This is a genomic window from Bradyrhizobium sp. Ken01 (assembly GCF_055807355.1).
In genome coordinates, this window is sequence record NZ_JBVVPC010000019.1 from 57,672 (window position 1) to 112,452 (window position 54,781).

At 63.4% G+C, this 54,781-nt stretch carries 56 protein-coding genes and 1 pseudogene (2 of these 57 only partly in view); 21 read left to right on the plus strand and 36 right to left on the minus strand.

Annotated elements, in window-relative coordinates; genetic code table 11:
* The 3 genes in view from AC0L3S_RS19290 to AC0L3S_RS19300 are tightly spaced (at most 58 nt apart) and all read right to left on the minus strand, a layout consistent with a single transcriptional unit that may run on beyond the window.
* Nucleotides 1-954: the 5' portion of a TRAP transporter large permease gene (locus AC0L3S_RS19290; RefSeq protein WP_473280474.1), read on the minus strand. Its footprint begins 339 nt before the window's first position; only the first 954 of its 1,293 coding nucleotides appear in the window; it begins with the start codon at nt 952-954; its stop codon lies off the left edge, out of view.
* Nucleotides 945-1,493: a TRAP transporter small permease gene (locus tag AC0L3S_RS19295; protein ID WP_026232817.1), complete on the minus strand. Its 549-nt coding sequence runs from the start codon at nt 1,491-1,493 to the stop codon at nt 945-947. Before AC0L3S_RS19295 ends, AC0L3S_RS19290 begins: the two co-directional genes overlap by 10 nt.
* A 58-nt stretch (nt 1,494-1,551) precedes the next feature.
* The gene (locus AC0L3S_RS19300; RefSeq protein WP_085349491.1) at nt 1,552-2,523 is read right to left on the minus strand and encodes a TRAP transporter substrate-binding protein; all 972 of its coding nucleotides are present in this window, start codon (nt 2,521-2,523) and stop codon (nt 1,552-1,554) included.
* Between the two features lie 323 nt (nt 2,524-2,846).
* Here AC0L3S_RS19300 and AC0L3S_RS19305 point away from each other — a divergent pair, with 323 nt between their 5' ends.
* Nucleotides 2,847-3,623 carry a cyclase family protein gene (locus AC0L3S_RS19305; RefSeq protein WP_473280476.1) on the plus strand — a complete coding sequence of 259 codons (777 nt, stop codon included), beginning with the start codon at nt 2,847-2,849 and terminating at the stop codon, nt 3,621-3,623.
* On the opposite strand, the gene AC0L3S_RS19310 is transcribed toward AC0L3S_RS19305, so the two are convergent.
* Entirely contained in the window at nt 3,620-4,348 is a 729-nt protein-coding gene (locus tag AC0L3S_RS19310; RefSeq protein ID WP_007601607.1) for a Crp/Fnr family transcriptional regulator, read from the minus strand. The genes AC0L3S_RS19305 and AC0L3S_RS19310 overlap by 4 nt on opposite strands.
* A gap of 498 nt (nt 4,349-4,846) precedes the next feature.
* Entirely contained in the window at nt 4,847-5,557 is a 711-nt protein-coding gene (locus AC0L3S_RS19315; RefSeq protein WP_473280478.1) for a helix-turn-helix domain-containing protein, read from the minus strand.
* A 148-nt stretch (nt 5,558-5,705) separates the two neighbouring features.
* Here AC0L3S_RS19315 and AC0L3S_RS19320 point away from each other — a divergent pair, with 148 nt between their 5' ends.
* Nucleotides 5,706-6,023, plus strand: a complete 318-nt coding sequence (locus AC0L3S_RS19320) for a c-type cytochrome (protein ID WP_473280480.1) — start codon at nt 5,706-5,708, stop codon at nt 6,021-6,023.
* A 6-nt stretch (nt 6,024-6,029) separates the two neighbouring features.
* On the opposite strand, the gene AC0L3S_RS19325 is transcribed toward AC0L3S_RS19320, so the two are convergent.
* Genes AC0L3S_RS19325 through AC0L3S_RS19335 form a run of 3 tightly spaced genes read right to left on the minus strand, consistent with a single transcriptional unit; the run spans nt 6,030 to nt 9,043 of the window.
* Complete coding sequence (locus tag AC0L3S_RS19325) at nt 6,030-7,133, minus strand: ABC-type transport auxiliary lipoprotein family protein (protein ID WP_473280482.1); 1,104 nt, start codon at nt 7,131-7,133, stop codon at nt 6,030-6,032.
* 3 nt (nt 7,134-7,136) lie between these two features.
* A complete protein-coding gene (locus tag AC0L3S_RS19330; RefSeq protein WP_473280487.1) occupies nt 7,137-7,904 on the minus strand; it encodes an ABC transporter ATP-binding protein in 768 nt (255 codons plus the stop codon).
* Nucleotides 7,905-7,906: 2 nt separating this feature from the next.
* Entirely contained in the window at nt 7,907-9,043 is a 1,137-nt protein-coding gene (locus AC0L3S_RS19335) for an ABC transporter permease (protein ID WP_473280489.1), read from the minus strand.
* 175 nt (nt 9,044-9,218) lie between these two features.
* Here AC0L3S_RS19335 and AC0L3S_RS19340 point away from each other — a divergent pair, with 175 nt between their 5' ends.
* Together AC0L3S_RS19340 and AC0L3S_RS19345 are read left to right on the plus strand one after the other, a co-directional pair.
* Nucleotides 9,219-9,494 (plus strand): hypothetical protein, encoded by a 276-nt coding sequence (locus AC0L3S_RS19340; RefSeq protein ID WP_473280491.1) that lies wholly within the window; start codon nt 9,219-9,221, stop codon nt 9,492-9,494.
* The gene (locus AC0L3S_RS19345; RefSeq protein ID WP_473280494.1) at nt 9,495-9,983 is read left to right on the plus strand and encodes a phage holin family protein; all 489 of its coding nucleotides are present in this window, start codon (nt 9,495-9,497) and stop codon (nt 9,981-9,983) included.
* 8 nt (nt 9,984-9,991) lie between these two features.
* Here AC0L3S_RS19345 and AC0L3S_RS19350 read toward each other — a convergent pair whose 3' ends face one another.
* Together AC0L3S_RS19350 and AC0L3S_RS19355 are read right to left on the minus strand one after the other, a co-directional pair.
* Nucleotides 9,992-12,685 carry a bifunctional acetate--CoA ligase family protein/GNAT family N-acetyltransferase gene (locus AC0L3S_RS19350; RefSeq protein ID WP_473280497.1) on the minus strand — a complete coding sequence of 898 codons (2,694 nt, stop codon included), beginning with the start codon at nt 12,683-12,685 and terminating at the stop codon, nt 9,992-9,994.
* Between the two features lie 69 nt (nt 12,686-12,754).
* Complete coding sequence (locus AC0L3S_RS19355; RefSeq protein ID WP_473280500.1) at nt 12,755-13,585, minus strand: universal stress protein; 831 nt, start codon at nt 13,583-13,585, stop codon at nt 12,755-12,757.
* 193 nt (nt 13,586-13,778) lie between these two features.
* On the opposite strand from AC0L3S_RS19355, the pseudogene AC0L3S_RS19360 reads away from it, so the two are divergent.
* Nucleotides 13,779-15,311: pseudogene (locus tag AC0L3S_RS19360) on the plus strand (bifunctional aminoglycoside phosphotransferase/ATP-binding protein).
* A gap of 12 nt (nt 15,312-15,323) precedes the next feature.
* Nucleotides 15,324-16,295 carry a CHAD domain-containing protein gene (locus AC0L3S_RS19365; RefSeq protein WP_473280503.1) on the plus strand — a complete coding sequence of 324 codons (972 nt, stop codon included), beginning with the start codon at nt 15,324-15,326 and terminating at the stop codon, nt 16,293-16,295.
* Here AC0L3S_RS19365 and AC0L3S_RS19370 read toward each other — a convergent pair.
* The gene (locus AC0L3S_RS19370) at nt 16,292-18,139 is read right to left on the minus strand and encodes a PHA/PHB synthase family protein (RefSeq protein WP_473280506.1); all 1,848 of its coding nucleotides are present in this window, start codon (nt 18,137-18,139) and stop codon (nt 16,292-16,294) included. The genes AC0L3S_RS19365 and AC0L3S_RS19370 overlap by 4 nt on opposite strands.
* Before the next feature lie 205 nt (nt 18,140-18,344).
* On the opposite strand from AC0L3S_RS19370, the gene AC0L3S_RS19375 reads away from it, so the two are divergent.
* Nucleotides 18,345-19,073, plus strand: a complete 729-nt coding sequence (locus AC0L3S_RS19375; protein ID WP_473280509.1) for a CBS domain-containing protein — start codon at nt 18,345-18,347, stop codon at nt 19,071-19,073.
* Between the two features lie 32 nt (nt 19,074-19,105).
* On the opposite strand, the gene AC0L3S_RS19380 is transcribed toward AC0L3S_RS19375, so the two are convergent.
* The 3 genes from AC0L3S_RS19380 to AC0L3S_RS19390 all read right to left on the minus strand — a co-directional run bounded on the left by AC0L3S_RS19380 (nt 19,106) and on the right by AC0L3S_RS19390 (nt 21,916).
* On the minus strand, nt 19,106-19,564 hold the full coding sequence (locus AC0L3S_RS19380) for a RidA family protein (protein WP_473280512.1): 459 nt from the start codon (nt 19,562-19,564) through the stop codon (nt 19,106-19,108).
* Between the two features lie 21 nt (nt 19,565-19,585).
* Complete coding sequence (locus AC0L3S_RS19385) at nt 19,586-21,277, minus strand: benzoate-CoA ligase family protein (protein WP_473280515.1); 1,692 nt, start codon at nt 21,275-21,277, stop codon at nt 19,586-19,588.
* Between the two features lie 147 nt (nt 21,278-21,424).
* Nucleotides 21,425-21,916 carry a MarR family winged helix-turn-helix transcriptional regulator gene (locus tag AC0L3S_RS19390; RefSeq protein ID WP_156527288.1) on the minus strand — a complete coding sequence of 164 codons (492 nt, stop codon included), beginning with the start codon at nt 21,914-21,916 and terminating at the stop codon, nt 21,425-21,427.
* Between the two features lie 275 nt (nt 21,917-22,191).
* Here AC0L3S_RS19390 and AC0L3S_RS19395 point away from each other — a divergent pair, with 275 nt between their 5' ends.
* Nucleotides 22,192-23,367 carry an ABC transporter substrate-binding protein gene (locus AC0L3S_RS19395; protein WP_473280518.1) on the plus strand — a complete coding sequence of 392 codons (1,176 nt, stop codon included), beginning with the start codon at nt 22,192-22,194 and terminating at the stop codon, nt 23,365-23,367.
* 29 nt (nt 23,368-23,396) lie between these two features.
* Nucleotides 23,397-23,852 carry a cupin domain-containing protein gene (locus AC0L3S_RS19400; RefSeq protein ID WP_007601580.1) on the plus strand — a complete coding sequence of 152 codons (456 nt, stop codon included), beginning with the start codon at nt 23,397-23,399 and terminating at the stop codon, nt 23,850-23,852.
* A gap of 2 nt (nt 23,853-23,854) precedes the next feature.
* On the opposite strand, the gene AC0L3S_RS19405 is transcribed toward AC0L3S_RS19400, so the two are convergent.
* From AC0L3S_RS19405 to AC0L3S_RS19420, 4 genes are all read right to left on the minus strand, one after another.
* Nucleotides 23,855-25,105, minus strand: a complete 1,251-nt coding sequence (locus AC0L3S_RS19405) for a flavin-dependent oxidoreductase (protein ID WP_473280520.1) — start codon at nt 25,103-25,105, stop codon at nt 23,855-23,857.
* A 55-nt stretch (nt 25,106-25,160) separates the two neighbouring features.
* The gene (locus AC0L3S_RS19410) at nt 25,161-27,512 is read right to left on the minus strand and encodes a bifunctional salicylyl-CoA 5-hydroxylase/oxidoreductase (protein ID WP_473280522.1); all 2,352 of its coding nucleotides are present in this window, start codon (nt 27,510-27,512) and stop codon (nt 25,161-25,163) included.
* 94 nt (nt 27,513-27,606) lie between these two features.
* The gene (locus tag AC0L3S_RS19415) at nt 27,607-28,443 is read right to left on the minus strand and encodes an enoyl-CoA hydratase family protein (RefSeq protein ID WP_473280525.1); all 837 of its coding nucleotides are present in this window, start codon (nt 28,441-28,443) and stop codon (nt 27,607-27,609) included.
* A 43-nt stretch (nt 28,444-28,486) separates the two neighbouring features.
* On the minus strand, nt 28,487-29,248 hold the full coding sequence (locus tag AC0L3S_RS19420; protein WP_473280528.1) for an SDR family NAD(P)-dependent oxidoreductase: 762 nt from the start codon (nt 29,246-29,248) through the stop codon (nt 28,487-28,489).
* A gap of 215 nt (nt 29,249-29,463) precedes the next feature.
* Between AC0L3S_RS19420 and AC0L3S_RS19425 the strand changes: the two genes are divergently transcribed.
* From AC0L3S_RS19425 to AC0L3S_RS19445, 5 genes are read left to right on the plus strand one after another with little or no spacing between them, the layout of a single operon-like run.
* Complete coding sequence (locus AC0L3S_RS19425; protein WP_473280532.1) at nt 29,464-30,261, plus strand: alpha/beta fold hydrolase; 798 nt, start codon at nt 29,464-29,466, stop codon at nt 30,259-30,261.
* 12 nt (nt 30,262-30,273) lie between these two features.
* Nucleotides 30,274-31,563 carry an acyl-CoA dehydrogenase family protein gene (locus AC0L3S_RS19430; RefSeq protein WP_473280535.1) on the plus strand — a complete coding sequence of 430 codons (1,290 nt, stop codon included), beginning with the start codon at nt 30,274-30,276 and terminating at the stop codon, nt 31,561-31,563.
* A 2-nt stretch (nt 31,564-31,565) separates the two neighbouring features.
* Entirely contained in the window at nt 31,566-33,089 is a 1,524-nt protein-coding gene (locus AC0L3S_RS19435) for a class I adenylate-forming enzyme family protein (protein ID WP_473280537.1), read from the plus strand.
* Nucleotides 33,086-34,174 (plus strand): NAD/NADP octopine/nopaline dehydrogenase family protein, encoded by a 1,089-nt coding sequence (locus AC0L3S_RS19440; protein WP_473280540.1) that lies wholly within the window; start codon nt 33,086-33,088, stop codon nt 34,172-34,174. Before AC0L3S_RS19435 ends, AC0L3S_RS19440 begins: the two co-directional genes overlap by 4 nt.
* 3 nt (nt 34,175-34,177) lie before the next feature.
* The gene (locus AC0L3S_RS19445) at nt 34,178-35,170 is read left to right on the plus strand and encodes a 3-hydroxybutyryl-CoA dehydrogenase (protein ID WP_473280542.1); all 993 of its coding nucleotides are present in this window, start codon (nt 34,178-34,180) and stop codon (nt 35,168-35,170) included.
* On the opposite strand, the gene AC0L3S_RS19450 is transcribed toward AC0L3S_RS19445, so the two are convergent.
* From AC0L3S_RS19450 to AC0L3S_RS19475, 6 genes are all read right to left on the minus strand, one after another.
* The gene (locus AC0L3S_RS19450) at nt 35,167-36,213 is read right to left on the minus strand and encodes a 2,5-dihydroxypyridine 5,6-dioxygenase NicX family protein (RefSeq protein ID WP_473280545.1); all 1,047 of its coding nucleotides are present in this window, start codon (nt 36,211-36,213) and stop codon (nt 35,167-35,169) included. The two genes, AC0L3S_RS19445 and AC0L3S_RS19450, sit on opposite strands and share 4 nt — an antisense overlap.
* Nucleotides 36,214-36,249: 36 nt before the next feature.
* Nucleotides 36,250-37,017: an ABC transporter permease gene (locus AC0L3S_RS19455; protein WP_473280547.1), complete on the minus strand. Its 768-nt coding sequence runs from the start codon at nt 37,015-37,017 to the stop codon at nt 36,250-36,252.
* Nucleotides 37,014-37,799 (minus strand): ABC transporter permease, encoded by a 786-nt coding sequence (locus AC0L3S_RS19460; protein WP_473261699.1) that lies wholly within the window; start codon nt 37,797-37,799, stop codon nt 37,014-37,016. The genes AC0L3S_RS19455 and AC0L3S_RS19460 overlap by 4 nt, the downstream gene beginning before the upstream one ends.
* On the minus strand, nt 37,796-38,641 hold the full coding sequence (locus AC0L3S_RS19465; RefSeq protein WP_473261697.1) for an ABC transporter ATP-binding protein: 846 nt from the start codon (nt 38,639-38,641) through the stop codon (nt 37,796-37,798). Before AC0L3S_RS19465 ends, AC0L3S_RS19460 begins: the two co-directional genes overlap by 4 nt.
* Before the next feature lie 120 nt (nt 38,642-38,761).
* Nucleotides 38,762-40,456, minus strand: coding sequence for a dihydroxy-acid dehydratase (gene ilvD, locus AC0L3S_RS19470; RefSeq protein WP_473280549.1), 1,695 nt, complete (start codon nt 40,454-40,456; stop codon nt 38,762-38,764).
* Nucleotides 40,457-40,534: 78 nt separating this feature from the next.
* Nucleotides 40,535-41,518, minus strand: a complete 984-nt coding sequence (locus tag AC0L3S_RS19475; protein ID WP_473280551.1) for an ABC transporter substrate-binding protein — start codon at nt 41,516-41,518, stop codon at nt 40,535-40,537.
* 131 nt (nt 41,519-41,649) lie between these two features.
* On the opposite strand from AC0L3S_RS19475, the gene AC0L3S_RS19480 reads away from it, so the two are divergent.
* Nucleotides 41,650-42,621 (plus strand): NAD(P)-dependent oxidoreductase, encoded by a 972-nt coding sequence (locus tag AC0L3S_RS19480; protein ID WP_473280608.1) that lies wholly within the window; start codon nt 41,650-41,652, stop codon nt 42,619-42,621.
* A gap of 15 nt (nt 42,622-42,636) precedes the next feature.
* Here the strand turns inward: AC0L3S_RS19480 and AC0L3S_RS19485 are convergent, their stop codons facing one another.
* The 7 genes from AC0L3S_RS19485 to AC0L3S_RS19515 form a co-directional block, all read right to left on the minus strand.
* Nucleotides 42,637-43,191: a flavin reductase family protein gene (locus tag AC0L3S_RS19485; RefSeq protein WP_473280553.1), complete on the minus strand. Its 555-nt coding sequence runs from the start codon at nt 43,189-43,191 to the stop codon at nt 42,637-42,639.
* A gap of 9 nt (nt 43,192-43,200) precedes the next feature.
* Nucleotides 43,201-44,430 carry an acyl-CoA dehydrogenase family protein gene (locus AC0L3S_RS19490; RefSeq protein WP_473280555.1) on the minus strand — a complete coding sequence of 410 codons (1,230 nt, stop codon included), beginning with the start codon at nt 44,428-44,430 and terminating at the stop codon, nt 43,201-43,203.
* A 187-nt stretch (nt 44,431-44,617) separates the two neighbouring features.
* Complete coding sequence (locus AC0L3S_RS19495; RefSeq protein ID WP_473280557.1) at nt 44,618-45,886, minus strand: CaiB/BaiF CoA transferase family protein; 1,269 nt, start codon at nt 45,884-45,886, stop codon at nt 44,618-44,620.
* Nucleotides 45,887-46,123: 237 nt separating this feature from the next.
* Nucleotides 46,124-46,552 carry a GNAT family N-acetyltransferase gene (locus AC0L3S_RS19500; protein WP_473261687.1) on the minus strand — a complete coding sequence of 143 codons (429 nt, stop codon included), beginning with the start codon at nt 46,550-46,552 and terminating at the stop codon, nt 46,124-46,126.
* Between the two features lie 64 nt (nt 46,553-46,616).
* Nucleotides 46,617-46,916, minus strand: a complete 300-nt coding sequence (locus AC0L3S_RS19505) for a hypothetical protein (protein ID WP_473280559.1) — start codon at nt 46,914-46,916, stop codon at nt 46,617-46,619.
* Nucleotides 46,913-47,296: a phage terminase large subunit gene (locus AC0L3S_RS19510; protein ID WP_473280561.1), complete on the minus strand. Its 384-nt coding sequence runs from the start codon at nt 47,294-47,296 to the stop codon at nt 46,913-46,915. The genes AC0L3S_RS19505 and AC0L3S_RS19510 overlap by 4 nt, the downstream gene beginning before the upstream one ends.
* A 35-nt stretch (nt 47,297-47,331) precedes the next feature.
* Nucleotides 47,332-47,658 (minus strand): hypothetical protein, encoded by a 327-nt coding sequence (locus tag AC0L3S_RS19515; protein WP_473262120.1) that lies wholly within the window; start codon nt 47,656-47,658, stop codon nt 47,332-47,334.
* A gap of 558 nt (nt 47,659-48,216) precedes the next feature.
* Here AC0L3S_RS19515 and AC0L3S_RS19520 point away from each other — a divergent pair.
* The 6 genes from AC0L3S_RS19520 (at nt 48,217) to AC0L3S_RS19545 (ending at nt 52,408) form a co-directional block, all read left to right on the plus strand.
* Nucleotides 48,217-48,414, plus strand: coding sequence for a hypothetical protein (locus AC0L3S_RS19520; protein WP_473280563.1), 198 nt, complete (start codon nt 48,217-48,219; stop codon nt 48,412-48,414).
* Between the two features lie 109 nt (nt 48,415-48,523).
* A complete protein-coding gene (locus AC0L3S_RS19525) occupies nt 48,524-48,868 on the plus strand; it encodes a response regulator (protein ID WP_473280565.1) in 345 nt (114 codons plus the stop codon).
* A 262-nt stretch (nt 48,869-49,130) separates the two neighbouring features.
* The gene (locus AC0L3S_RS19530; protein ID WP_473280566.1) at nt 49,131-50,654 is read left to right on the plus strand and encodes an FAD-dependent monooxygenase; all 1,524 of its coding nucleotides are present in this window, start codon (nt 49,131-49,133) and stop codon (nt 50,652-50,654) included.
* 430 nt (nt 50,655-51,084) lie between these two features.
* On the plus strand, nt 51,085-51,762 hold the full coding sequence (locus AC0L3S_RS19535) for an SOS response-associated peptidase (RefSeq protein ID WP_473280569.1): 678 nt from the start codon (nt 51,085-51,087) through the stop codon (nt 51,760-51,762).
* A gap of 242 nt (nt 51,763-52,004) precedes the next feature.
* Complete coding sequence (locus tag AC0L3S_RS19540; protein WP_473280571.1) at nt 52,005-52,205, plus strand: hypothetical protein; 201 nt, start codon at nt 52,005-52,007, stop codon at nt 52,203-52,205.
* Entirely contained in the window at nt 52,202-52,408 is a 207-nt protein-coding gene (locus AC0L3S_RS19545) for a hypothetical protein (protein ID WP_473261674.1), read from the plus strand. The genes AC0L3S_RS19540 and AC0L3S_RS19545 overlap by 4 nt, the downstream gene beginning before the upstream one ends.
* On the opposite strand, the gene AC0L3S_RS19550 is transcribed toward AC0L3S_RS19545, so the two are convergent.
* The 5 genes from AC0L3S_RS19550 to AC0L3S_RS19570 form a co-directional block, all read right to left on the minus strand.
* Entirely contained in the window at nt 52,402-52,671 is a 270-nt protein-coding gene (locus tag AC0L3S_RS19550) for a DUF6894 family protein (protein ID WP_473280573.1), read from the minus strand. The two genes, AC0L3S_RS19545 and AC0L3S_RS19550, sit on opposite strands and share 7 nt — an antisense overlap.
* A gap of 195 nt (nt 52,672-52,866) precedes the next feature.
* Nucleotides 52,867-53,115, minus strand: coding sequence for a hypothetical protein (locus AC0L3S_RS19555; RefSeq protein ID WP_007612758.1), 249 nt, complete (start codon nt 53,113-53,115; stop codon nt 52,867-52,869).
* 858 nt (nt 53,116-53,973) lie between these two features.
* Nucleotides 53,974-54,165, minus strand: coding sequence for a hypothetical protein (locus tag AC0L3S_RS19560; RefSeq protein ID WP_473261667.1), 192 nt, complete (start codon nt 54,163-54,165; stop codon nt 53,974-53,976).
* A gap of 137 nt (nt 54,166-54,302) precedes the next feature.
* Nucleotides 54,303-54,479 carry a hypothetical protein gene (locus AC0L3S_RS19565; protein ID WP_473261665.1) on the minus strand — a complete coding sequence of 59 codons (177 nt, stop codon included), beginning with the start codon at nt 54,477-54,479 and terminating at the stop codon, nt 54,303-54,305.
* Nucleotides 54,480-54,568: 89 nt separating this feature from the next.
* Nucleotides 54,569-54,781 carry the 3' portion of a hypothetical protein gene (locus AC0L3S_RS19570; protein WP_473280576.1) on the minus strand. Its footprint extends 81 nt past the window's final position, so the window shows 213 of its 294 coding nt (coding positions 82-294); the start codon falls outside the window, past its right edge; it ends in the stop codon at nt 54,569-54,571.

The following is a 54,781-nucleotide window of genomic DNA, read 5'->3' on the forward strand; positions in this document are numbered from 1 at the left end:
CAGGAAGATGACCCAGGGCTGGGTCGAGACCCTGCTCATCATCTCGCCGGCGAAGTCGGCCACCTCGTAAAGTCCCATCAGATATTGGAACATGGTGGAGACGCCGATCAGCAGCAGCACCACGCCCGTCGTCTTCACGGCCTTGGCCGCCGCCCGCAGGAAGTTCGGCAAGGTCATGGTGCGGTAGATGAAGAACGTCAGCAGGATCGTATAGGTGACCGCGACGGCCGCGGATTCGGTTGCCGTGAACACGCCGGACAGGATACCCGCCAGGATGATGCCGACGATCAGAAGGCCGGGCAGTGCGGCTGCGAGCGAGCGAAAAACCGCGGGCCAGCCCGGGAACTTGCCGGCCGGATAGCCTCGCTTCACGGCAACGCCGTACGCCGCGACCAGCATGCAGACCATCAGTACGAGCGCCGGCAGGAGGCCGGCGGCGATCAGCGCGCCGATCGAGACCTTGCCGCCGGCGGCGAGCGCATAGATGATCATGTTGTGACTGGTCGGCATCAGTGCTCCGACCAGCGAAGCATGGGTTGTGACGTTGACGGCGTAGTCGGTGTCGAACCCTTCCTTCTTCATCATGGGGATCATCACGGCCCCCATCGCCGAGACGTCCGCAACAGGCGAGCCGGACACGCCGCCGAACAGCGTGCAGGCGACCACGTTCGACATGCCGAGCCCGCCCCGGATGTGTCCGACGAGATTCTTGGCGAGCTGCACGATCTTGTCGGCGACGCCGCCATGCAGCATCAGCTCACCGCTGAAGACGAAGAACGGGATGGCGAGGAAGGAGAAGATGTTCATCCCCGACATCATCTGCTGGAAGATGACCGCGACCGGCAGACCTTCGTAGAAGATGGTGCAAATCGCCGAGAGGCCGATCGCGAAGGCGACGGGGACGCCGAGGACCAGGAAGCCGAAAAAAGTGGCGCCAAGGATGATCAGTTCCATGAGGGGACGACCTCTTCGCCGCGCAGGAGAGCGATGATGTGCTCGATTGAAAAGGAGACGATCAGGACGCCGGAGGCGATCAGCGGCACGTAGCGGATGACCTCGGGCAACCCGAGATTGGGGATCTTCACGGTTCCGACCGACGCTCCGAGGATCCAGCCGTTATAGGCCATGGCGACGCCGAACCCGGCCACCAGAACGTGGATGACAAGCTCGATCTTCTCTCGCGCGCGATCCGGCAGCATCACCAGCAAACTATCCATGCCGATATGTCCGGCATCGCGCACGCCGACGGCAGCGCCGATCAGCGTGACATACAGGATCAGAACCAACGCAAGGTTCTCCGTCCAGGTCGGGCTGGAGTTGAGCACGTAACGTCCGAACACCTGGTAGAAGACGATGGTGACGATGACGAGCAGCCCGGTCACCGACAAATACATGCCTAGCCGGGCGACGGGAGCATTGATCCGGGACAGCAGGCCGGTGGACGGGCGTCCGGCTACGTCCAGTTCGTGGTCTGCGACGTGAGGGTCTGTCATCCGGGTCTCCTTGCGGGTCCGGCGTCGCCAGTCGGCGCGCCGGACCGACGCTATGGCCTTACTTCGTGTCCTGGATACGCTTGACGAGGCTCTTCAGCTTCTCGTCACCCGCGAACTTGTCGTACACCGGCTTCATCGCGTCGACGAATTCCGCCTTGTTGGCGATCGTCACGACCTGAACGCCGGCCGCTTCGACCGTCTTGCGGGACGCCTGCTCGCGCTCGTCCCAGAGCTTGCGCATGACGGGCACCGATTCCTTGGCCGCCTTGCGGACCATCGCCTGGTCTTCCTTGCTCAGCGTGTCCCAGACCGTCTTCGACATCACGAGAACTTCGGGCGCCAGGGAGTGCTCGGTGACGTTGTAGAACTTGGCGGCCTCGAAGTGGCGCGAGGACTCGTAAGACGGCCAATTGTTCTCGGCAGCGTCCACCAGACCGGTTTTGAGAGCGGTATAGACCTCGCCATACGGCATCGGCGTCGGATTGGCCCCGAGGCTCTGGATCATGCCGACCCAAAGGTCGGATTGCTGGACGCGAATTTTCAGACCCTTGACGTCCGCGAGCGACTTGATCGGTGCCTTGACGGTGTAGATGGACCGGGCGCCGCTGTCGTAATAGGCGAGGCCGATCAGGCCTGCGGGCGCCATGGCCGCCAGGATCTCGTCGCCGATCGGCCCGTCAAGAACGGTGCGCATGTGCTGCGTGTCCCGGAAGATGAAGGGCAGGCACAACGCGATGGTTTCCGGCACGAAGTTGTTCAAGGGCGATGCGTTGATCCGCATCATGTCGAGTGCGCCGATCTTGAGCTGCTCGATGGTGTCCTTCTCGGAGCCCAGCGCACCATTGGGGAACACCTTGACGCCAAGCTTGCCGCCGCTCGCCGCTGCGAGCTGCTTACCCATGAACTTGACGGCCTCGACGGTCGGATAATCGGCGGGATGGATGTCGGCGGAACGGAAATCGCGTGCGGTCGCCAAGGGGGCTGAGACCGCCAGCAGAGCGGCTGCGATGACGCCGGTAAGTATCTTCATCTGAGCTTCCTCCTGAGTTGATTATGTCGTTGGGCAGATGCTGCGGGCCGCCTTGGGTCGCTCCACTTCCGGTGTGAAGTCAAGCGCCATTGTCGTCCCTAGGGCGCGCGGCATTCTCTGTCCAAGCTAAATCCGGCATCGATCAATGCTAGAGTTGCATCGATGGATCAAGCCGGCTTTGGGCAGACAACCGGCCCATCGTCCAGTTTTTCCGAAATCATCTGGTCGTCTGGCGCGGGAAGCATTCATGGGCGTTGCTTGACGACGCCGGTGCGGCCCCCTCAAGATGCTGCGAAACAAACCGACCATCCCGAGGAATGCCCATGCCGCGGAAGCTGATCGACATCTCCGTGCCGCTCAGAAACGACGTGACGGCCGATCCGCCGGGCAATCACCCGGCGATCCAGTACATCGATCACCAGCAGGGTCTGCCGCGGATGCTGCAGTTCTTCGAGGGCCTCACGGCACAGGACCTGCCGGACGGCCAAGGCTGGGCCGTCGAGCAGGTCTCGCTGTCGACCCATAACGGCACGCATCTCGATGCGCCCTGGCACTTCCATCCGACCATGAATCGCGGCGAGCCGTCATGGACGATCGACGAGGTACCGCTGGAATGGTGCTTTCAGCCCGGCGTGAAGCTCGACTTCCGGCATCTCCCCGACGGTTACGTGGCGAGCGCCGACGACGTCGAGAAGGAGTTGAGCCGGATCGGGCATGCGCTGTCGCCGCTGGAGATCGTCGTCGTCAACACCGGCGCCGGCGCCAAGTTCGGCCAAGCCGATTATGTCAGCTCAGGCTCCGGCATGGGCTATGAGGCCACCATGTATCTGCTCGAACGCGGCGTGCGGCTGACCGGCACCGACGGCTGGAGCTGGGACGCGCCGTTCGTCCACACCGCGAAGAAATATGCCGAAACGAAAGATGCCGGCCTGATCTGGGAAGGCCACAAGGCGGGACGGCACATCGGCTATTGTCATCTCGAGAAGCTGCATAATCTCGACCAGCTGCCTTCGACCGGGTTCACGGTCTCGTGCTTTCCGGTGAAGATCGAGCGGGCCTCCGCGGGCTGGACCCGCGCCGTCGCGATCATCGACAGCTAGCTGTCGAGCCCGCTCTCGGCGAGTTCGCGCAATGCATCCATGTCGAGCACGACAATGGCGCCGTGCTCGAGGCGAACCCAGTTGCGGCCCGCCCAGGCGCGCAATTGCTTGTTGATGCTCTCGCGCGTCATCCCCACCATCTCGCTGATCTCCTGCTGCGTGATGGCAAGCGTGCCGCTGCCGGAGTCGAACTTGCGCTCTTCGGTGAGGCCGAGCAGCGCGCTCGCGAGCCGGCCCGGCAGATTTTGCAGGATCACCTGCTCGACCTGCTGGCTGGTCCAGCGCAGGCGCGCGCAGAGCAGCTCGATGAATTTCATTGCGAGCGCCGGCTGGCTCTTCACGAACGGCAGGAAGTCCCGGCGATCGATGATGTAGAGCTCGCAATTAGTGTTGGCGGTCGCATCGGCCGACCTCGGGGCGCCGTCGAGCACCGCGATTTCGCCGAAGATCTCTCCAGGACCGATCAGATTGAGAATGGCGTTGCGGCCGTCGGGCGACGAAGAGGAAATCTTCACCGTCCCTGTGATCACCGCGAACAGATTGTTGCCGGGATCGCCCTTGGCAGCGATCGTCGCGCCGCGCTTCACCGTGGTGTGCTTGGCGTAACGGCAGAGCTGATCCAGCGCCTCCGGCTCCAGATCCGCAAAGATCGGGTGCTTGCGCAGGACCGATAATTTATTCCCCGCCGCTTGTCGGGGGTCGTCGCCGGTCTTGTCCTGAGGCACGCCACTGGGCTCCTAAGACTGCGAGGCACTGGGGTCCCTGCGTAGTCAGTGTAGCCCAGTTTTTCAACCGGAAAGCATGCTCTCGATTTGAGGCAAACGCGGCGAAAATGCCGCGGTCAGGTGCGGAGCCGGCAGCCGCAGGATGAGCCAATGCGTCCCGGTCGATGCAGAGTTGCAGGCGCCGCACGCCGCCTTGCGTTGAGGCGCTGCCAACCCTGCCAAGTTCGGACGGCATAGCCCGCGCCGCGGGCGCCGCAAAATGCGATCGTGATTCTCAGGAGCTAGGACGCTTGACGTCTGACTTGAGCCGGCCTGGACTGGTTTGCCGATCTGCCCAGACCAGTGCCCCGGCGAATGTGACAAAGATTGCCACGACAAAGATGCTCATAAGCAACGCGTCAGCCGGCATGATGCCCTCCCCTGTGGTTTCAGGCATTATCTGAGGCACGCGGCCGAACGCATTGATCCCGATCAAAATCGAGCAGCGCTGCGTCGGAATCAGGCTGCGGCCAAGGCCTCGACCTTCGCCGCGTCCAGCAGGCTGATCCCGCCATGAATGATCTCGATCACGCCGTGGCGCTCCAGCTTGGTGAAGGTGCGGCTGACGGTCTCGATGGTCAGGCCGAGGTAGTCGGCGATGTCCTGGCGGCTCATTGGAAGCGGAACCGTGTCCGACGCCCCCTTCAGCGAGACCAGCCGCTCGCGCCAGCCGAGCAGAAAGGCCGCAACCTTTTCGTCCGCCGAACGGCGGCCGAGCAGGACCATGTGGTCCCGGGCCTGGTTCAGCTCGCGAATTGCCAGTTCATTGATCCGCCTGAGGAGGTGCAGCCGCTCTTCGATGAAACGGCCGAAGGGTGCCTTAGCGAACTGGCATACGGTCACCGCGCCGATCGCATCGGCCGAAAAATTGTGCCTGCCCGAAATATTCATCCCCAGGAAATCGCCGGGCAAGGCAAAGCCCACGATCTGGCGGCGGCCGTCGGTCAGCAGCTTGTACAGCCGCATGACGCCCTCAACGAGATTGTAGAACGAGGTCGTGATGTCCTCCTCGGAGAACACAGTCTCGCCTGAGGAAAAATGGAGGCGCCGGCCGAGATGCTCGAATTCCCGAAGCTCGACCGCATCCAGCGACGAACAAACCGCCGATGCGCGGACAGCGCAATCGCTGCAGAGCTGCCAGTTCGGCTCAATCGTGACTACGGGCTTCATTGACCGCTCCTAGCGCCGGGTGCCCATCAGGCCCATTCCGTCGCGCGGCTGCATTTTACTGCACTGCGCCAAAGCCGGTTGACCCAGATCAATTTTGGAGGGAATCCCCGCCCTATTCTTCTCCCAGACATAAACGGGGCCACTTTACATGCTGCAAGGAACGCTGCGTCACGGGTTGATCGGGTTGCTTCTGATGACGCCTGCCCTGGCTGCCCCGACCGCCGAACAACGCGGCAAGGCCTTTGCGCGCGCCAATTGCGCGCGCTGCCACGCGATCGACCGCGCGTCGAGCAGTCCGCTCAAGATCGCACCGCCGCTGCGGGCCCTGCACCAGCGCTATCCCATCGAGAGCCTTGGGGAGGCGCTGGCCGAGGGCATCAACACCGGCCACGCCGACATGCCGGCCTTCGAGCTCAGTCCGGACCAGATCCACGATCTCCTGTCCTACCTCAAGACCCTGGAATAGCCGCCCTCACACCGCCTGCACGGTCCAGCCGATCAGCTCCTTCGCGATGCGCGTGAAGGCCGTATCGAAGGCCGCGACCGCCGTGGCCGGTTCGACCTTGTCGAGCTTTTCGCTGGTCTCGATGAGACGCGAGGCGACCACCTTGCCGTTCTTGTCGACGATCCGTGCCGACAGGCCGATCTCGACCCGTGTCTCTCCCTCGGTGGCGATGCGGAAGCGCCTGATGTCGATCAGCAGCTGATAGTCCGCCTGCCCGATATCGGCCGTGCGCAACGGCGCATGGGCAATGTCGTAGTTCTCGAAACTGTCGATCAGCCGCGCCTGCACCAGTTTGGGAATGCTGTCAGCCCAGAGGAAGTCCGCAAAGCCCGGATTATCGCCCCCAGGCGCGAACAGCATGCGCTGGGTCTGGAGCATGGCGACCGCTGTCGGCTCGGGAATGGCCAGCGACGCCGCGAGCGTCTTGGTCGCAGGACCGAGGTTCTGCGGCGTGCGCAGGTCATAGGTGACTTTCTGCGCCGGCGTTCCGCCGCCGGTCATCTTCTCCAGGCCCGCCAAAATGCCGTCGATCTTGCCGGTGTTGCGCGCCAGCCCATCCGAGAAGGTCTTGAGATTGGCAATGGTGTCCTTCAGCGGGCCCGAATTGTCCTCCAGCACCGTGTCGAGCCGCCGCAGTGCATCGCGCGCGGCCTGCGTCATGCTCTGGCCCGCACCGGCCTCGGCAATCAAGGTCGGGGGCTCGCCGGATTTGGCGACGATGATGCCCCCCTCCAACGTCACCACCGGCACGCCGGTCAGCCCCTGGAAATCGAGCCCGACCCTGCTGTCGGCGCGCACCGGCGTGGTCGAAGCAACCGATATCGTCGCATTGACGAAGCGTGGATTGTCCGGCGCAAGCCCGAGTTGGGTGACCTCGCCGACGCGGATGCCGTTGAACAGTACGCCGGCGCCGACCAGGAGACCGGGCACCGGGCCCTGGAATTGCACGTGATAGCTCGTGCGCGGCCCCATGCCGCCGGTGTTGTTCAGCCAGTAGACGAAGCCGAACACCGCAAGGACCGCGGCCAGGACGAAACTGCCGATCAGCACGTAGGGAGCGCGGGTTTCCATGTCTCATCTCATCTCGTGTTGCAGCATCTGCGAGCGCTTGCCATGGAAATAGGCGCGCACCCAGGGATGCTCGGATTGCAGCAGTTCGCGCATTGGACCGATCGCCACGATCTTGCCGTCGGCAAGAGCGGCGACCCGATCGCAGACCGTTGTCAGGCTCGCCAGATCATGGGTGACCATGAACACGGTGAAGCCGAGGGTCTTTTGCAGGGTCCCGATCAGCGCGTCGAAATCACCCGCCGCGATCGGATCGAGGCCCGAGGTCGGCTCGTCCAGGAACAGGATCGGCGGATCGAGCGCGAGCGCGCGCGCCAGCGCGACGCGCTTGGTCATGCCGCCGGATAGCTCCGCCGGATATTTATCGGCGTCCTGCGCCCGCAGCCCGACCATTTCGAGCTTGGCGATCGCGATCTCGTCCATCAGCTCCTGCGACAGGACGAGATTTTCACGGAGCGGAAACTGGATGTTCTGCCGGACCGTCAGCGAGGAGAAAAGTGCGCCCTGCTGGAACAGAATCCCCCATGTCGTGGCCGCGCCTTCGGTGCGGCCGCCGATTGGCCGTCCCGTAACCTCGATGGTCCCGCCTTGGCGCGGGATGAGGCCGATGATGGTTCGCATCAGCACCGACTTGCCACCACCTGACGCCCCCACGAGCCCGAGGATCTCACCCCGGCGCACGTCGAGCGTCAGATGATCGAGCACGGTCTGACGGCCGAAGCCGACCACGAGGTCGCGGACGCGGATCGCGAACTGTTCTTGCGATTCGCCCATGATCACATTCCGATCGAGGCGAAGAAGATCGCGAACAGGCCGTCGAGCACGATCACCAAGAAGATCGACTTGACCACCGAAATCGTGGTCTGTCGTCCCAGCGACTCGGCGCTGCCCTTCACGCGCAAGCCCTCGCTGCAGGCGACTATTCCGATCACCAGCGCCATGAACGGCGCCTTCAGGATGCCTACCTCGAAATGGGCCACGGAGATCGCATCGTGCAGTCGCGCGACATAGATCGCCGGCGCCATGCCGCCGTAGAACTGCGCGACCAGGCCGCCGCCATAGAGTGCGGCGATCGATCCGATGAAGGCAAGGATCGGCAGCGCAATGACCAGGGCCGCAACCCGCGGCAGGATCAGGACGTGGACGGGATCGAGGCCCATGGTCGAAAGCGCGTCGATCTCCTCGCGCATCTTCATCGAGCCGAGCTCGGCGGTGTAGGCGCTTCCCGAGCGGCCGGCGACCATGATGGCGACGATCAGCACGCCCAGCTCGCGCAGCACCAGGATGCCGACCATGTCGACGGTGTAGGACTCCGCGCCGAACCTGCGGAAATGGAAAAATCCCTGCTGGGCGATGATGGCGCCGATCAGGAAGGTGATCAGCATGACGATGGGGATGGCCTGCCAGCCGATGCGGTAGAGCTGATAGATCAGCGATGTCAGTCGCAGCGAGCGCGGCCGGCGCAGCACGCCGATCAGGGCCATGAACAGCGCGCCCAGCATTTGAAGAAAAATCGTGATGTCTTCGCGCGCGCCGACCGTGGACTTGCCGAGATCGTTCAGCCTGAGCAGAACAGGGTTGGGTGCGGGCGCCGGCAGCGGCGTGTGGCGGTTGACCTGACGCACCTCGTCCATCAGGCCACTGAAATGGTCGGCGACACCGATAAATTCGGCCGATCGACCGGATGATAAAGCCCTGCGCGACAGCTTCTCCAGGACCCAGGCGCCGAGGGTGTCGAGCGCGCTGACGCCCGACAAGTCCAGCGTCACAGCTCTGGATTCGTCGACCTCCGCCCCGACCGACCGGGACAATGTCTCCAGCATCGACACGTTCGCGGCAATCCACGGCCCTTCCGGGCACAATTTCAGCTCTTCGCCGGAGGGCGTTGCCAGCAACAGCGGTTCGGAATTCACGCTTCCACCTCATCGGGACAACCGGGTCCCCATTCAGCCGGTCATTCTAGGCCGGCATGTGGCAGCCGGTTTGACCTGTCTCAAGACCACGACGCGTCTGCCTCCTTGACGCAAATCAAGAGCGCTCGCGCCGGCGGGTCCTAGGTTTGATTCCATTAAAGGGGAAATCAGATCCATGTTCGACAGCGACAGGATGAGCGAAGAACTGCGAACGCTGAAGGTTGACGTCACACGCTTGCTGAGCACGGCCGGCGAGGAGATGTTCGACAGTTCGAAAGACCGCGCGGAGGCCCTTGCCGATCAGATCAAGGCTGCGCTCGCCGAGCTCGGCGAGACCGTCGATGAGGAGCACGAGCAGCTTCAGGGCCTCATTGCGGACCGCCCGATCACATCGCTTGCCTCGGCCTTCGCGCTCGGCGTGGTCGTCGGATTCATGCTGCGGAGGCACTAGGTGAACACGGAAAATGTCGTCAAACATCTGCGTGTGCTCTGGCGTACAGACAGGATCATCGCGGATATCAGGCTGCGCCACCTGCTGATCGGCCTCGGCCTGCGCGCCTTTGCGGCCCTGATCGCCGCGTTCGGCCTCCTGATGCTGGAGTTGTCCGCCTATTTCGCACTGGTGCAGATCTGGACTGCCATTGGCGCGGCCGCCATCCTCGGCGCCGTCAATTTTGCCATCGCAGCGATTCTCTTTGTGATTGCCGGCCGGCCGCCTTCGGGCCGCGACATCGAACTCGCCAACGAGATTCACGGCGCATCCATCGAAGCTCTTCAGCTCGAGGCACGCACATTCCAGGCCCAGGTGTCGGGCGCCGTGCATCATCCGCTCAGCACGATCTTGCCCGTGCTGGTGCCGCTGATTGCGGTCCTGGTCAAGACTTTGCGGAGAACGGCCAAGGACTCCGCCGCGGCCAATTCGGCCGAAGCGCGCTCCTGACGTAGCGCTCAGAGTTTCAGCCTGACGTCGCAAATGTCCGGTTCAGTGGGATCCGGCTTCACCTCGAAGCCGAGCTGCCGGCACATTTCGAGCATGGTGGTGTTCTCCCTGAGAACATCACCTGAGATCGCTTTGAGCCCCTCGGCTCTCGCGTAATCGATGATCAGCTGCATCAGGGCCCATCCCAGACCCTTGCCCTTGAGATCGGACCGCAGCAGGATCGCATATTCGCCGCTCTCGTAGATCGAGTCCGAATGGAGGCGGACCACGCCGACCATCTCACCGGTCGCCTCGTCGAATGCGATAAATGCCATCGCCCGCGCATAGTCGAGCTGGGTCAGGCGCGCGATGAACTCGTGGGTGAACTCCTTCATCGGCGCGAAGAAGCGCAGACGAAGGTCGTGCGACGTGACATGACGCAGGAATGCGTGGATGGTCGGCTCATCCTCCGGACGCAGGGGCCGCGCGAAGATCCGCCAGCCCTCCTTGAGCTTGAGGCGGCGCTCCCATTGCGACGGATAGGCCCGAACGGCGAAGTTGGCGGCGCCGGAGCCGGCAAACTTCCGTTGCGGCGGCCCGACCGCGACGCGAGCGTCGACCGCGGTCACGCCGGTTTCATCCGCCAGCAGCGGATTGATGTCGAATTCGCGGATCTCGGGAATATCGGCGGCCATCTGCGCCAGCTTGACCAGGACCATGGCGACGGCGTCGGGCTTCACCGCCGGCACGTCCCGGTAAGCGCGAAGCAGCCGGGACACGCGCGTGCGGTCGATCAGGTCGCGGGCCAGTTGCAGATCGAGCGGCGGCAGCGCGAGCGCCTTGTCGTTGATGATCTCGACCGCGGTCCCGCCGCGGCCGAACACGACGACGGTGCCGAACGTGGGATCGTCGGCGAGGCCCAGGATCAACTCGCGCGCCTTCGCCTTGACGACCATCGCCTGCACGATGACGCCCTCGATGCGGGCCTGCGGACGCAGCTTGCTTGCCCGGGCGAGAATGTCGATGGCGGCGGCCCGCACCGCGTCGGGCGTGGTCAGATTGAGCACGACGCCACCGACATCGGATTTATGGACGATGTCGCGGGACATGATTTTCAGCACGACGGTGGCGCCTTGCGCAAAGATGTCTTTCGCGTAGGCCACCGCCTGCTCGACATCGGCCGCGGCGTAAGTGGGCACCATCGCGATATCGTAGGCTTCGAGCAGGTGTTTGATCTCGACGGGTTCGAGCCATTGGCGACCGTCTGCGAGGGCAGCAGCTACGATCTGCTTCGCAGCACGTGCGTCCGGCACGAAAGTCTCGGGCATTGCGGGTGGAACCTGGCTCAGCTCCTCCACGACTTCGCGATGCCTCACGAGGTACATGAAGCCGCGCACGGCGTCATCCTCGGTCGGATAGTTCGGGATGCCTGCGCCGGATAGTGTTTCGATGATGTTCTGGTCTGCCCCAATCCAGGCGGCAAGCACCGGCTTGGCCCAACTGCGGTGCTTTTCGCGATATGCCTTGACGCGTTCGGTCACCATCGTTGCGATATCGGCAGCCGAGGCGATCGCGGTCTGCACGTTGAGGACGAGGACCGCGTCGTTGTCGGTGTCGGCGAGCAGCACCTCCAGCGCCGCCGCATAGCGCGACGCATCGGCGTCGCCCACGATGTCGACGGGGTTTGCACCGGACCAGGTCGGCGGCAGCGCGTCATCGAGCTTCTTGCGGGCATCCGCCGAGATGGTCGCCGGAATGCCGCCGAGCTCGACCAACCGGTCAATAGCGAGGACGCCGATGCCGCCGCCATTGGTCAGGATGGCGAGGCGCTTTCCCGCCGGCGACTCGACGCGGCCGAGCGTCTCGGCGCAATCGAACAGCTCGCGCAGATCGGAGACCCGCAGGACGCCCGAGCGGCGGAACGCCGCGTCATAGACGGCGTCGGCGCCCGCAAGCGCACCGGTATGAGTAGCAGCCGCCCTCGCGCCCTGCGCCATTCGGCCGGACTTCACCACGACAACGGGCTTCACACGCGCCGCGGCACGCGCGGCCGACATGAACTTGCGCGCGTCCTTGATGGCCTCGATATAAAGCAGGATCGCGCGGGTCTTGTGATCCATCGCGAAATAGTCGAGCAGATCGGCGATATCGACGTCGATTTGATCGCCGATCGAGACGATGCCGGAGAAGCCGACGCCGCGCTGCGCGGCCCAATCGACCATGCCGGCCGCGATCGCGCCCGATTGCGAGATCAGCGCGAGATTCCCCGGCCCCGGCATGTGTGCGGCAAAACTCGCATTGAGGCTCACGCCGGGCATCATGATGCCCAAGCAGTTCGGCCCGATCAGCCGCATGCCGTATTTGCGGGCCGCAGTGATGGCGGCCTCGTGGAGGGACCCCGGTCCATGGCCGAGCCCGGCGGAGACGATCAGGGCACCCGCCGAGCCGCGCCGCCCGGCTTGATCGACTATGCCGGGAACCGCGCGCGCCGGCGCGGTGATGACCACAAGCTCGGGCACGAATGGCAATTGATCCAGGCTGCCCAGGGCCGCGACGCCGCCGATCTCGGCATGGCGCGGATTGACGAGGCCGAACTGTCCCGTGAATCCAGCCTTGCGGATGTTCTCCAGAACGGCGCGTCCAACGGAGACCGGGCGGGCGCTCGCACCGACGAGCGCGACCGAACGCGGCGACAGCAGGTTCTTCAGACGATAAGTTGACATGAAAGCAAATGCGCCCGGTCGGTGGCGGTTCCGATGGTTGACGATCAGGCCGATAAACTGGCCACCCGCCTAGTACGAGAGCATAACCCAGCACGGTGGCTCGCCAATGACGGTCTTTGTCACACCGCCCCAAACGATCTCGTTCAGGCGCGAATGATGGTAGGCGCCCATCACGATCGCATCGATGGCATGGGAATTCGCCGAGCTTCCGAGCACTTTGCCAATCGAACTGCCGTTGCCCATCGCGGTTTCGAACGAGGCGTAGACCCCGTGTTCCCTCAAGTGATCGACCAGAGCCGTCCCGGATTGCACGATCGCCTCGGACTTGTCGTCCGCCACGGTCACCACGCGGACTAGGGCTGCTGCCTGAAGGATAGGCAGCGCGTCGCCGACCGCACGCGCCGCACGCGCTGAGTGATCCCAGGCGATCATGACGTTCTCGAATTCCGGTCGCAGTTCGTTCACATGCTGCTCCGGGCAGAGCAGCACCGGACGCCCGGATTCGAACAGCAGCGTCTCGATGATGTGCTCGGTTCGGCTGTCGTGCGGCTTCACGGGGACTAGGGTGAGATCGCTGAAGCGCCCATGCTCGGCCAGGACTGACGCGATCTGGTCTGCCGGCACCTTGGCCGACCGGCTTTGAGCCCGGATGCCGGTGCGGGAGGTTGCACGGGTAAACGCATCCAGGAGGTGCTGACTGTCGCCCGCCGCAAGCGCCCCGTTTGCCTCGGCCGCATCGGGGAGCAGCACCTTCGGCCGCACGAAAACATCCTCTTCGAGTGCCAGCGCGGTGATCCTGGCGCCGAGGTCGGCGGCAACGGCCACGCATTTCTCGATTGCAGCAAGGGCCGGGCCGCGTGGCTGGCCAACGAGCGGCAGAAAGACGTCCTTGATCGGCATCGGGATTCTCCTTGGCCACCAGAATAGGTCGGCTTTGGTCGGGACGCTTGATCCTCGTCAAGCCCGGGAACTCCGATCGGTCGGAGGGAGACAGGCGTTGACCGAAGTCAAGGACTGGCCGCGATCTGCTTCTATGGATTACCCTGATCACGGGGGGAGCCGCCTCCGAACGCATCTGGACGTACCAGCTGGAATGACAGGCGATTCTGCGACCCAGGACCGGATCTTTGCGGCGCTCACCAATTCCGCTGGGCATCCGAACGTGAGGCGGATCGATACGCACGCAGCTTCGGTCTTCCTCGAAGGCAGACGCGCTTTGAAAATCAAGCGCGCCGTGAAATTTCCGTTCCTCGATTATTCGACGCTCGAGAAGCGCAGGACGGCGTGCGAGGAGGAGATCAGGATCAACCGGCCGCTGGCGCCGCAGATCTATCACCGCGTCGTCGCGATCACGGAAGAGGCCGATGGATCGGTGAAGGTCGACGGAAGCGGCCGGCCGATCGAGTATGCGGTCGAGATGTTGCGCTTCGACGAAAGCCTGACGCTCGATCATCTGGCCAAGGCCGGAGCGCTGGATGACACTTTTGCCTCGGCTGTCGCCGACGCGATCGCGGCTTCGCATGCGCAGGCTGTTCGCGCCGACGGATATGCATGGGTTTCCTCCATTCCCGGCCTGATCGATGGCAACAGCAATGGCCTGCGGACTGGCAATCATTTCGAAGGCTAAGAGATCGCGCAGCTCGGCAGGGACTCGCTCGCAATGTTCCTCCGCCTCCGGCCTTTGCTCGAAGAGCGCGGCCGTCAAGGCTTCGTGCGCCGCTGCCATGGCGACCTGCATCTTGCGAACATCGTGTCGATCGACGAGCAGCCGGTGCTGTTCGACGCCATCGAGTTCGACGCCCAAATCGCAACCACCGACGTGCTCTACGATCTCGCATTCACGTTGATGGACCTGTTGCACCACGATCAACCGCGCGCGGCCAATATCGTGCTGAACCGCTATCTCGTCGCGACTTCGGTCGAAAATCTCGACGCGCTCTCCGCACTACCGCTGTTCATGTCCATGCGGGCGGCAATCCGTGCCCAGGTCGCGCTGGCACGGCTGAAGCCGCCGCATTCCGATGATCCCGGCATTCTCGACGGGGCACGGCGCTATTTTGGCCTCGCCCGTGCGCTGATCCAGCCGCCCGCGCCCCGGCTGATAGCAGCCGGCGGATTGTCAGGCACAGGAAAGACGATTTTGGCACGCGCGCTCGCGCCGGAGGTTGCGCCGCAGCCGGGCGCCGTCGTGCTGCGCAGCGACCTCGTCCGCAAGCAGATGTTCGGGGTCGAGGACACGTACCGGCTGCCGGCATCCGCATACACGCCGGAGGTCACGGCCCGGGTTTACGACATGTTGGCTCAGCACGCCGGGCGGGTGCTGGCGCAAGGCCATTCAGCGGTCATCGACGGCGTGTTCGCCCGCGAGAACGAACGAGACGCGGTCGCCGCACTGGCGCGCGAGCGCAACGTGCCGCTAAGCGGCCTATTTCTGGTTGCGGATCTCGCGACCCGGCAGGCGCGGATCGGAGGCCGCCGGGGCGACGCATCCGACGCCACGCAAGAGGTTGCCGCGCTGCAAGAGCACTATAATATCGGCCATGTCGATTGGGCGACCATCGATGCATCCGGGACGCAAGAGCAGACGCTCCAGAACTGCCGGGACGTGATCGCCGAGAGTAAGTAAGGCAATCTGCAAATGGCGCGACCCAGCACAAGTTCGACGGCCGCGCACGTCAGGCCTGCGGCCAGGCGCAATGTCTTGCCCGGCCGCCTCAGCCCTGGCATGGTCTGCGACACGGCCTTCCGGATCATTGCCTGCCGTCACCTCGACGCCGTTCTCGCCCAGCACGACGGCACCTGCCGCGGCGATCCCGAGGCGCTGCACCAGATCCGGATTGCACTGACGCATCTGCGCACCACCATCCGCTTCTTCTCGCCGATGGTCGATGACGCCGTTCGGCCGGAGGTCTGGAACGAACTTAAATGGCTGAACAGCCAGCTCGGCATGGTACGGGACCTCGACGTGGCGATCGAGCGGGTCATCGCCGAGAGCGGAGGCGAGTTGACCGTCATTGCCGAGCTCCAGCACTGGGACGAGAAGCGCGCCGAGAGCCATCGCCTGCTGGCGCGCGCGCTGGAATCCGCGCGATATCGCCGTCTCGTCGAGCAGACGTCAGCCTGGATCGAGAGAGGACCCTGGTCGACCCGGCGCAGCAAGGAAGCCATCAGGCTGCGCCGCCGCACGCTCGCCGACCACGCAACAGCGAAACTCACGGAATGGGAAACGACGCTGCTTAAGAAAGCGCGCAAGCTCCGCAAGCTCGATGTCGAGAAACGGCACAAGCTGCGGCTTCTCAACAAGCGGCTGACCTATTCGATCGAGTCGCTGGAGGACCTGTTCGCCGATGAGTCCCTGACGAAGCAGAAGTCGATCCTCAAGCAATTGCGCAAGGCGCAAAAGTCCCTCGGGCGATTGAACGACGATGCGCGAGGGCAAACTCTGGCAGCGTCATTGAACGCGGCCGTCCCCGAGGCGGGCATTCGCTTCCTCAACCGCAAGCGCGAAAAGAAACTGTTGCGGACCGCCTCGGACGCCTACCGGAAACTGGACAAGGCCAAGCCGTTCCGCTCCGCCGACCTTGCGCCGAATGCGGAGCCTGACGATTAGGTGTGGACGTAGTCTCCCGGCGCGTCGGGCAGGCTGTCGAGATCTGCGCCTCCGATCTGCGGCGGATCGCAGGGCGCCCCGGAGCGTGCGGCCAACCATTCGACCCATTCCGGCCACCACGACCCCTCGACCTGCGGTGCCAACTTCAGCCATTCGTCCGGGCCGACATAGCGCGCATCGGCGGCCTTGATCAGCACTTGATAGCTGTGGCCGGGCTCGTCCGGCGACGCGACGACGCCGGCATTGTGGCCGCCGCTGGTCAACACAAAGGTCACGTCGGCATCGACCTGATAGTGGATCTTGTAGACGGACCGCCACGGCGCCACGTGATCGGCGAGCGTGCCGACCACGAACATCGGCGCATGGATGTCGGAAAGCGAGACACTCTTGCCCTCGACACGATAGCGGCCCTCGGCCAGATCGTTACCCAGGAATAGCTTTCGCAGATACTCCGAGTGCATGCGATAGGGCAGCCGGGTGGCGTCGGCGTTCCAGGCCATCAGGTCGCTCGGTGGCGCGCCCTCGCCCATCAGATAGTCATGCGACAGCCGTGACCAGATCAGTTCATTGGAGCGCAACAGCTGGAACGCGCCGGCCATCTGCGTCGTGTCCAGGTAGCCCCGCCGCCACATCAGATCTTCGAGAAAAGCGACCTGGCTCTCGTTGACGAAGAGCGTCAGCTCGCCGGCCTCGGTGAAGTCCGTCTGTGCGGCAAGCAGGGTGATCGTGCACAGCCGCTTGTCGCCATCGCGTGCCATCGCGGCCGCGGCGATCGACAGCAATGTGCCGCCCAGGCAGTAGCCGAGCGCGTGGGTGTTCCGGCCCGGCAGGATCCGGCCGATCATGTCCAACGCCGCCATGACACCCAGCTTGCGATAGTCGTCGAAGGCAACATCCCGGTCCTTGGCATCCGGATTTCGCCAGGAAATCGCGAATACGGTGAAGCCCTGACCGGTCAGATACTTCACCAGAGAATTCTGCGGCGACAGATCGAGGATGTAGTACTTCATGATCCAGGCCGGCACGATCAGGATCGGCTCGGGTCGCACTTGCGCCGTCGTCGGATGGTATTGGATCAGCTCGATCAACTCGTTGCGATAAACGACCTTGCCCGGCGAAGCCGCTACCGTCTTGCCGACGATGAACTGTTCGTCACCCGGTGGCCTTGCGGCGGAGAGCAGGCGCATCAGGTCGCTGCACCAGTTCTGCCAGCCGAACACGAAATTCTCTCCGCCGCTCCGGAACGCCTTCTCAAGCACTTGCGGATTGGTCGCCGCGAAATTCGACGGCGCCAGCATGTCGAGCATCTGACGCATCGAGAATTCGACGATGGCTTCATTTGCTTGCGACACGCCGCGTACGCCGGTCGTGGCATCGTGCCACCAGCGCTCTGCGAGCAGGAACGCTTGCGCAAGCAGATTGAACGGCGCGGCTTCCCACTGCGGACCCCTGAAGCGACGATCCCGTCCCTGTGGTGCAATCACGCACCACGGCTTTTGCGACGTCGCGTGCGAGGCGGCTTCCAGAAACTGGCCCATGTCGCGAAGGACGTTGCGCGACATCTCCACCTGACGCTGCGGCGCCGCAGCCAGATGAGAGCTCCAATCGAGCCAGGCGAGCGACAAGGCCAGCGGCGAAATCCCGCCCGTCGACCGCGCCAGCATCGCATGAAACGCGCGATCAAGAGGGTATGGCTGCGATTCAGGCTGGGGATCGGCGGCCGCGGGCCTTCCAGCCAGCGTTTCGGGGCTGGTCGTAGAGGCTTCGGGCTCAACGACAGGACCGGCGGAGAGAGCCTGTGCGGACGGCTCTTCGGCCCTTGGAAATATCTGCACGACGCTCATGGTTGAATGTTCCTGCCCGCTTCTGTCTGCGTGGCAGCAGGATATGGCGAGGCTTCGGGTCCGCGTTGAGCTGCATCAAATCCGGGCATCGATCACGATTGCTCAACCGAAGAGCCCGATTCATCCCTTTGACCTGCGTCAAGCCGCAGCACGACGCGAGAGCTAGTTTTGCGCATCGACATTCGACAAGCCAGCGGAGTCTGCCATGCGCGCCCATCAGATCATGACCCGGTCGGTCATCTCGGTTACCCCCGACACCAGCATCGTCGAGGCGGCGAACATCATGCTGAAGCGGCATGTCAGCGGTCTCACGGTCGTCGACAATGCCGGCAGGCTGGTCGGCGTGGTTTCGGAAGGCGACTTCATCCGCCGCAGCGAAATCGGCACCGGACGCAAGCGCGGGCGCTGGCTGCGGTTCATTCTCGGATCCGGCAAATCGGCCAGCGATTTCGTTCACGAGCACGGCCGCCAGGTCTCGGAGGTGATGACCCCCTCACCGGTGACCATCACCGAGGATACGACGCTAGCCGAGATCGTCGATCTCATGGAACGAAACAACGTGAAGCGTCTGCCGGTGATCCGCGGCGACAAGATCGTCGGCATCGTATCGCGCGCGAATCTGCTCCAGGCGGTGGCGGACCTCGCCCGAGACGTACCCGACCCGACCGCCGACGACGATCACATTCGCAGCCGCATCATCGACAACATGGAGAAGAACGACTGGTGCCCGTTCGGGCTGAACGTCATCGTCCGCGACGGCATCGTTCATCTCAGCGGCGTCATCACCGAGGAGCGCGCGCGACAGGCCGCGGTCGTCGCAGCGGAGAACGTCAGCGGCGTGAAGAAGGTGCATGACCATCTTTGCTGGGTCGACACCATGTCAGGAATATACCTGAACTCGCCCGAGGACGATGACCTCGCCAAGGCAAGCTGACCAAGGCAAGCTGAGCGCGCGCCGATCGCAGTTCAGTGCGGAATGACGGCGGTGGCTTCGATCTCGACGCGCGCCGCCTTCTCGACGAGGCGGACGACCTGAACCAGCGCCATCGCCGGGTAGTGCGCACCGAAGATAGCGCGGTAGGCCTTGCCGAGCTCTTTCAGGTTCGTCAGGTACTCCTCCATGTCGACGACGTACCAGGTCAGGCGCACCAGATGCTCGGGCTGCGCACCGGCCTCCGCGAGAATCGCGGCGATGTTGCTCAGGGTCTGGCGCACTTGCGCGACAAAACCCTCCGCGAGACGCTCCTCGGCATCCCAACCGATGACGCCGCCGGTGACGACGATGCGTCCCTCGACGGCCATGCCGTTGGCATAGCCTTTCGGCACCGGCCAACCGGACGGCTGGAGCACCTGCGCCCTGGAGCGGGCTTCGTCGTCGGCTGCTGTCGGCAGCACCGCGAGGTGCGGGCCCTTCGGCGTCGTCACTGACAATTCTCTATCCTTCTCTCATTCCGCCGCGACGCCGGAGGACGCCACCGCGGTCTGCGCCAGTTGCCGCAGGGCAAAGCGCTTTAACTTGCCGGTCTCGGTCTTCGGCAGCTGCGTCACGAACTCGATCGCACGCGGATATTTGTATGGCGCGATTTCCCGTTTGACATGCTCCTGCAGCGCAGCCACGAGCTCGGCGTCCGGCGTTACACCCGGCGCGGCAACGACATAGGCCTTCACGATCATGCCGCGCGCCTCGTCCGGCGCGCCGACGACCCCGCACTCGACGACGGCGGGATGCGTAAGCAGCGCCGCCTCGACGTCCGTGCCTGCAATGTTGTAGCCGGCCGACACGATCATGTCGTCCGAGCGCGACTGGTACCAGAAATAGCCCTCGCTATCCATCAGATAGGTGTCGCCCGTGATGTTCCAGCCGTTCTGGACGTATTTGCGCTGCCGCTCATCGGCGAGATAGCGGCAACCGGTCGGCCCGCGTACCGCGAGCCTTCCCATCGTGCCCGGCGGAACGTCATTGCCGGAATCGTCGACGATCTTCGCTTCATACCCCGGCACCGGCTTGCCCGTCGCACCAGGGCGGATCTCGTCCTCGGTCGCGCTGATGAAGATGTGCAGCAGCTCGGTCGAGCCGATGCCGTCCATCAGCTTGATGCCGGTCGCCTTCAGCCAGGCATCGAATGTCGGCTTGGGCAGCGTCTCGCCGGCGGACACGCATTTGCGAAGCGAGGAAATATCGCGGCCCGGAAGCTTGCCGATCATCGCCCGGTACGCGGTCGGCGCGGTGAAACAGACGGTGGTCTTGTACTGCTCGATCGCATTCAGAATGTCGTCGGGCGCCGTCTTCTCAAGAACGACGAAGGAGGCGCCGATGTGCATTGGAAACAGCACGCCACCGAAACCAAACGTGAAGGCGAGCGGTGCCGAGCCGACGAAGCGATCCTTCTGCTCCGCGCGCAGGATGTTGCGCGCATAGCCATCGCAGACCGCCAGCATGTCGCGGTGGAAATGCATGGTGCCCTTGGGATCGCCGGTCGTGCCCGACGTGAACGCGATCAGGCAGACGTCGTCGGATGCAGTATCGACAGCTCTGAACTCCGGACTTGCATCCCTCATCAGCGCCTCGAGCGAGTCACTGCCGCCATTGCCCCAATAGACCACGCGCTTGAGGCCGGGGGCTGCGGCTTTCGCCTTCTCCATTTCCTCGGCGAGCTTGCCGTCGCAGAGCGCGAGTGCGATCTCGGCCTTCTGGATCGGATAGGACAGCTCCTTGGCACGCAACAGCGGCATCGTCGCCACGACGATGCCACCGGCCTTGATCACCGCCAGATAGGTCGCGACCATCATCGGATTGTTGGCCGAGCGTAGCAGCACGCGCCCGCCGGTGACGAGACCAAGCTTGCCGACCATCACATTGGCGATGCGGTTCACGACCGTTTGCAGCTCACGATAGGTGTAGCTGACGGCGGGGCTGATAACGCAGGGAGCGTCGCCATGTCCCTGCTCGACCCAGCGGTCGAGGAAATAGCTGACGCAGTTCAGGCGGGGCGGATATTGCAGTTCCGGTCGCGTGAAGATGAATTCCGGCCAGAGCTCGGGTGGCGGAAGATGCTGCAGCGCGAATGTATCGACATGGGCTGTCGCGGCGTTGTCGTCACGCGAGCCCGAGACTTGAACCTTGGCGGCGTTGGCCATCGCACGCTCCTTTCAGCATGGAAAGCACCCGGCAGCACTAACTCGGAAACATTTTAGGCTTAAAGCAATTTCGCGCAATAGCGGATTTTGGGCATCCCATGCTTTTTCCGGCGCCAAACGGGATTGGTGGGTGCCTCGGCCGCGGACCTAGGCCCGGCGGCGAGCGGCCGATTTCTGCGCCGATGCCTTCGTCTTGGCGAGCAGCCGCATCAATTCGCGCACATCCTTCGGCGTCAGATCGGCGAACAGATCGGCGATCCAGGTTTCGTGTTCCGCGGCCATTCTGCGAAACTCGGCGCGACCGAGTTTAGTCAGCCGGATCACCTGGACGCGGCGGTCCGTCTCCGACGTGCGGCGGTCGAGATGACCGGATTCCACGAGGCGCTCGACGAGGCCGGTGACATTGCCGTTCGACACCATCATGCGCTTGGAAACGTCGGACAGCGTCATGCCGTCGGGTGCCTTGTCGAGCTGCGCCATCAGGTCGAAACGGGGCAATGTGACGTCGAAGCGCTGCCGCAACCGGCCACGGACCTCGCCCTCGATCAGGGTCGTGCAGGTCAAGAGGCGCAGCCACAGCCTAAGCTCTTCGGCGTGGTCCTCCGGAGTTTCGACGGCCTTGGTCTCGGAATCGAGCATGTTGATGCAGTCACTCACGGCCGAAATTGGCGCCCGGCAGGGATTCCCAACGTTTTGAGCTTCAAATAAATCGACGCCGGCTGCAAGCCTAAAGCCGCACCAATCGACCGCATGCCGATTTCTTTAGGCTTCAAATAATTGGCGCGCCGCTTGCATGCACCGCTGCCCGCAGGATGACGACTTGAGCTTAGCTTGCCGCGGCAGCAATCATCGGCATAAACTTGGATTGGAGTAGCGGCTTGCAACGCAAGTCCTGTTATCACGGGGGACAGATCATGAAGACGCAAATGACGTTGGCGGCAGCCGCCTTGCTGCTTGGCACCGCGGTGAGCCCTTCCCTCGCCCAGGAAAAAATCAAGCTGGGGGTGATCGTAACCCTCTCGGGACCCGCCGCCGCGCTCGGCCAACAGGTTCGCGACGGCTTTACGCTCGGGGTCAAGGATCTCGGCGGCAAGATGGGCGGCCGCGATGTCGAGGTCGTCGTGGTCGACGACGAATTGAAGCCGGACGCAGCAGTCACCAAGGTCAAGGGTCTTCTGGAGCGCGACAAGGTCGACTTCGTGGTCGGCCCGATCTTCTCCAACATCCTCCAGGCGATCCACCGGCCGGTCACGGAATCGAAGACCTTCCTGATCAGTCCCAATGCCGGCCCATCGACGTTCGCCGGCAAGGACTGCAACCCGTTCTTCTATGTGACCTCGTATCAGAACGATCAGGTGCACGAAATCCTCGGCAAGGTCGCGCAGGATCGCGGCTACAAGCGCATGTATCTGATGGTGCCGAATTATCAGGCCGGCAAGGACTCGGTGGCCGGCTTCAAGCTCGACTACAAGGGTGAGATCGTCGAGGAATCCTACATGCCGCTCAACACGCTGGACTTCCAGCCGGAGCTTTCCAAGATTTCGTCGCAGAAGCCCGACGCTCTCTTCACGTTCATGCCCGGCGGCCTCGGGGTCAATCTCGTCAAGCAATACCGCCAGGCGGGCCTCGCCGACAGCATTCCGGTGCTCTCGGCTTTCACGGTGGATGAATCGACCTTGCCGGCGCAGCAGGACGCGGCGGTCGGCATGTTCGGCGGCGCGAACTGGGCGCCCAATCTCGACAATCCCCAGAACAAGAAGTTCGTCGCTGCCTACGAGGCCGCCTATAACATCGTGCCGGGCACCTACGCCTTCCAGGCGTATGATGCCGCGATGCTGATCGACAGCGCGGTCAAGGCCGTGAAGGGCGATCTCTCAAACAAGGATGCGGTCGCGGCCGGTCTGAAAAAGGCGGACTTCACCTCGCTGCGCGGCGCCTTCAAGTTCAACACCAACGGCTATCCGATCCAGGATTTTTACCTGACCAAGGTCGCCAAGCGCGCGGACGGCAAGTTCCAGACCGAGATCGTTCAGAAGGTCTTTGAGAATTACGGCGACCGCTACGCCAAGGACTGCAAGGCGGCGAACTAAGCCGCACGTCGCGTCGAGGGAGGATCACAATGAAGAGCGAAATCACCGGCATCACACGGGCCAATGAGGGAATCCAGGGCATCTCCTGGAACATCCTCGGCCAAACCTATGTGCCGAAGAGCAACACGGAGCACAGCTTCTCCTGGCATGCGACGCTGCCGCCAGGCACGTTCGTGCCGCCGCATATTCATCCCGACCAGGATGAATATCTCTACATGCTGGAGGGCAAGCTCGATTTCATGCTCGGCAATTCCGAGTCGCAGGCGACCGCGGGCGACCTGATCCGGCTCGGCATGGGCGTGCCGCACGGCATCTTCAACAAATCTGAGCAGACCGCGAAAGTGCTGTTCTGGGTGTCACCGACGCGCAAGCTGTTCGACCTGTTCTGGGGCCTTCACAACATGAAGGAACAGAAGCCCGAGGACGTGGTGGCGATGGCGGCCGAGTTCAACATCCATTTCCTGCCGCCGCCTCCCGGCGGCTAGATTCAAGCCCGCACCGCCGCAAGTCCCGGCACTGCGGCGAAGCCGGCCTTGGTAGCATAGCCGCGCACGATCGCCTCGCGCTGGGAATAGCTCAGCACGTTGTCGACATTGTCAAAACCATCAGGCGCGAGCTGCTCGACGGCGTCGATGACGCCCTCGGGGCCGCCCCGCCGGTTGGAGCGGACGATGTCCGCCGTCATGGGCAGGCGCTTCTTCTCGTATTCAAGCAGCGCCTGGCGCGGATGCTCGGCGCGCACCAGCGCATCTGCGAGGCAGCGCGCATCAAGGATGGCTTGCGAGGCGCCGTTGGAGCCAACCGGATACATCGGATGCGCGGCATCGCCGAGCAGCGTAACTCGGCCGGACGACCAATAGGGCAATGGATCGCGGTCGCAGGTCGGATATTCGTAGAACTCGGGCGTGGCCGAGATCAGGCTCTTCACGTCGACGTAAGGCACCGAAAACCGCGCCACATGCGGCATCAGCTCCTCGCGCCGGCCCGGACGCGACCAGTCTTCCTTTCGTGGCGGCGGGGCATTGCCCTCGCCGACCTTCACCAGCACCGCCCAGTTGGTGAGACGGCTCGCCGGGCTCGATCCCTCCGCGATGGGATAGATCACAACCTTGGCGTTGAGCCCGCCGGCCACAATCATCGATTTGCCGGTGAGGAACAGCGGCCAATCCCGCGCACCGCGCCACAGCATCAGGCCGTTCCAGCATGGCGGCCCCTCGCTCGGGAACAGCGTGTCACGGACCCGCGAATGGATGCCGTCGGCACCAATCAGGATGTCGCCGCGCGCGGTATGGATGTGCGCGCCAGCGCGATCGAAGAAGTAAGCGGTGACTCCGCCCTCGTCCTGCGTGAAGGCACCGAGGCGGCAGCCGGTGTGGATGGCCTCCGGCCCGAGCCGCTCCTCGACAGCCCGATGGATGACGCCCTGAAGGCGGCCGCGGTGGATCGAGAATTGCGGCACATCGTGGCCGGCCTCGATGCCGCGGGCCTCGCGCCAGACTTCCTGGCCGTGGCGGTTGAGGTAATAGAGCTGGTCGGTGCGGATCGCGACATCGTCAAGCTGCTGGAGCAGACCAAGGCCCGCCAGCTCGCGCATGGCATGGGGCAAGGTGTTGATGCCAACGCCAAGCTCGCGGATGGTGTCGGACTGCTCGAAAATCTCGCATGCGAGGCCCCGCGAGCGCAGCATCAATGCGGTGGTGAGACCACCGATACCGCCACCGACGATAATCGCCTTCATCGCCCTCACTCCACTCGGTACACACCAGGCAATGCGGCCAAAGTCGCACGGGCGGTCACTCCGCCGCAAGCGGCTTTGTCGCCTCCGCCTTGAGCTCGGCCCGGGTCTTGGGCTTAGCCTTAATTCTCAGCTCCTCGAGATCCTGCCGGTCGCGCACGCTGTTGCGGAAAATCTGATCTTTTCCGGGAAGATATTGCGGCGGGCAGAACGCGTCGTCCGCGCCGTACCAGGCCGCCGCCCTCATGGTGAAGGAGGGATCGACCAGATGCGGCCGCCCGAGCGCGACGAGATCCGCCCGGCCGGCAGCCAGGATGGTGTTGGCCTGGTCCGCCGTCGTGATGTTGCCGACGCACATGGTGGCCACGCGCGCCTCGTTGCGGACCTGATCGGAGAACGGCGTCTGGAACATGCGGCCGTAGATCGGCTGCGCATCGCGCACGGTCTGCCCGGTTGAGACGTCGACGAGATCGACGCCGGCTTCGGCAAAAGCGCGCGCGATCGCCACCGCATCGTCGCCGCCGATGCCACCCTCGGCCCAGTCGGTTGCGGAAATGCGCACCGACATCGGCTTGTGCGACGGCCATACGGCCCGCAGCGCCTCGAAGATTTCGAGCGGAAAGCGCAGGCGATTGGCCAGCGAGCCGCCATACTCATCCGTGCGAGTGTTCGTCAGCGGCGAGATGAAGCTCGCAAGCAGATAGCCGTGGGCGCAGTGCAGTTCGAGCATGTCGAATCCACAGCGTTCGCCGCGCTCGGCCGCCGCGACGAAAGCGTCCTTCACTGCATTCATGCCCGCGCGATCGAGCTCGCGCGGAACCTGGCTGTCCGGAAAATAGGGCAGCGGCGACGCCGAACACACCTCCCAGCCGCCCTCCTCGAGCGGACGGTCCATGCCGTCCCACATCAGCTTGGTCGCACCCTTGCGCCCGGCGTGCCCCAGTTGCAGGCAAATTTTCGCGGCTGAATTGGCATGGACGAAATCAACGATGCGCCGCCAGGGCGCCTCCTGCTCGTCATTCCACAGTCCTGTGCAGCCGGGCGTGATGCGGGCGTCGCGGGCAACGCAGGTCATCTCCGTGAAGATCAGGCCGGCACCACCGATCGCGCGCGATCCATAATGCACCAGGTGGAAATCGGTCGGCACGCCCTCCTTCGCCGAATACATGCACATCGGCGACACCACGGCGCGGTTGGCGATCTCCATCTCGCGCAGCCGGAAGGGCTGGAACAGCGGCACCATCGGCTTCTCGGTGTCGATGTCGAAACCGCTGTCACGAACCTGCGTGGCAAACGACTTATCGACTTCAGCCACGAAGTCGGGAGCCCGGAGTTTCAGATTGTCATAGGTGATCGCCTTCGAGCGCGTCATCACGCCGAAAGCGAACTGCACGGGATCGAAATCCCAGAAGCGGTCGACATGTTCAAACCAGACCAGCGAGACGTCGGCGGCGTGCTGCGTCTTCTCGACCTCTTCGCGGCGGCCGTGCTCATAGACGTCCAGCGCCGCCTTGATGCTGGGCGCCTTCTCCATCGCCTCGGCCAACGCGATCGCATCTTCCATTGCGAGCTTGGTGCCCGAGCCGATCGAGAAATGCGCGCTCGCCTTGGCGTCGCCGAGCAGAACCATGTTGTCCTTGACCCAGCGCTTGCTGCGGATCATCGGGAAATTCCGCCACGTCGAGCGATTGGTGAGCAATTGGTGCCCATCGAGGAACCAGCCGAAGATCTCGGCCATCCGCGCAGCGGACTGGGTCTCGTTCAATCCTGTCAGCCCGGCGCGTTCAAACGTCTCCGGATCGGTCTCGAAAATCCAGGTCGAGTGTCCGGCTTCATATTGATAGGCATGGGCAATGAACGGTCCCCACTCCGTCTCCTGGAAGATGAAGGTGAAGGCATCCAGCGGCCTGGTCGAGCCCATCCAGGCGAATTTGTTGGTACGGAGGTCGACTTCCGGCTCGAAATGATCGACGTATTTGTCGCGGAAGCGGCTGTTGATGCCGTCCGCGACCAGGATCAGATCGGCGTCGGCGAAGCGGGATTCGTCCTCGACGTCCGCCTCGAAATTCAGGACGACGCCCAGTTCGCGCGCGCGCGCCTGCAGAATCAGGAGCAGCTTCTGCCGCGAACAGCCACAAAAGCCGTTGCCGCCGACCCGATGGACCGTTCCGCGGAAGTGCACGGCGATGTCATCCCAGTAGGCGAATTCCTGGGTGATGCGGCGATAGCTCGGAAGGTCGTGCTTCTCGAAATTATCGAGCGTGGCGTCCGAGAACACCACGCCGAAGCCGAAGGTGTCGTCGGCGCGATTGCGCTCGTATACCGCGATCTCTGCGCTCGGTCGCTGCTTCTTCAGCAGGATTGCAGCATAGAGACCCGCAGGTCCGCCACCGATGATCGCGACTTTCATGGGAGCCTCGCCAATTCAACCCGGCGAAACTATTTTAAGCCTAAAATAATTTCGCGCAAGTCCCCATTGCGGCAGGCCGGCGGCAAAGCCCGGCTTAATCGCCCCTGAAGACCGGCTTGACCTTGTTGGCAAAGGCCTCGAAGGCCCGTTCGAAATCGGCCGTCGTCATGCACAGCGCTTGAGCAACGGCTTCCGCCTCGATCGCCTCCTCCACCGACATCGCCCATTCCATGGCCAGCATCCGCTTGGTCATGGTGTTGGCGAAGGTCGGTCCCTCAGCAATCTGCTTGGCCAGCAGCTGCGCCTGGGGCAGCACCTGCTCCGGGGTGACGAGGCGGCTGAAGAAGCCCCAGCGCTCGCCCTCCTCCGCGGTCATGAACCGGCCGGTGTAGAGCAACTCGGAAGCGCGGGACTGTCCGATGATCCGCGGCAGGATCGCGCACGCGCCCATGTCACAACCGGCAAGGCCCACCTTGTTGAAGAGGAAGGCGACCTTGGCCCCGCTCGCCGCAAGCCGCATGTCCGACGCCATGGCGATGATCGCGCCCGCGCCGGCGCAAATGCCTTCGACCGCGGCAACGATCGGCTGCGGACAGGCTCGCATCGCCTTGACGAGGTCGCCGGTCATCCGCGTAAACGCCGTCAGCCCCTTGGTGTCCATCTTCACGAGCGGACCGATGATCTCGAACACATCGCCGCCGGACGAGAAATTGGCACCAGCGCCGGTCACGACGATGGACTTGACCGCATCGTCGAACGCGCAAGCGCGAAAGAAATCCGTGAGTTCGCGGTAGCTCTCGAAGGTCAGCGGATTCTTTCGTTCCGGACGATTGAGTGTAAGGGTTGCAACACCATCGACGACGGCCAGAAGGAAGTGCTGCGGCGAATAGTCCGCAAGCGGTAAGGTCACGGGATTGGCTGGTCTGCTCATGCGATCTCCTTGGCTTTCTTGTTCGGCGCCTTTGCCATGCGCGCTAAATCTCACCACCGGCAACGGCGATCGCCTGTCCGGTGATTGCGCCGGCGCCCTCGCCGCACAGCCAGAGCACGGTATCCGCGACCTGCTGAGGAGAGATCAATCGTCCTTGCGGATTATGTTTTGCAAGCTCGGCGATGGCCTGCTCCCGGCTACGCCCCGTCTTTTTCATGATGTTCTCGATGCTGCCTGCGACCAGATCGGTGTCGGTGAAACCGGGACACACCGCGTTGACGGTCACGTTGCTGCAAGCCATTTCAATGGCGAGGGACCGCACGAGACCGACCACGGCGTGCTTGGCCGCGCTGTAAGCACTGACATAGGCGTATCCCTTGAGCCCCGCCGTCGATGCGATCGCGACGATACGGCCATAGGGACGATCCTTCATGCCCGGAAGCACAGCGCTGACAGCATGGACCACGCCCATGAAATTGACGTCCATCATGCGCGCGAACAGGGCGCTGTCGGATTTGGAGAACGGCGCGGACTCGGCACTTCCCGCGTTGGCGATCAGGATATCGATCGGCTGCCGCGTACTCGCTTCAGCGATGGCGACTTTCAATGAGATTTCGTCCGCGACGTTGGCGACAGCCGCAAAATGCGCTGCTCCTGCGCTGACAGTCTCTTCAAGCGTCGCAGCGTTCCGCCCAAGGACGGTCACAGTAGCACCGCCCCCGACGAGCGCTGCTGCGATGGCGCGACCTATGCCGCGACCGCCACCGGTCACCAGCGCGTGCGGCGAATGCGGTATTCCGGACATGCGCTGGCTTCCTTGCATTCTGCTGATCGCTCCTCTCGATATATTTTAACCTTCAAACTTTTGCAAACAAAGCTCGACTCGGCCCCCCGAACGGCCGCACGCAGAAGACGGCCTGAAAATTGCTTTAAGTATAAAATTATCTCTTCCCATCCCTCACAGGCCTGTTAGCATCGATGGGCCGAGCAAAAGGATGTCGTGTGTCGCAGCCTGCGCCAATGATAACAAAGGACGGCCGCTTCGCCTATGAAGCCGCGGGAGATCCGGGCGGGACACCTCTGATTTTCCTGCATGGCATCGGCGGTGCGGCACGGGCTTGGCGGCAGCAGCTTGCCACATTCGGCGACCGCTTTCACGCGATTGCATGGGACATGCCGGGCTATGGCGGATCGGCGCCGCTCGCCAGCGTCAGCATCGCTGCCCTGGCGGATGCGCTTCAGCGATTCATCGAGCAGCTTGGTGCGAGCAAGCCAATTCTGGTCGGCCATTCCATCGGCGGCATGATCGTCCAGAAATGGCTGGTGCAATCCCCAAAACTGGCGCGCGCGATCGTGCTGGCGCAGACCAGCCCGGCGTTCGGCAAGGCCGACGGCGATTGGCAGAAATCGTTTATCGCCGCACGGCTCGGGCCGCTCGATCGCGGCGAAACGATGAAGTCGCTGGCGCCCTCTCTGGTGAAGGAACTGGTGGGCGACGATCCTGATCCCAGGGGAATGGAGCTTGCACGCGAGTGCATGGCAAGCGTGCCCGAGGCGAGCTATCGCGCCATGATGCTGGCCTTGATCGGCTTCGACCAACGCAGCACCCTCAAGGATATTTCCATCCCGACGCTGCTGCTGTCCGGCTCCAAGGACAACAACGCGCCAGCGCCGATGATGGCGAAGACGGCGACCTACATTCCTTCCGCGGAATATGTCGAGCTCGACGCTGTCGGCCATCTCGCCAACCTGGAGCGCCCCGATGCCTTTGACGAGGCCCTCGGCCGGTTCCTGAACTCCGTCGCGATCAACACGTAGGATGACTGAGCAATGACCATGCAAGTCAGCAAGACCATCGGCGCGACTGACAAGGTCGCGCTGGATGCACCGATCTTCGATCCCGTCGCATTCCGACTGAGCGACGAGCAGGCCGCCATCATCGCGCGGGCGCGCGAGATCGGCCAGAGCGTGTTCGCCGGCCGCGCAGCGACTTACGATCGCGAGGCGATCTTCCCGTCGGAGAACTATCGCGATCTGCATCGCGTCGGCTTGCTTGGTATCGCCGTGCCCAAGAAACACGGCGGGCTCGGCGCGAATTATCAAACCTACGCTTTGGCGGCAGCCGAAATTGGCCGCTATTGCGGCGCGACCGCGCTCACCTGGAACATGCATGTCTGCTCGACGCTGTGGTCGGGCCCGCTCGCCGACGATCTCGACATGGATGCAAAGACCCGCGCCGAGCACGAGAGGCGGCGTGCAGTCCACTACAAGCGCATCGTCGAGGACGGCGCGATCTATTCGCAGCCCTTTTCGGAAGGCGGTGCGGCAGCGGCAGGCGGCGTCGCTTTCGGCACGGAAGCAAGGCCGGTCGCAGGCGGCTGGATCGTCAACGGCAAGAAGATCTTTGCATCACTCTCCGGCCATGCCGACTATTACGGCGTTCTCTGCACGGAGATCGAGGAAGGCGAGAAGGCTTCACGCCGCAACACGCTTTACCTCGCCATTCCTGCAAAATCGGAAGGCGTTTCGGTCGTCGGCGACTGGGATCCGCTCGGCATGCGCGGAACGGTCTCGCGCACGCTGCTGTTCAAGGACGTGTTCGTGCCGGCAGATTCGGCGCTGATGCCGCGGGGCGTCTATTTCCAGGCCGCGATGCGCTGGCCGCACATGTTCTTGACGCTGTCGCCGACCTATATGGGCCTTGCACAAGCCGCCTATGACTTCACGGTGCGATATCTGCGCGGCGAAGTACCGGGCATGCCGCCGGTCAAGCGCAGGATGTATCCGACCAAGCAAATTGCAGTCGCGCAGATGCAGATCAAGCTGGAGCAGATCAAGGCAATCTGGTTCCAGGCCGTCACCGAGGCACGCGCCAATCCGAGCAAGGAGCAGGTGCTTCGCGCCTATGCCGCGCAATATTCGGTGATGGAGGGTGCCAATGAGCTCGCCGCGCTCGCGATCCGCACCTGCGGCGGTCAGGCCATGCTGCGCTCGCTGCCGCTCGAGCGGATCTATCGCGACAGCCGCTGCGGCTCGCTGATGTTGCCCTGGACAGCCGAGCTCTGCCTCGACCGGATCGGGCGCGAGGCGCTGTACGAGGCCGGCGAAACGGACGACTGACGGTGGATCTCTGCAGTCTGATCGATCGCAACGCGGCGTTTGCGCCAGACAAGACAGCCATTGTCTTTGAAGGGGAGCGGTTGAGCTATGCAGCGTTCGCCGCGCGGATCGAGCGGACGGCGGCGACATTGAAGCAGGAGCTCGGCGTAGGCCGGGGCGACCGCGTGGCGATCCTCAGCCTGAACCGGCCGGACTATCTGGTTCTGCTCTATGCCTGCGCGCGGCTCGGCGCGATGCTGGTGCCCCTGAACTGGCGGCTCGCTGTCGCCGAGCAGCTTTTCATCCTCAACGATGCCGGCGCCAAGGTCCTGGTGCTCGAGCAGGCATTTGAGGGGGTCCTTGCCGAGCTTGAGGGGACCGCAATCGTCGGGCTCGATTTCGAGCCGCCCCGCGGCATGACCTTCGAAAACCTGTTGGCTCGGAGCCGGGGCACCGGCCGCAACCCGCACACTGATCTCTCCTGTCCGCTCCTTATTGTCTATACGTCAGGAACGACCGGGCGGCCCAAAGGGGCGGTGCTGCGCCAGGAGGCGCTGTTCTGGAACGGCGTCATGAGCCAGCACATGCACAACATGACGTCCGACGACCATGTGCTGACGCTGCTGCCATTCTTCCACGTCGGTGGCCTCAACATCCAGACCACGGCGGCGCTCCAGCTGGGCGCGACGGTCACGGTTCACGCACGCTTCACGCCGGACACCGCGCTTGCAGCCATCGAACGAGAACGGCCGACCTTGACCGTGATGGTGCCGGCGATCATCCAGGCGGTGAGCGAGCATCCCGTCTGGCCCACGACCGACCTTTCGTCACTCAAGGCCGTCGCGACTGGCTCGACCATCGTGCCGCCGCATCTGATCGACCGCTTCGTGGCGCGCGGCGTACCCGTGCTTCAGGTCTACGGCTCGACGGAAACTTGTCCCATCGCAGTCTACACCCGGCTTGGTGGCGATCTTTCGCGCGCGGGATCGACCGGACTTGCCGGCCTGTGCTGCGAAGCGAAAGTGATCGATCACGCCGGCAACGAGGTGCCGGCGGGTGCACCGGGGGAGATCGCGGTGCGCGGCCCCAACGTGTTCTTCGAATATTGGGGCAATGCTGACGCCACGCGCGATGCGCTGCACGACGGCTGGTATCGTACCGGCGATATCGGCCTGTGCGACGCGGACGGCTATTTCTGGGTGCGCGACCGCAAGAAGAACATGATCATTTCCGGTGGCGAGAACATCTATCCGGCGGAGGTCGAGCGCGTCCTGCTCGAACATCCCGATGTCAGCGAATGCGCGGTGATCGGCCGGCCCGATCCACGCTGGGACGAGGTCCCTGTCGCCTACGTGATCCCGCGATCCGGCTGTCGGCTCGAAGCAGACGCGTTGAAAGCGAATCTTCAGGCACAACTCGCCCGCTACAAGGTTCCGCGCGACATCGTTTTCGTCACCGACCTGCCGCGCACCGCGTTAGGCAAGGTCCAGCATTTCCTGCTGAAGCAGCTTGATGCGCAATCGCGCGCGCAAGGAGAAGCATCTTGAAGATTGCGGTTCTGGGTGGGGGAAACGGCTCTTTCGCGGCCGCGGGCGATTTTGCGCTGTCGGGACATGAGGTCCGGCTCTGGCGCCGCGACGCAGATCAGGTCGCAGCCCATCGCGCCGCCGGCTCGCGCATCCTGGTGAAGGATCATAACGGCCGTCACGACGTGAAACTGGCGCTGGTGACGACCGGCATCGCCGAGGCCGTCAACGGCGCAGAGCTGATCCTGTGCCCCGCTCCCGGCTTCGCGCAGACGGATATCGCGCGCCTGCTTGCTCCACATCTGCGGGATGGACAGGTCGTGTTTCTGCCGCCGGCTACCTTCGGCTCGATGATCTTCGCCCAGGCTGCGCGGGATGCCGGCAACCGCGTCAAGGCGTGCTTTGCCGAGACCGGAACCTTGCCCTGGCTGACCCGCAAGCACGGGCCGTTCGAGGTCGCGATCACCATCCGCGCCAAGCGACTGCCGGTCGGCGTTTTCCCGCTCGATCAGGCGCCGCGCGCACTTGAGGTGATCGGACAGGCTTTCCCCTACGCAATCGAACCGTGCGGAGATGCTCTTTCGGGGGCGCTGATGAACGCCGGCCCGATTATCCATCCGCCGCTGATCGTGATGAATGCAGGTCCGATCGAGCATTTCGAAAAGTGGGACATTCACAAGGAAGGAACGCAAGCCGCGATTCGCCGGGTCACTGACGCGCTCGACGGCGAACGGATTGCCGTGCGTGAGGCGCTCGGATATGGCGCACCGCATTTTCCGCTCGCCCATCATTACGCCAAGGAAGGCGAGATGTGGATGTACGGCCGCGGCTCGCATGACCGGCTGACCGATTCCGGCGACTGGCGCGAGCGGATCGTGCTGACCGAGCATCGCTATATGAGAGAAGATTTGCGGCTTGGGCTGTCGCTGCTGGTCTCCGTCGCCGGCCTGGCGGGCGTGGCTACGCCGCTGGCCAAAGGATTTCTGGCCATCGGTGGCGCAATCTGCGCTCAGGATTTTACGCAAGGCGGCCGAACCCTCGAGACGCTGGGCCTCGGTAATCTCGACAAGGCCGCTTTGCAGACACTTCTTCGCAAGGGATTTTGACCGATGACCAACCGAGCCATAATCGCCTGTCTCGGGGCCGGCCGTATGGGCCGCGGCATCGCCGTCGCGTTCGCCTACGCGGGGCATATGGTCACGATGATCGACATCAAGGCCCGTTCAGCCGAAGATTTCGCCAGGCTGGAGGCAGATGCGCTCGGCGAAGTCAGGAAGACCTTTGCCAGCCTGGCGAAGCTGGGGCTCCTGACCGAGGCGGATGTCGATCCGCTGATCGCACGGGTCTCGGTGGTGCCGGCCGGCCAGAGTGATGCGGCGCTATCCGATGCTGGAATAGTCTTCGAAGGGGTCCCCGAGATCGTCGAGCTCAAGCGGGATGTGCTGGGGGCGGCCTCAAGACAAGTCGGCCCCGATACGATCATCGCATCGACGACATCGACCATCCTGGTCGACGATCTCTCGGGCGCGATCGTGAATCCTCGCCGCTTCCTCAATGTGCACTGGCTCAATCCGGCCTATCTGATCCCGCTGGTCGAGGTTTCGCCTGGTAAGGCTACCGATCCCGCTGTCATCGACGCGGTCAGCGCGCTACTTGAAGGCATCGGCAAGGTGCCGGTGGTCTGCGCGGCGACTCCCGGCTTCATCGTCCCGCGCATCCAGGCGCTGGCGATGAACGAGGCTGCGCGCATGGTCGAAGAAGGCGTCGCCAGCGCAGAAGACATCGACAAGGCGATCCGCTACGGTTTCGGCTTCCGCTACGCCGTGCTTGGGCTGCTCGAATTCATCGACTGGGGTGGCGGCGACATTTTGTATTACGCCAGCCGCTATCTCGAAGGCGCACTCGGCAGCGACCGCTATCGTGCGCCGGAGGTCATTTCGCGGAACATGCAGGAGGGCCGGATCGGCCTGCGCACGGGCGCAGGCTTTCTCGATTATTCAGGTATGGACGTCGACGCCTATCGGGCAAAACGGCTTCAGGCCATGGTCGACCTCCTCCGTCACTTTGACCTGGCTCGCCCACCTGTGCTCGATCGGAACTAGCCGAAGACGTCCTGCAGCACCCCTTCGCGCACCACAGCAATGCCATCGAGCTCGATCGTCGTCCCCATCATCGGCAGATCGAAATGGCCCGCCGTGTAACGGCCGGCGAATTCGTTGGCACCGGTCGAGAACAGGAAGTTGCCGGAGACGGCACGAATTTCCGTGCCGTTGGTGTCGCGCTGGTCATACATCGACAGCGCCTCGTAGCGCGCGCCGGGATTCATGCCGAAGCCGACATGCGATACCGCATAGGCTTCCTTATCGCCCCAGGCGGCAAGATAGGCTCGCATCATTGCGGCATCCGTGCCCGCGCCTTCCAGCTCGACGACATAATCGTCCTTCAGTGTCATCTTCACCGGCGAGGTCAGGTAACGCTTGAAGGTCAGGTTGATGTCGCCGGGCGCCATCACCAGCGTGCCGTTGATCGTTCCGCTCTTGGGGAAGCTAACGACGATGCCCCCGGGCCAATGCGCCAGCGTACCCGGCTTGTCCGTCCAGCCCCAGACGCCGACCGTGGACGCGCCGACCATATCGACGTCGAGCGCCGTGCCGGCTTTTGACGTCACCCGCATCCGCTTGGTCCCGCGCAGCATCTTCGCCGCCGCGCGAACGCGCTTCTCAAGCGCGGAATCCGGCACCATCCGCTCCAGCGCTTCGGGATGCTCGTTGGAGATCACCAGAATACGCGCGCCGGCTTTGAGGATCTCGGGTGTCTCCACCGCATGCATCAAGCCCTCTATGGTGCAATCCACCACAAAGCCGGCTTGTTGAAGCGCGGTGATGACCGGACCGAGCCGCTGGATTGCCTCGCTTGCACCGGTTGAGCGAACCGGAACGATATTCCGGTTACGCGGGGTCGGCATGACCACGTGAAATGGTCGGGCGCCCATCCGCAGCAGCGCGAGCTCCGCCAGATGAACGTTCAACGCACGTGACTGGGTTTCCGAGAGGATCGCCGCGGTATCGCCGGCCTTGACGGCGCATCGCTCAAAAATCTCGCAAAATGCGTCGATCCATTTTGCCTCAATGCGATCAGCCAGCATGGTCTACTCCCGTCTTTCTGTTTCTTCTTCGTCAGTTCATGCTTCGGGGAAACCCCGCAGCAGATACGCGCGCACTGCCCCCAGCAGACCATTGAGGATCAGGCCCAGCAGCGAGATCGTGATCAGCGGCACGAACATGTCGACGGCCTGAAAGGTCCGGGCCGCCGTGACGAGCACATGTCCGAGCCCGTCGCTCGACGTGATCATCTCCGCCAGAAACACCACGATACAGGAAATGACAAGGCCGATCCGGCAACCGGTCAGGATCGACGGCATCGCGGCTGGCAGCACCACCTTGAACAGGATCTGATAGCGCGGCGTTCCCGCCGCCATGGCCGACCAGATCAGCTTCTGCTCCACCGTCGACGCGCCGTAATAGGTAGACAAGAGAATGGGAAAGAGGGCATCCGCCGCCACCAGCGTGATCTTCGATCCGTGGCCGAAACCGAGTAGCAGCAGCAATGCTGGATAGAGCGCGACCTTGGGCAAGGGCGCGAGCACGCGAACGATCGGCCGGACCACGGCGTTGATAGCCGGACTGGCGGCGGCGGCGATGCCGATGCTGACACCGAGCACGACCGCAATGGCGAAGCCGGCAAACAGCCGGATCAGGGTCGCCGCGATCTCCTGCTGAAACGTCCATGTCACGAGTTGCTGAAGCAACCTGCTGAAGACGTATCCCGGCGGCGGCAGCAACACCGCAGGTGCAAAGCCAAATGATACGAGGCCTTGCCACAGCGCGATCACCAGCACGATCGGCGCGAGCCCGAGGATGATGCTGGTGGAGCGAAGCTGCGGCATCATGAGAAGCTCAGCGGCATGTCGAACTGAGGCTCAGACCAGCGCACCAGCCTTGCGCGGACCCGCTCGAAGATCGCATCGAGGCAGATTCCCATCGCGCCGACGATGATGATCATCGCAAAGACGGTGTCGTATTGGCCCATGTCGAGGGCATTGAACAGGATATTGCCGGCGCCGGACTGACGCGCGATCATCTCGCTGGTGATCATCGTGATCAGCGCCAGCACGAGTCCGGTGCGGCAACCGGTCAAGATCTCCGGCAACGCCGCCGGCAGTACGATTCGAACTAGGCGTTGCGCAGGCGAAAGCCCCATGGCGGCGCCCGACCACAGCATCTTCTCTTCCACCGCCTTGGCGCCCTCGAAGCTGTGATAGATCACGGGCAGGCTGACGCCGAGGAAGATCACCAGCGTCTTCGTGATGTCACCGACGCCGAGCCACAGCATGATGATCGGCATCAAGGCGGCCTTCGGCACCGGGTAGATCACCATCAGGAGCGGATTGAAGAAGGCCGCGACGGCCCGGCTGCGGCCCATCAACAGGCCGAGTGGGATCGAGACCGATACCGCTATGCCAAACCCGACCGCCATGCGGCGGAGCGAGGCCAGGATGTTGATCAGCGCTTCCTTGTCGCCGAGGATGTCCGGGATTACACGGATTGCCTCGATCGCCGTCGGGAAGCTGTCGTTCTTCAGCGCGAGTGACGCAACTTGCCATGCCGCAAGAAGCCCGATGCAGGCAAACACCGGCGCGGCACGCTTGGCCAGGGCCGTCAGCGATGTCATGACGCCGATCCCGTATCTTCGACCTCGTCGAACATGCGCTCGATGTCGACGACATATTTCTGGTACCGTGGATCGAGCAGCAGCTCGCTGCGGCGGCGCGGCCGGGGCAGATCAATGTCGATGACCTCGCGGATGCGGCCGGGAGACTTCGACATCATCACGACCTTGTCGGATAGAAAAACCGCTTCGTCGACCGAATGAGTGACGAACAGCACCGTCTTGCGATCACGCTCCCAGATATTCAACAGATCGTTCTGCAGCCGCGTTCGCGTGTGAGCATCGAGCGCGCCGAACGGCTCGTCCATCAACAGAACCTCAGGATGGTAAGCCAACGTTCGAGCCAGTGCCACGCGCTGCTTCATGCCGCCGGACAGCTCCTTGGGATAGAAATTCTCGTAGCCCTTGAGCCCGACCATCTCGATCAAGGCCCGGCTCTGTGCTTCCGCCTCGGTGGTGCGCACGCCCTGCTGGCGAGGGCCATACATCACATTGCCCAGCACGGTCTTCCACGGAAACAACGCGAATTCCTGGAATACCGGACCGCGATCCGGCCCTGGTCCCGTGATCGTCCGTCCCCTGATCTTCGCTGAGCCGCTGGTCGGGCTGACGAAGCCGCCGACGACGTAAAGCAATGTCGACTTGCCGCAGCCGGACGGGCCAAGAATGGAGACGAAGGCTCCCTCCTCGATCGCCAGGGAGATGTCCGATAGCGCCACATGGTCCTTGCGCGCCGAGGTCTGAAATACCTGCGAGACGCTCTCGATCTCGATGATTGCAGAAGCCGGTTTTTGCGGCGTCACCGGTCTCACCCATTCGCTCGATCTCGAAGGCACTACCTTCATCCCGTCTCACTTCATTCGCGCGAACCCTGCGCAACAGGCTTGCTGAACATCCTTCGTCAGCGACGCGAGCTTAGCAAGAAACTTGCCAGGCCATTGGCTGTTTCGGGCAAGTGCGCCGCGTCATCCGAACCAGGGCCATTCCGCGGGCCCCTCATGCGTCACGGCCCCGCCCGGTGCCTGGCCAACCAATCGCGCATATTTGGCGAGGGCGCCGGCACGGTGACGAGGCGGACGCGGCTTCCAATCGTGCCGGCGAGCCGTGAGTTCTTCCTCGTCGACCAGCATATCCATCCGCCGGTTCGCAGCATCGATCCGGATCCTGTCGCCATCGCGTACCAGCGCCAGCGGACCGCCAACGAAGGCCTCGGGAGACACATAGCCGATGCACATTCCGCGGGTGGCGCCGGAGAACCGTCCATCCGTGATAAGGGCCACCTTCTCGCCCATGCCCTGTCCGTAGATCAGCGCGGTGACGCCGAGCATCTCGCGCATGCCCGGGCCGCCCACCGGCCCTTCGTTGCGGATCACGAGAACCTCGCCCGCCCGATAGGTGCGATCACGAACCGCAGCGACGCAGGCCTCCTCGTCTTCGAAAACGCGCGCCACGCCTTCAAAGAACTGGCTCTTCAGGCCCGCGACCTTGATAACCGCGCCGTCCGGACAGAGGTTTCCCTTCAGCACCGCGACGCCGCCATCCGGCATGATCGGCGCGCCAGCCGTGTAAACGATCTCTCCGTCAGGTGCGTTGGCGGTGCCATATTCTTCGGCGATTGTGCGGCCTGTGACAGACAAGCAGCTGCCATCAATATGCCCGCTCTGGATCAGCTCCCGAATCACCACGGCGGCGCCGCCGATATCGTAGACGTCCTTCGCCGTATATTTGCCTCCCGGCCGCAGGTTTCCGATCAGCGGCGTCCTGGCAAAGACCTCGCCGACATCATCGATCGTGAATGCGATGCCGGCCTCGTTCGCGATGGCTGGCAGATGCAGCGCAGCATTGGTCGAACCACCCGTGGCAGCCACAATTGCCGCTCCGTTTTCCAGGGATTTCCGGGTCACGATGTCGCGCGGCAAAGGCCCGCCGCGCTCCAGCATCTCCATGATGAGGCGCCCGGCCCGCCTGGATATCTGCGCGCGCTTGGCATAGACACCCGGCACCATCGACACGTTGGGAATGGTGAGGCCCATCGCTTCAGACACCATCCCCATGGTGTTGGCAGTGAATTGGCCGGCGCACGCGCCGATGGTCGGCAGGCAGGCCCGCTCGATCCGCTCGAGCGTCGCGCCATCGATCTCTCCCGTCATGAAGCTGCCGACCGCCTCATAGGAGTCGAGCACGGTCAGGGTTCGCCCGTCCACGCGGCCCGGCAGCGCGCTGCCGCCATAGATGAAAATGGCCGGCACGTTGCACCGGACCATGCCCATCATCACGCCGGGAAGCGTCTTGTCGCATCCGCCGTAACCGATCAGTGCGTCGTAGGCGAGCCCATGCACGACGGCTTCGATCGAGTCGGCAATCAGCTCCCGCGAAAACAGCGAGAACTTCATCCCCTCGTGATTCATGCTGATACCGTCGGAAACCGATACGGTCGAAAACTCGCGCGGCGTGCCGCCGGCCTCCTCGATTCCGGTCTTGGCCGCGGCGACCTGAAAGTCGTGCGTCATGTTGCAGGGCGTCTGTTCGCCCTTCATGCTGACGACGCCCACCATCGGCTTCGCAATCGCAGCGTCGTCGAGCCCCATGGCGCGCATGAACGCGCGGTGCGGGGCCCGGTCGAGACCATCCGTCGTGATCCGAGATCGAAGCTTCTTCATACGTGCATCTTCTTCATGCAACGTCCCGGATCATCCTGGACGCCGCATCCTTCCCGCTCGGTCCATTCGCCCGATCGCCTATTGCAGCGGAGCGACGATCGTCGAATGCTTGAATTGCGCGACATCCAATCTTGGCAGCATCCCGGTCTCCGCATAGATGTCCAGCATCTTCTGGATCGCGGGGAAATTCGGTGCCGCACCAGGATCGCGGCCGAAATCGTTGTCCTTGAGCAGATAGGTCTCGAGAACCGGAATAGGTGCTTTCAGGACTTCGTTGACGACCTTCAACGTCTCTTCGCGGTTCGCCAGCGCTTTCTTCATGCCGGATGTAATGTCACGCACGTAAGCCTTGACCACTTCCGGATTCTTGTCGACGAAGTCGGCACGGCAGGCTTCCAGGATGTGCACGATGTTCGGCATCGCCTGCGACAGCGAGAACAGCTTGCGCGTGCCACTCTTTGCCTCCGCGCGCGCGGCAAACGGCTGGTTCATGTTGACCGCATCGACGCGGCCCTGCCGCAACGCATCTTCGGAGACGGCAAAGCCGACCTCGACCAGCTTGATGTCCTTGGCCGGATCGATGCCGTTCTGCTTCAGCAACAGGTTGAACGGGCCTTGGGTGCCGCCGCCGATCACGGAAATTCCGACCGTCTTGCCCTTGAGATCGGCGATCGTCTTGATCGGGGAGTCGTCCATGACAGCCCAGTAGACCGAGAAACCACCGGCCTTCTCGAAGACATGCTGCGCCACGATGTAGGCCTTGAGGTTGCCGCCAACCACGCCGTTGGCGAGCGACAGCGGCGCTTGCGTCGCGCAATCCAGCGCGCCGGCCGCCAAGGCCTGCGTCATCGGAGCGGTGCCCTGAAACTGGGTCCATTCGATGTTGTAGGCCTTGCCGATATTGGGAAACTCAGCCGGGCGGCGCATCATCCAGTACTTGGATTCTTCGGCCGGAATCGTCCAGCCGACGCGAATTGTCTGCTGCGCCCATGACGAGCCTGCGCTCGCGCTCACGGCCGCTGCCGCCCCCAAAGCCAGGATCCACTTCGAAACGGTTCGCATCGTGCCCACTCCGCTGCCCAGGCGCCGATCGGCGCCATCCAACCCGACCGCGGCAAATGTTTCATGGTTCAAACAATCAAGCAAGCCATGCCGGCCGCGTGGTTTCGTCGTGGGATACACCATGTATGGTAATGCAACGTCGCGCGGCATCGCGGAGCGACAGATGGAGGCAACCTATGGCTGAAGGGAGCAAGACAAACCCGCAGGGCGTCGAGCGGCTCGGCTATCTCGGCCTTGGACTGATGGGGACGCCGATGAGCCGGCGCCTGCTCAAGGCCGGCCATCAGGTCACTGTCTGGAACCGTTCGGAAGGGAAGATGGCCGCACTCGTGGAGGACGGTGCCAGGCGCGCAGCCACTCCCCGTGACTTGATGGAGAGCTCGGACATCGTCTTCATGTGCGTGACGGATGCGGCTGCCGTGGAAGAGGTGATCTTCGGGCGCGAGAGCATCTCAACAGCGCCCGGCGCGGGTAAGCTCGTGGTCGACTTCTCGTCGATCCATCCTGACGCCGCACGAGACCTTGCAGCCCGATTGTTAGCAGCGAACGGCGCCGGCTGGATCGATGCGCCGGTGTCCGGTGGTACCAAGGGCGCCGAGGAAGGCACGCTTGCCATCATGGCCGGCGGAAAAGCCACCGATATCGAGCGGGTGCGCCCCTACGTGTTGGCCATGGCACGCAGGCTCACCCACATGGGCCCGACCGGCGCCGGCCAGACCACAAAGCTGTGCAACCAGGTGATCGTCGGATGCGCGATGGCCGTTCTTGCGGAAGCAACACGCCTCGCCGTGAACGCCGGAATCGACGCCAGCCGGTTGCCCGAAGCACTCGCCGGCGGCTTCGCGGACTCCATTCCGCTGCAGCTGTTCGTGCCGCGGATGGTCCAGGGGACTCACTCACCACCGCTTGGTCACATCGCCACGATGCTCAAGGACCTCGATACCGTCGCCGATGTCGCGCAGACGACGTTGACGCCGGTGCCCATGGCCTCGCTTGCCGGACAACTTTTCAGGCTCGCCAAGGCCGCGCGAGGCGCGGACGCGGATGCGCTCGAAATCTACAAGCTTTCGGCAGGGAGCGCTGAACCGTCGAGCGCGAACTGAAGCGCGCTAAAGTGACTACTTGCGCTCGGCGTCGGCGAGAAATCGGCCAAACGCGCCTCGCGCGAACAGCAGGGGCTCCTTCGCATTGTAAGTATAGGCCTCGACCGCACCGAGAAAGATCACGTGGTCGCCGCCGTAATAGCGATTGACCGAGCGGCATTGAAAATTCGCGACGCTTTCGGCGAGCACCGGCGCGTTGCCGAGGCCCGGCGTCCAGGCGACACCGGTGAACTTGTCATCAGACGATTTGGCGAATTTGCTCGCAAGCGCCTGTTGCGAAACACCGAGAACGTTGACCGTGAAATGACTGGCGTTCTGGAAGATGATTAGACTAGAGGAATAGACGACCAGGCTCCAAAGAACCAGCGGCGGATTCAGCGAGACCGAGGCGAACGAATTGCACGTCAGGCCATAGGGCTTGCCGTCAGGAGCCGCGGCTGAGATGATCGTCACCCCCGTGGCGTACGTGCCAAGCGCGCTGCGAAAATCTCGGGGATCGATCGGCGAGCTGTCGCTCGCGAGTTCGTTGGCCGGATCGGGAACGGCCGGCTGCTTCGGCAGATCATTCATCGGCCGGCCTCACAGCGTGAGATTCTCGGACGGCAGGCCCAGCGCCACGCGTCCATAATTGGTGCCGGCCGCATCGAAATTGAATGCGAGATGCGAATTGATCGCGTGCGCATCGCGGAATTGCCGCTGCAACGCGCCCGTCGTGAACAGGCCTCGCGCTCCGCTCGCGGCAAACAGCATCGACACCGCATCCGTGCAGAAGTTTACTGAAAAAGCACCGTCGCGCCGATATCTGGTCTTGGTCGCCATATCGGGGATACGACCCCGCCGTGCATCCTCCATGGCATTCAGACAGGCCGAGCGCATGATCAGGCGTGCAGCGTCGATCTTCGCCGAGGCCTCGGCGATCTTGATTTGGGTGCTTTGAAAGTCGCTCAGCTTGGCGTGGTTGTAGGTGGAAATGCGATGACGGACGACCTCCGCATAATCGTCGAGACACGCCTGCGCGTTCCCCAGCGCGACGCCGGAGAGGACGTAGGGAAACAGCGAGAACACCGGAAGCGCATACAGCGGGTTGGGATTGCGCTTGCTTCCCGGCGTCGGGCCGCCGTCGAGATCGCCGACCGCGACCGTCATATCGTCGGGCACGAAAGCGTCCCTGACCTCCACGTCGCAAGACCCTGTCCCCCGCAGTCCCGCGACATTCCAGGTGTCGAGGACCTTGTAGTCGGCTCTCGGCAGCAGAAATATCCGATACTCGATGCCGTCTGCCTCGTCGTCGGAGTAGACGACGCTTGCAAGCATGTTCCATGCGCAAGAGGCAACGCCCGAGGAGAACGGCCAGCTGCCATGGAGCCGGTATCCGCCCGCGACTCTCGTGGCACGCCCGGCCGGAAAAATGAACGAGGACGCGATCAGCGCGTCCGGGTCACGGCCCCAGACCAGATCCTGCGCCCTCGGCTCGAACATGCCGAGCATCCAATGATGGCTCGCCAGATTGGCCAGATTCCATGCCACCGAGGCATCTGCTTGTCCGAGCAGGTCCGCGCAATCGATCAAGGCGACATAGTCGAGTTCTGCGCCGCCAATGCGCTTGGGCTGAAGCATCCGGAACAGGCCCGCGTCGTGCAGATCCTTCTCCGTTTCGGGCGGCAGATGCCGCAACTCCTCCGTCCGCGCCGCCCGCTCTCGCAGCCGTGGGACGAGCGCACGGGCCTTCGCGACCATTGCCGCATGGGCAGTTTCATCGGATTGCGCCGCCGCGGACCGGCCCGCGCTCGGCTCTTGACTAGGCGCCATTCGTATCCCTCGCTTCACGCATTTATGCGGCTGGAACATCGCCAAATCAAGCCAAGGCCGCGCTGGCCGGGTATGGTCGCCCTGAACCCGGCTGCCAGGAAGGATGCGATGTCGCGAAGGCGCCGACATCGCCAAGCCGTGATCCGCAAGCCGCGCGAGGCCTGGCCTGTACGATCAACGCTCAGGCTCAGCCCGACGTCGCGGGTTTGCCCGAGCCAAAGACACCCTTTTGGGCGAACTGCGATATCCGACGTTCGTCGTAACCGAGCGTATCACGCAACACCTGCTCCGTGTGCTCGCCCAGCAACGGAGCAGCCACAGGATCAACCGGGCCGGTCAAGCTCATGGCAATCGGCGGCTCGATGTTCGGGACCCACTCTGCCGTACGATGTGGAATCCGGTTCAAGCGATGGCGCGCTCGCGCCTCCGGTGCATTAAACCCCTCCTCGACCGTCCGGAGATAGCCGACCGGGATATTGGCCAGCTTCATCTTGGTCATCCAGTTCTCGAGAGTATCGCTCGCAAAGACCTCCGCAATGGCTGCCCGCAGAAGCTCCTTGTGCTCGGAACGCGCCTTGCGCGAGGCAAACTGCGGATCGGTGATCAGATCCGGCCGGTTCAGCACTTCAACGACCAGCCGGCGATAGAGCCGGTCATTCGCGCAGGCCATGTAAAGCGGTCCATCGGAGGCCTCGTACACGCCGACGGTAGGAGAGCCACTCGGCGAATTACCAAACCGGCCGGGATTTTCGCCGTTGATCAGATAGGCCATGCCATAGAAGCCGGTCATACCCATCGCGACGTCGAACAGGGCGACCTCGACATGCTGGCCGCGACCGAGTCGATCCCGCGCCAACAGCGCCATCAGGATGGCGTTGCAGGCAGACATCCCCGTCGCCATGTCCACGATGGGCGGGCCGGTGCGAACCGCCGGGCCATCGGCAAATCCGTTGAGCGACATGAAGCCGCTTTCCGCCTGCGTGATCGGATCAAAACCGGGACGCGAGGCAAACGGTCCGGTGCGCCCGTAGGCGGAGATCGAGCAATAGACCAGCCGCGGATTGAGCGGCGCAACCGTTTCATAATCGAGGCCAAATTTCTTCATGACCCCGCTGGAAAAGTTCTCGACGACCACGTCGGCCTTGCGAATCAAATCCAGCGCAATCTCACGAGCCTCCGGCACGGTAAGGTCGAGCGTGATGCCGCGCTTGTTGCGATTGAGGCTCAGATAGGCAGCACTCTCTCCACCGATCTCGGCGTGCTCATACGCACGCGTGTCGTCGCCCCCGTCTGGATTCTCGATCTTGATGACGTGCGCGCCGAAATCAGCAAGCGTCTGCGTACAGGCTGGGCCAGCAACCACACGCGTGAAATCGACGACCAGCAGACCGTCGAGCGCGGTAGGCGCCCTCGTCGCGCGCGACGAACGTTCCGGCAATTGAGGCTTGGTGGGCATCGACGGCGCTCCCTTACATCGGCTTATGGTTGCCGAATGTCCCGCAGGAGCAAACTTAAAGCCCGGCACCGCTGACTTCGCAAGTCCTTCGCCCGCATCGCTTCAATACGCAAAAAGGGCCCGGCAGCTGTCAAGCTGCCGGGCCCTTGAACGTCCGTGTTGCGGTTCATCTCGCGCGAACCATTCTTACGTTGCGTGAATCACGTTCCGCACCACGGGAAACTTCGCTCCATTCGCTCAGCAAAGCGCCTTTCGCCAGTAAAGCGTATGCGACCAAGCCCAGGGCACATGAGGTTCAAAGAGCCGATAGCCCGCCCGGATGAAATTATTGGCAGACACCGGATTGTCCGTCGTATCCGAGACGATGCTGTCCCATCCAATACGCCGTGCCCTTGCCTCGATCACCCGCATCAGCCTGCACTGGAGGTCACGTCCCCGGTGCCGCTGCAACACACCGACCCTGGAGAAATAACCGCCATTTCGAATGTGCGTTGACGGCACGACACCGGCGAAGGCTACTGGCTCATCGCCGTGATAGGCAAGCCACCACGTCCCTAACTCAAATTGTGGCAAGGGAGCCGCATCGAAGAACGTCGACTGATGCAGGTCGGCCAATGTATCGACGATGTCGTCATCGGATGCATCGACGATGCGAATTCTGTACATGGGACGGTCCATTGGAGACGAAATGAACGTGAGTGGAAGTGCAGAATGTCGTGCCGATTGAGGCTCACTTGCCCAGCACGACCGTGACACCTAGCCAAACCGCGCCCATCAGCCCGGTGGCGATCACCGTAATGACGGCTTTGAAGGTGTAGCTCTGCGCCTGCTCCACGCTCGTTCGCCATCGGCGCAGGTGCTGAAAATCAGCCCTCAGCTCCTTTCGGTCGTCATCCTCGATTCCGAAAGACGCCAGCACCGACGCCACCGTCCTCAATACGATCGCATCGATATTCGCTTGCTGAAGCCTGTGTTGCTCAGCCAGCGTCTCGGCAACGATCGCCCTGATCTCGTCATCTGGCATCTTCACCGCTTGATGATCCTCGCAACATTCTCGAAGCCGCGCTTGGCGAAGTAGAAGGAGACAACCAGATTGGCCTGAAGCCCGCGAAAGATGATCAACCCGTCGCCAGGCGTTTCGATTTTGTCGCTGAACAACTGGAAGCCGTGGCCGAGACCAAGACTTGCGATCTTGCCCTCGATCAGCCGCTTGGATGACTGCGCCAGCGTCCGCTGCGCCTCGCGGATGCAGACCGCCAGCGTGCCGCGCTCGGCTTGGCAGGTCTCGACGAGAAGCTCGCCGAAAAAATGCGATTTGCCCGAGCCGCGCCCGCCGTAGACGCCCTTGTAGCGGGCGGGCTTGAGCAGCGGCTCGAAGATCTTGGCCGTCGGAATTTTCAGGATGGACAATGGATGCGCTCGCTCACCCTTTCACAGCCGTTGGCTCAGGCGTCGCGCCCAGCGGTGCCGCCAGCCGCACTCCCGGGATACACGATGATCCGCTCGATCCGGTGAATCAATTCCAGCACGCCATCCTCGCCGTTCTCGATCGGCTGCGCCGCCTTGCCCCAGCCGCGATCGAGGATTGCATTGGCGGCCGAGACACGGGCGGCCGGTGTCGCGTCGTCGCTGCGCATGATGCCGACCAGCACCCTGAGCGCGGTCCTGGTGTGGCTCCGCGCCAGCGAGCGGATTTCGGTCAGGGTGCGCGCGCTGGACGTCTTCCGTCGCGCAGGCGCGCGGACCGGCTCGCTCACGAGGGCAATTTCCATGTCCTCGCTCAAGACAACGTCTCCCACAGCGCGATTGCAACCAGGCCGGCGAGCGCGAGCGATATCAGATAGGCCGTCATCGTCTCTCCTCGACAAAGAAATGCGCGGCAGATCGCGAATGAGGCGCGATCGTTTCGGGCGCGAACCCTATCTCCGCATCCGGAGACCGCAGCGGCGCGAGCACATTGCTCGCGCCGCGGGCCGGCACGTTCGCGCGTGCACGGCCAGCAATGGTACGGACGGCGGCACGCCGATCGGCGCTCCCTCAACGCGTTTCAAGCGAGTGCGTGGCCGTGATGCGTGGGCCGCCGTCCGATTCCGAAAATGGGATACGAAAAAACCCGCGGCGGATGTTGTCCCGCGCGGGCGTTGAGAACTTTTCGATGATGCCACTATGCCAGTGTTTTGCCCGACGGGTCAAGCTCTATTTCGCTTTTTGCGAATTAAAACTGACGGAGACCTTCGGGAAACCATTTCCAGTCAGGCTGCCGGCGTCCCCCGACGTATCAACGAACGAACCGTCCCTGCCCGCGTTAAGCCGGTCAGGAGGATCGACCAATGGCACTGAACATGATTCCGAAAACATCGCGAGACTTGCCCCGCCAGAAGCCGCATATCGACAAGGAGCGCGACACACAAGAGGCCATCGTTGAAGACGCCGGCGAGACCGAGGACAACAACCGCGATCTCGTGCATGGCGAGGGCGGTACCATCGACCTTCCCACCAGGCCCGGCGATCTGTCGAAGGACGATTAGGCCGCTCCGCGAGCGGCGCGACGTGCAAAACATCGCTCATTCGACCACGCCGTGCCGGAACTTACGCCAAGGCGGCCGCGTTTATTCCTTCAGGAAGGAACGTTGTGCGATGAGCCATACCGTACTGGTTGTTGACGACGATCCCGGCGTGCTCGACGTCATCGTCGACATGCTGGAAGATCTCGGCTGCGACGTCATCAGCGCCAATAGCGGCCCGGATGCGCTCGACCGGCTCACGCAGAACCAGGATATCTCCATCCTCATCACCGACATCAACATGCCCGGCATGGACGGTCATGAACTCGCCGAGCTGGCCAGACGACGCCGCCCGGAACTGAAGATCCTGCAATTGTCGGGGCGTGAGCCCCGGCGCGACGGTCTCCCCATGATCAGGAAGCCGTTCTCGTTCGAGGAACTCGCCAGCACCATGCAGCGGACCACAGGCATCTGCTGAAGGTCGCAGGCCCCCGCAAAAAAAACGCCGGAAAGCGCAAAACCCAAAACAAAACCCGCGTCGGATCGCCTCCGCGCGGGTGAACCAAACTCTTTTCGATGATGGCATTATGCCGGTGTTTTGCCCGACGTGTCAACGCGGCGAACGCGGACAAAAGGTTCTCTCTCTCCCCACTCAGATATGTGGTGTGCGACGGGCTTGCTTCAAGCCCCCGCCCCTGCCGTAGAACCCTCGACCCGAACACCATCCCGAGGGGTCTCACATGCCTGTACTGCTTCCGACGTCCCGAACGCGCGACCACGCCAGAACGGCCGGCGCTCGCCACGAAGACCACGCCGTGGTGATCGCCGGCGCTGGCCCGACCGGCTTGATGCTGGCCGCCGAGCTCGCGCTGGCGAATGTCGACGTCGCCGTGGTCGAACGGCGCGCCGATCAGGAACTGGTCGGCACGCGCGCCGGCGGCTTGCACGCGCGCAGCATCGAGATCCTCGACCAGCGCGGCGTCGCGGATCGTTTCCTGCGCGAAGGGCAAATCACGCAGCTCGCGGGCTTCGCCTGGACCAGGCTCGATATCAGCGACCTCCCCACCCGGCACGCCTACGGGCTCGCGCTGCGGCAGAGCCACATCGAGCGCATCCTGGCCGAGTGGGTCAGCGAGCTCGCGGTGCCGATCTATCGAAACCGCGAGGTCACGGGCTTCGCGCAGGACGAGGCCGGCATCGACGTGACGCTGTCCGGCGCCGAGACCTTGCGCGCGAATTATCTGGTCGGCTGTGACGGCGGCCGCAGCCTGGTGCGCAAGGCCGCCGGCATCGACTTCGCAGGCACAGATCCGACGCTGAGCAACCTCATGGCCGAAGTCGAGATGCGGGACGAGCCCGCATGGGGCTTGCGCCACGACGCGCTCGGCTTTCACGGCCTCAGCAAGACCGAGAGCGGACGTGTGCTGGTGGTCGTGACGGAAGCGACGCTCGATCGCACCGGCGCGCCCGGCCCCCGCGATCTCAGCGACGCCCTCGTCGCCGTGTACGGCACCGACTTCGGACTCCACAACCCGTCCTGGATCTCCCGCTTCACCGACGCGGCACGGCAGGCGGTGTCCTATCGCAAGCGTCGCGTGCTGCTCGCCGGCGATGCCGCGCATATCCATCACTCCGTCGGCGGGCAAGGCCTCAACATTGGCGTGCAGGACGCCGTCAATCTCGGCTGGAAACTCGCGCAGGTGGTCAAGGGCCTGTCGCCCGAAACCCTGCTCGACAGCTACCACACTGAGCGCCATCCCGTCGCCGCGCGGACCTTGCGCAACACCATGGCGCAAATCGCCCTGCTCCGCCGCGGCGAGGACGGCCTCAAGGCCGCGCGCGACATCGTCGCCGAGCTGCTCGGCATGGACGCGCCGCGCCAGCGTTTTGGCGCGATGATGAGCGGGCTCGACGTGCACTACGATCTGGGTGAAGACCACGCGCTGCTCGGGCGCCGCATGCCCGATCTCGATTTGACGGTGGACGGGCGTCCGCTGCGACTGTTCACGCTGCTGCACGGCGCGCGCGGCTTGCTGCTCGATTTTGGCAAGACAGGCGGCCTCGACATTACGCCCTGGACCGATCGCATCGATCGCATCGAGGCCGAATACGAGGGCCCGTGGCAGCTTCCGGCGATCGGGCAAGTCGCAGCACCCGGCGCCGTGCTGGTGCGGCCCGACGGGCATGTGGCGTGGGTGGGAGACGAGAGCCTACACGGACTCGCGGACGCGATGACGAGGTGGTTCGGACCGGCTGCGGACTAGCTTCAGGTCGGGCGCGAAGGAACGCGGCTCAAGATTCGAATATTTGCACGCCCAGCGTGCGCAGGCTCATCGACGCTGCCGGCTTGCTGCGGTGGCGTGGGGGCCGGCAGATGAGATAGCGCATCGCGCATCCATCGGGGTAATCCGTTTGTTTAAATGACGAGTCTCCGCAAATACAAAGCCCGCGGCGGATTGCTCCGCGCGGGCTGATCTTCAATGATGCTATTCTGCGAGTGTTTTGCCCGACGTGTCAAATCCGTTGGGCTGCAGGTGCTGTGCTCACTCCTCCATTTTGCGAACGCCCGCCTATTCGCCCCCCCGTCCACATCATCAAGCTGACCGAAACGCAAAGCATCACGCCATACAAGTGGGTCCACCCAAACGAAGAGCGCTAGAGTCTACAAGTCCAAGAGCTTCCAAACAGGCAGACATGTGCAATCTCTATTCGATCACCACCAATCAGGCGGCTATCGCCGAATTGTTCCGGGTGGTCCGCCGCTATGAAGGCAATTTGCCGCCGATGCCGGGCGTGTTCCCGGATTACCCCGCGCCCGTCATTCGCGATGCGGGCGGCGAGCGAGAGATGGTGCTGATGCGCTGGGGCATGCCGCCCCCGCCTCGGACCGGCGGCCCGCCTGTGACGAATATTCGCAACACGTCGTCGCCGCACTGGCGCGCGTGGCTCAAGCCGGAGCATCGCTGCCTCGTGCCGGTCAACAGCTTTGCCGAATACGCGCCGGAGCCGAACCCGGAGACCAAGAAGAAAGACATCGTGTGGTTTGCGCTCGCGGACGCTCGGCCGCTGTTCGCGTTCGCCGGGATCTGGACGACTTTCAATGGTGATCGCGGCACCAAGTCGAAGCCGATCCCCGGGCCGCATCAGGTGTACGGTTTTCTTACCACGACGCCGAATGCGGTCGTGGAGCCGATCCATCCGAAAGCAATGCCGGTGCTGCTGACTACAGCGGAGGAGCGAGACGTTTGGCTAAGGGCGCCGTGGGATGAGGCCAAGGCGCTGCAACGGCCACTGCCGGACGAAACCTTGAAGATTGTTGCGCGCGGCATCGAGAAGGAAGACGCGTTAACCGCTGCTACAGTTGGTTCCTAATATCCGGGCCTTCGGCATGCGCTTCGTCCAAAAGTGAACATTGCAATCGCAAGCACTCAAGTTGAGCAAGTCCCTCAACCGGCTCAACCCGCTCTCGCAATTTAATCCGCCGACATATCATATGATGTGTCTCTCCCGCGGACGAGGGAGTTAAGATTTGTCCATCACCGCAAGGCAATTGGCATCGACCGGTGATGCGACCGCCGAAATTGCTCCCGCCCACACGAACCAGGGAGACGTGCATGCCGACACGCCGACGTTTCAAGCAGACCACGACACTCACCGAACGGCTCGCCGAGGAGGCCGCCCGGCTGCGCGAGGAGGCGCGCGCGCTCGCGCCGGGGCGCCGCCGCGAGATGCTGCTGCGCAGGGCGCGGCAGGACGAGACCGCCATGCACATCGACGCCTGGCTGCAATCGCCCGGACTGAGGGCACCGTCATGACCCTGCAATATCGCGCCTATCTGGTCGGCGACAACGGCGTGTTCCGCTCCGCCGAAGCGTTCGAGGCCGCCTCCGATGCGAACGCCCTCACCTTCGCGCAGCAGTTCACGCGGCACGGCAAGGTCGAGGTCTGGCAGCTCGGCCGCAAGATCGCCGTGCTCGAGCCCGAGTCCTCCGCGCCGGAATTTCTCACGCGTCAATGATCGCGTGATGCGGAGGGCGTCCTGAAGGTCTCGAACGCGAACGAGAACTTGACCTGCATCACGGGACCTTCGGCATCGCGAACGTCGATCGCCATGGTCTGCCTGCCGCCCGCGGCAGGCGCGGACAGGATGGCATCGCGCGCCATGTCCGCGACCGATTTGGCGGCCTCCGCCTGAACGGCGCGCAAGCTGGCCAGCTCCAGCCCTTCCTCGTCGAGCGCTACACCGGTGTCGTCGCGCAGGTCGAAATAATATCGGGGCATTGCAGCATCCTTTGCCCGTAATAGGTCCGAAGCGGACAAAGGGTTTCCAGCGCAGCGAAAAAATCTGGTGGAATCAACAGGTTCCGGGAACTCCGACCTCCCTCCGCGAGCGCGACGCGGAAGTACCTGGTGTCGCGTGCCTGCCCGGTCTCTTGAGGAGATGGAAGCGAGAGGGGCGAACGACGTTCGGCCGCTTCACTCCTCGGCAAGCTTCCCGACGATATAGGCATCCACCGTTTCGGCGAACGAGCGCTGCACGCCGACCGCAGTCCCGTGCTGGTCGAGCGCGTCGCGCTGGAGCACGCGCAGGCCGCGGCCGCGCATGCAGGCCGGCGCCGTGTTCAGATATTGGTCGATGGCGCCCTTTGCGAGCGGGATGGCCTTCGGGTCGCCCCTTGCGATCAGAAGCCGCAAGAGGCTCTGGCATTCGGCCAAGCCTGGCATGGGATCAGCGCCTCACGCGCGCGATTTCGCCGGCCGCTTGACCGGCTGGGTGTGGGTGCCGAACAGCGCCAGCAAGAACGCGACTTCTTCCTTCGAACCAACTTGGATACCGACCTGGATCATGATGATCTCCTTCTCGCCAGGTTGGTCGGGCACAGTGGGCGGGGCGTTCGAGACAATCTGGTTTCAGCACTGTTTCAGGCGTGTTTCATCGCAGCGCGCCATGGCGGGCCAGCAAATTAGGAACAGCTTTTGGGATCAAAAAGTTATTCGGGCGTCGGTCCGGATGCACGACCGGCTACCCCCCACGGCCTCAGCTCGCCCCCCGGGCTGGGGCCGTTTCTTCCCCGCGCAAATTCAACGCGAGCGGGCCAGGTTCTGGTCTCGCCTGGGCTTCTCCCAGGACAGCTTGTTGCAGCCGGAGCACCGGAAGATGGCAATCGCCCCCTCGGGTGAACTGACCGCGTCGATGAATGTCATGGGTTGGTTGCACGCGGCACATATCGGCCGCTGCCTGCTGTCTCGGTTCGCCATGCGCGCAAACGCGGGACAGAGCAGGAGGTTGCTATCGTTCTGGAGGTTCAGGGTGCCAGATCTTCGGAACCTGTTGCTGAAGCAGTACCATCGCCGCCGCTATCTGCTCCCGCGAACGACGCAGCAATTGTCGTGTCGCCTGGCTTGCATCGAGCTGGTGCATTTTCTGCCGGTCGAGATCCGTCTCGAATTCCTAGCTGGTGAGCATGACAAGCTCCCGTGTTCCTGCTCCATTCGCAGCGTACGCCGGGAGGCGATCGAGGACCGTTCAAAAGTGAACGCAGAGCGGGAAGCTCGCCTGCGGGGTTTCGACCCAGCCGGCCTTCAGGGTCCGCGCTTCTGCGTGACGAGGCGCAGCGCGATGCCGTGCTGCCAGGCGCGCACCCTCACGGCGGCTTCGCTGCGACCAAGCTCGCCGGCGATCTCGTCCGGCCGCCAGCCGGCTTCGGCCAGCGCCTTCAGCCGCGCGTGCTCTTCCGCTGTCCACTTCTTCAACAACGGGTAGCGTGATTGCATGGTGGGGAGCTGTCTCGCCTTGCGTGGTCGATGCAGGCGACAAGCGAGCGAAACGGGCGAAGTTCCTATCCGACATTGCCATGCGATGTGGTGCGCGCCATCCCGCAAGTCGGCTGACGCCGAGGACAAGGCCGCGCTCAGATCCAGACGTCCTCGCGGCACGACTCGCAGCGATAGATCAGGACCGAGCAGTCGCGGCTCACGTCGAAGATCGACGTCAGGAAGCGCGTGCCCCTCTCGCATTTGGGACAGGCCGGCCCTGGCTTGAAATGCTGATCCGGCCTCGTTGCCGGGCTTGGCTGTTCGCGGCTCATCTCATCCCTCATTGGACGACTGAGTTCCTAAGTGCCAAAGTGGACATTCGTTCCAACGGCGCGGGCGGAGCTTCTGATAGAGCGGGGGCCTAGCCGCCCCACGATAGCGTGCGCTTCTCGTCGGCTTTGTCCTGAACCATCAAGCGGGTTTGTCCTGAACGATCAAGCCGGCTTGCTGTTGGCGGGTCCCCCCCCCCCCGCAGTTCGTCCAGGCTCTCGAGTGTGGAGATGCGCGCGGCGCGGCGGGCCAGCTCGTCGTAATTTTGCGCCACCTTGCGCAGCACGTCCCGCGTCTCGGGATA

What these genes read in the sequence shown, in the direction of transcription:
- AC0L3S_RS19295 (WP_026232817.1), bottom strand. Translation starts at nt 1,493, where the DNA reads ATGACAGACCCTCACGTCGCAGACCACGAACTGGACGTAGCCGGACGC.
- AC0L3S_RS19300 (WP_085349491.1), bottom strand. Translation starts at nt 2,523, where the DNA reads ATGAAGATACTTACCGGCGTCATCGCAGCCGCTCTGCTGGCGGTCTCA.
- AC0L3S_RS19305 (WP_473280476.1), top strand. Translation starts at nt 2,847, where the DNA reads ATGCCGCGGAAGCTGATCGACATCTCCGTGCCGCTCAGAAACGACGTG.
- AC0L3S_RS19315 (WP_473280478.1), bottom strand. Translation starts at nt 5,557, where the DNA reads ATGAAGCCCGTAGTCACGATTGAGCCGAACTGGCAGCTCTGCAGCGAT.
- AC0L3S_RS19320 (WP_473280480.1), top strand. Translation starts at nt 5,706, where the DNA reads ATGCTGCAAGGAACGCTGCGTCACGGGTTGATCGGGTTGCTTCTGATG.
- AC0L3S_RS19325 (WP_473280482.1), bottom strand. Translation starts at nt 7,133, where the DNA reads ATGGAAACCCGCGCTCCCTACGTGCTGATCGGCAGTTTCGTCCTGGCC.
- AC0L3S_RS19330 (WP_473280487.1), bottom strand. Translation starts at nt 7,904, where the DNA reads ATGGGCGAATCGCAAGAACAGTTCGCGATCCGCGTCCGCGACCTCGTG.
- AC0L3S_RS19340 (WP_473280491.1), top strand. Translation starts at nt 9,219, where the DNA reads ATGTTCGACAGCGACAGGATGAGCGAAGAACTGCGAACGCTGAAGGTT.
- AC0L3S_RS19350 (WP_473280497.1), bottom strand. Translation starts at nt 12,685, where the DNA reads ATGTCAACTTATCGTCTGAAGAACCTGCTGTCGCCGCGTTCGGTCGCG.
- AC0L3S_RS19355 (WP_473280500.1), bottom strand. Translation starts at nt 13,585, where the DNA reads ATGCCGATCAAGGACGTCTTTCTGCCGCTCGTTGGCCAGCCACGCGGC.
- AC0L3S_RS19365 (WP_473280503.1), top strand. Translation starts at nt 15,324, where the DNA reads ATGGCGCGACCCAGCACAAGTTCGACGGCCGCGCACGTCAGGCCTGCG.
- AC0L3S_RS19370 (WP_473280506.1), bottom strand. Translation starts at nt 18,139, where the DNA reads ATGAGCGTCGTGCAGATATTTCCAAGGGCCGAAGAGCCGTCCGCACAG.
- AC0L3S_RS19375 (WP_473280509.1), top strand. Translation starts at nt 18,345, where the DNA reads ATGCGCGCCCATCAGATCATGACCCGGTCGGTCATCTCGGTTACCCCC.
- AC0L3S_RS19385 (WP_473280515.1), bottom strand. Translation starts at nt 21,277, where the DNA reads ATGGCCAACGCCGCCAAGGTTCAAGTCTCGGGCTCGCGTGACGACAAC.
- AC0L3S_RS19390 (WP_156527288.1), bottom strand. Translation starts at nt 21,916, where the DNA reads ATGCTCGATTCCGAGACCAAGGCCGTCGAAACTCCGGAGGACCACGCC.
- AC0L3S_RS19395 (WP_473280518.1), top strand. Translation starts at nt 22,192, where the DNA reads ATGAAGACGCAAATGACGTTGGCGGCAGCCGCCTTGCTGCTTGGCACC.
- AC0L3S_RS19400 (WP_007601580.1), top strand. Translation starts at nt 23,397, where the DNA reads ATGAAGAGCGAAATCACCGGCATCACACGGGCCAATGAGGGAATCCAG.
- AC0L3S_RS19405 (WP_473280520.1), bottom strand. Translation starts at nt 25,105, where the DNA reads ATGAAGGCGATTATCGTCGGTGGCGGTATCGGTGGTCTCACCACCGCA.
- AC0L3S_RS19410 (WP_473280522.1), bottom strand. Translation starts at nt 27,512, where the DNA reads ATGAAAGTCGCGATCATCGGTGGCGGACCTGCGGGTCTCTATGCTGCA.
- AC0L3S_RS19415 (WP_473280525.1), bottom strand. Translation starts at nt 28,443, where the DNA reads ATGAGCAGACCAGCCAATCCCGTGACCTTACCGCTTGCGGACTATTCG.
- AC0L3S_RS19420 (WP_473280528.1), bottom strand. Translation starts at nt 29,248, where the DNA reads ATGTCCGGAATACCGCATTCGCCGCACGCGCTGGTGACCGGTGGCGGT.
- AC0L3S_RS19425 (WP_473280532.1), top strand. Translation starts at nt 29,464, where the DNA reads ATGATAACAAAGGACGGCCGCTTCGCCTATGAAGCCGCGGGAGATCCG.
- AC0L3S_RS19430 (WP_473280535.1), top strand. Translation starts at nt 30,274, where the DNA reads ATGACCATGCAAGTCAGCAAGACCATCGGCGCGACTGACAAGGTCGCG.
- AC0L3S_RS19445 (WP_473280542.1), top strand. Translation starts at nt 34,178, where the DNA reads ATGACCAACCGAGCCATAATCGCCTGTCTCGGGGCCGGCCGTATGGGC.
- AC0L3S_RS19450 (WP_473280545.1), bottom strand. Translation starts at nt 36,213, where the DNA reads ATGCTGGCTGATCGCATTGAGGCAAAATGGATCGACGCATTTTGCGAG.
- AC0L3S_RS19455 (WP_473280547.1), bottom strand. Translation starts at nt 37,017, where the DNA reads ATGATGCCGCAGCTTCGCTCCACCAGCATCATCCTCGGGCTCGCGCCG.
- AC0L3S_RS19460 (WP_473261699.1), bottom strand. Translation starts at nt 37,799, where the DNA reads ATGACATCGCTGACGGCCCTGGCCAAGCGTGCCGCGCCGGTGTTTGCC.
- AC0L3S_RS19465 (WP_473261697.1), bottom strand. Translation starts at nt 38,641, where the DNA reads ATGAAGGTAGTGCCTTCGAGATCGAGCGAATGGGTGAGACCGGTGACG.
- ilvD (WP_473280549.1), bottom strand. Translation starts at nt 40,456, where the DNA reads ATGAAGAAGCTTCGATCTCGGATCACGACGGATGGTCTCGACCGGGCC.
- AC0L3S_RS19475 (WP_473280551.1), bottom strand. Translation starts at nt 41,518, where the DNA reads ATGCGAACCGTTTCGAAGTGGATCCTGGCTTTGGGGGCGGCAGCGGCC.
- AC0L3S_RS19480 (WP_473280608.1), top strand. Translation starts at nt 41,650, where the DNA reads ATGCAACGTCGCGCGGCATCGCGGAGCGACAGATGGAGGCAACCTATG.
- AC0L3S_RS19485 (WP_473280553.1), bottom strand. Translation starts at nt 43,191, where the DNA reads ATGAATGATCTGCCGAAGCAGCCGGCCGTTCCCGATCCGGCCAACGAA.
- AC0L3S_RS19490 (WP_473280555.1), bottom strand. Translation starts at nt 44,430, where the DNA reads ATGGCGCCTAGTCAAGAGCCGAGCGCGGGCCGGTCCGCGGCGGCGCAA.
- AC0L3S_RS19495 (WP_473280557.1), bottom strand. Translation starts at nt 45,886, where the DNA reads ATGCCCACCAAGCCTCAATTGCCGGAACGTTCGTCGCGCGCGACGAGG.
- AC0L3S_RS19500 (WP_473261687.1), bottom strand. Translation starts at nt 46,552, where the DNA reads ATGTACAGAATTCGCATCGTCGATGCATCCGATGACGACATCGTCGAT.
- AC0L3S_RS19515 (WP_473262120.1), bottom strand. Translation starts at nt 47,658, where the DNA reads ATGGAAATTGCCCTCGTGAGCGAGCCGGTCCGCGCGCCTGCGCGACGG.
- AC0L3S_RS19520 (WP_473280563.1), top strand. Translation starts at nt 48,217, where the DNA reads ATGGCACTGAACATGATTCCGAAAACATCGCGAGACTTGCCCCGCCAG.
- AC0L3S_RS19525 (WP_473280565.1), top strand. Translation starts at nt 48,524, where the DNA reads ATGAGCCATACCGTACTGGTTGTTGACGACGATCCCGGCGTGCTCGAC.
- AC0L3S_RS19530 (WP_473280566.1), top strand. Translation starts at nt 49,131, where the DNA reads ATGCCTGTACTGCTTCCGACGTCCCGAACGCGCGACCACGCCAGAACG.
- AC0L3S_RS19535 (WP_473280569.1), top strand. Translation starts at nt 51,085, where the DNA reads ATGTGCAATCTCTATTCGATCACCACCAATCAGGCGGCTATCGCCGAA.
- AC0L3S_RS19540 (WP_473280571.1), top strand. Translation starts at nt 52,005, where the DNA reads ATGCCGACACGCCGACGTTTCAAGCAGACCACGACACTCACCGAACGG.
- AC0L3S_RS19545 (WP_473261674.1), top strand. Translation starts at nt 52,202, where the DNA reads ATGACCCTGCAATATCGCGCCTATCTGGTCGGCGACAACGGCGTGTTC.
- AC0L3S_RS19550 (WP_473280573.1), bottom strand. Translation starts at nt 52,671, where the DNA reads ATGCCCCGATATTATTTCGACCTGCGCGACGACACCGGTGTAGCGCTC.
- AC0L3S_RS19555 (WP_007612758.1), bottom strand. Translation starts at nt 53,115, where the DNA reads ATGCCAGGCTTGGCCGAATGCCAGAGCCTCTTGCGGCTTCTGATCGCA.
- AC0L3S_RS19560 (WP_473261667.1), bottom strand. Translation starts at nt 54,165, where the DNA reads ATGCAATCACGCTACCCGTTGTTGAAGAAGTGGACAGCGGAAGAGCAC.
- AC0L3S_RS19565 (WP_473261665.1), bottom strand. Translation starts at nt 54,479, where the DNA reads ATGAGCCGCGAACAGCCAAGCCCGGCAACGAGGCCGGATCAGCATTTC.